General features: G+C 54.4%; 42 protein-coding genes. 5 read left to right on the top strand and 37 right to left on the bottom strand.

All coding sequences use genetic code 11. From position 1 onward, the window contains the following. Positions 1-29: 29 nt before the first annotated feature. The 9 genes from WKI47_RS23985 to WKI47_RS24025 form a co-directional block, all read right to left on the bottom strand. Positions 30-1439: an extracellular solute-binding protein gene (locus WKI47_RS23985; protein ID WP_340229726.1), complete on the bottom strand. Its 1410-nt coding sequence runs from the start codon at positions 1437-1439 to the stop codon at positions 30-32. 147 nt (positions 1440-1586) lie between these two features. Next, the gene (locus WKI47_RS23990) at positions 1587-2507 is read right to left on the bottom strand and encodes a carbohydrate ABC transporter permease (protein WP_340229727.1); all 921 of its coding nucleotides are present in this window, start codon (positions 2505-2507) and stop codon (positions 1587-1589) included. Positions 2508-2509: 2 nt separating this feature from the next. Continuing rightward, positions 2510-3511: a sugar ABC transporter permease gene (locus tag WKI47_RS23995; RefSeq protein WP_340229728.1), complete on the bottom strand. Its 1002-nt coding sequence runs from the start codon at positions 3509-3511 to the stop codon at positions 2510-2512. Positions 3512-3983: 472 nt separating this feature from the next. Beyond that, positions 3984-5159 (bottom strand): GntR family transcriptional regulator, encoded by a 1176-nt coding sequence (locus WKI47_RS24000; protein ID WP_340229729.1) that lies wholly within the window; start codon positions 5157-5159, stop codon positions 3984-3986. 568 nt (positions 5160-5727) lie between these two features. Beyond that, complete coding sequence (locus WKI47_RS24005; RefSeq protein ID WP_340229730.1) at positions 5728-7761, bottom strand: GxGYxYP domain-containing protein; 2034 nt, start codon at positions 7759-7761, stop codon at positions 5728-5730. 262 nt (positions 7762-8023) lie between these two features. Beyond that, positions 8024-10030 (bottom strand): glutaminase family protein, encoded by a 2007-nt coding sequence (locus WKI47_RS24010; protein ID WP_340229731.1) that lies wholly within the window; start codon positions 10028-10030, stop codon positions 8024-8026. A 184-nt stretch (positions 10031-10214) separates the two neighbouring features. After that, positions 10215-10811, bottom strand: a complete 597-nt coding sequence (locus WKI47_RS24015; protein ID WP_340229732.1) for a YdeI/OmpD-associated family protein — start codon at positions 10809-10811, stop codon at positions 10215-10217. 176 nt (positions 10812-10987) lie between these two features. Next, positions 10988-11338, bottom strand: coding sequence for a DUF3817 domain-containing protein (locus WKI47_RS24020; RefSeq protein ID WP_340229733.1), 351 nt, complete (start codon positions 11336-11338; stop codon positions 10988-10990). A gap of 266 nt (positions 11339-11604) precedes the next feature. Beyond that, entirely contained in the window at positions 11605-12519 is a 915-nt protein-coding gene (locus tag WKI47_RS24025; RefSeq protein ID WP_340229734.1) for a phosphotransferase, read from the bottom strand. A gap of 203 nt (positions 12520-12722) precedes the next feature. Here WKI47_RS24025 and WKI47_RS24030 point away from each other — a divergent pair, with 203 nt between their 5' ends. From WKI47_RS24030 to nagA, 3 genes are read left to right on the top strand one after another with little or no spacing between them, the layout of a single operon-like run. Next, complete coding sequence (locus tag WKI47_RS24030) at positions 12723-13583, top strand: MurR/RpiR family transcriptional regulator (protein ID WP_340229735.1); 861 nt, start codon at positions 12723-12725, stop codon at positions 13581-13583. A gap of 2 nt (positions 13584-13585) precedes the next feature. Beyond that, entirely contained in the window at positions 13586-14311 is a 726-nt protein-coding gene (nagB, locus tag WKI47_RS24035) for a glucosamine-6-phosphate deaminase (protein ID WP_340229736.1), read from the top strand. Then, the gene (gene nagA / locus WKI47_RS24040; protein WP_340229737.1) at positions 14308-15525 is read left to right on the top strand and encodes an N-acetylglucosamine-6-phosphate deacetylase; all 1218 of its coding nucleotides are present in this window, start codon (positions 14308-14310) and stop codon (positions 15523-15525) included. Before nagB ends, nagA begins: the two co-directional genes overlap by 4 nt. 382 nt (positions 15526-15907) lie before the next feature. Here nagA and WKI47_RS24045 read toward each other — a convergent pair whose 3' ends face one another. The 4 genes from WKI47_RS24045 to WKI47_RS24060 form a co-directional block, all read right to left on the bottom strand. Then, on the bottom strand, positions 15908-16495 hold the full coding sequence (locus WKI47_RS24045; protein ID WP_340229738.1) for a TetR/AcrR family transcriptional regulator: 588 nt from the start codon (positions 16493-16495) through the stop codon (positions 15908-15910). Between the two features lie 81 nt (positions 16496-16576). Beyond that, the gene (locus WKI47_RS24050) at positions 16577-16945 is read right to left on the bottom strand and encodes a multidrug efflux SMR transporter (protein ID WP_340229739.1); all 369 of its coding nucleotides are present in this window, start codon (positions 16943-16945) and stop codon (positions 16577-16579) included. An 18-nt stretch (positions 16946-16963) separates the two neighbouring features. Next, positions 16964-17284, bottom strand: a complete 321-nt coding sequence (locus WKI47_RS24055; RefSeq protein ID WP_340229740.1) for a multidrug efflux SMR transporter — start codon at positions 17282-17284, stop codon at positions 16964-16966. Positions 17285-17454: 170 nt separating this feature from the next. Then, positions 17455-17898 carry a VOC family protein gene (locus WKI47_RS24060; RefSeq protein ID WP_340229766.1) on the bottom strand — a complete coding sequence of 148 codons (444 nt, stop codon included), beginning with the start codon at positions 17896-17898 and terminating at the stop codon, positions 17455-17457. A 140-nt stretch (positions 17899-18038) separates the two neighbouring features. Between WKI47_RS24060 and WKI47_RS24065 the strand changes: the two genes are divergently transcribed. Then, positions 18039-19157 (top strand): helix-turn-helix transcriptional regulator, encoded by a 1119-nt coding sequence (locus tag WKI47_RS24065; RefSeq protein ID WP_340229741.1) that lies wholly within the window; start codon positions 18039-18041, stop codon positions 19155-19157. Between the two features lie 159 nt (positions 19158-19316). Here WKI47_RS24065 and WKI47_RS24070 read toward each other — a convergent pair whose 3' ends face one another. From WKI47_RS24070 to WKI47_RS24125, 12 genes are all read right to left on the bottom strand, one after another. Next, positions 19317-20057 (bottom strand): glycerophosphodiester phosphodiesterase, encoded by a 741-nt coding sequence (locus WKI47_RS24070; RefSeq protein ID WP_340229742.1) that lies wholly within the window; start codon positions 20055-20057, stop codon positions 19317-19319. A gap of 371 nt (positions 20058-20428) precedes the next feature. Then, on the bottom strand, positions 20429-21253 hold the full coding sequence (locus WKI47_RS24075; protein WP_340229743.1) for a carbohydrate ABC transporter permease: 825 nt from the start codon (positions 21251-21253) through the stop codon (positions 20429-20431). After that, entirely contained in the window at positions 21246-22181 is a 936-nt protein-coding gene (locus WKI47_RS24080; protein ID WP_340229744.1) for a sugar ABC transporter permease, read from the bottom strand. The genes WKI47_RS24075 and WKI47_RS24080 overlap by 8 nt, the downstream gene beginning before the upstream one ends. Positions 22182-22478: 297 nt before the next feature. Next, a complete protein-coding gene (locus WKI47_RS24085; protein ID WP_340229745.1) occupies positions 22479-23792 on the bottom strand; it encodes an ABC transporter substrate-binding protein in 1314 nt (437 codons plus the stop codon). Between the two features lie 417 nt (positions 23793-24209). Further along, positions 24210-26015, bottom strand: a complete 1806-nt coding sequence (locus tag WKI47_RS24090; protein WP_340229746.1) for a sensor histidine kinase — start codon at positions 26013-26015, stop codon at positions 24210-24212. A 12-nt stretch (positions 26016-26027) separates the two neighbouring features. Next, positions 26028-27749: a response regulator transcription factor gene (locus WKI47_RS24095; RefSeq protein WP_340229747.1), complete on the bottom strand. Its 1722-nt coding sequence runs from the start codon at positions 27747-27749 to the stop codon at positions 26028-26030. A gap of 412 nt (positions 27750-28161) precedes the next feature. Next, a complete protein-coding gene (locus tag WKI47_RS24100) occupies positions 28162-28899 on the bottom strand; it encodes a hypothetical protein (protein ID WP_340229748.1) in 738 nt (245 codons plus the stop codon). A 250-nt stretch (positions 28900-29149) separates the two neighbouring features. Beyond that, entirely contained in the window at positions 29150-29782 is a 633-nt protein-coding gene (locus tag WKI47_RS24105; protein ID WP_340229749.1) for a class I SAM-dependent methyltransferase, read from the bottom strand. 33 nt (positions 29783-29815) lie between these two features. Next, positions 29816-30022, bottom strand: coding sequence for a hypothetical protein (locus WKI47_RS24110; protein WP_340229750.1), 207 nt, complete (start codon positions 30020-30022; stop codon positions 29816-29818). Between the two features lie 244 nt (positions 30023-30266). Beyond that, on the bottom strand, positions 30267-30533 hold the full coding sequence (locus WKI47_RS24115; protein WP_340229751.1) for a hypothetical protein: 267 nt from the start codon (positions 30531-30533) through the stop codon (positions 30267-30269). 51 nt (positions 30534-30584) lie between these two features. Next, positions 30585-31127, bottom strand: a complete 543-nt coding sequence (locus WKI47_RS24120; RefSeq protein WP_340229752.1) for an AAA family ATPase — start codon at positions 31125-31127, stop codon at positions 30585-30587. A 32-nt stretch (positions 31128-31159) separates the two neighbouring features. Continuing rightward, positions 31160-31729, bottom strand: coding sequence for a hypothetical protein (locus WKI47_RS24125; RefSeq protein ID WP_340229753.1), 570 nt, complete (start codon positions 31727-31729; stop codon positions 31160-31162). A 201-nt stretch (positions 31730-31930) separates the two neighbouring features. Here WKI47_RS24125 and WKI47_RS24130 point away from each other — a divergent pair, with 201 nt between their 5' ends. After that, positions 31931-32749 carry a class I SAM-dependent methyltransferase gene (locus WKI47_RS24130; RefSeq protein ID WP_340229754.1) on the top strand — a complete coding sequence of 273 codons (819 nt, stop codon included), beginning with the start codon at positions 31931-31933 and terminating at the stop codon, positions 32747-32749. 422 nt (positions 32750-33171) lie between these two features. On the opposite strand, the gene WKI47_RS24135 is transcribed toward WKI47_RS24130, so the two are convergent. The 12 genes from WKI47_RS24135 to WKI47_RS24190 form a co-directional block, all read right to left on the bottom strand. Beyond that, entirely contained in the window at positions 33172-34941 is a 1770-nt protein-coding gene (locus WKI47_RS24135; RefSeq protein WP_340229755.1) for an oleate hydratase, read from the bottom strand. A 132-nt stretch (positions 34942-35073) separates the two neighbouring features. Further along, positions 35074-35634: a TetR/AcrR family transcriptional regulator gene (locus WKI47_RS24140; RefSeq protein WP_340229756.1), complete on the bottom strand. Its 561-nt coding sequence runs from the start codon at positions 35632-35634 to the stop codon at positions 35074-35076. 35 nt (positions 35635-35669) lie between these two features. Then, entirely contained in the window at positions 35670-36413 is a 744-nt protein-coding gene (locus WKI47_RS24145; RefSeq protein WP_340229757.1) for a sulfite exporter TauE/SafE family protein, read from the bottom strand. A gap of 322 nt (positions 36414-36735) precedes the next feature. After that, complete coding sequence (locus WKI47_RS24150) at positions 36736-37689, bottom strand: DUF4340 domain-containing protein (protein WP_340229758.1); 954 nt, start codon at positions 37687-37689, stop codon at positions 36736-36738. Beyond that, positions 37686-39089 carry a GldG family protein gene (locus WKI47_RS24155; protein ID WP_340229759.1) on the bottom strand — a complete coding sequence of 468 codons (1404 nt, stop codon included), beginning with the start codon at positions 39087-39089 and terminating at the stop codon, positions 37686-37688. Before WKI47_RS24155 ends, WKI47_RS24150 begins: the two co-directional genes overlap by 4 nt. Positions 39090-39092: 3 nt before the next feature. Next, a complete protein-coding gene (locus tag WKI47_RS24160) occupies positions 39093-39806 on the bottom strand; it encodes an ABC transporter permease subunit (protein ID WP_340229760.1) in 714 nt (237 codons plus the stop codon). Further along, complete coding sequence (locus WKI47_RS24165) at positions 39803-41071, bottom strand: ABC transporter ATP-binding protein (RefSeq protein WP_340229761.1); 1269 nt, start codon at positions 41069-41071, stop codon at positions 39803-39805. Before WKI47_RS24165 ends, WKI47_RS24160 begins: the two co-directional genes overlap by 4 nt. Positions 41072-41297: 226 nt before the next feature. Next, on the bottom strand, positions 41298-41678 hold the full coding sequence (locus WKI47_RS24170; RefSeq protein WP_340229762.1) for an iron dependent repressor, metal binding and dimerization domain protein: 381 nt from the start codon (positions 41676-41678) through the stop codon (positions 41298-41300). Between the two features lie 12 nt (positions 41679-41690). Then, positions 41691-42566 (bottom strand): metal ABC transporter permease, encoded by an 876-nt coding sequence (locus WKI47_RS24175; RefSeq protein ID WP_340229763.1) that lies wholly within the window; start codon positions 42564-42566, stop codon positions 41691-41693. Next, the gene (locus tag WKI47_RS24180) at positions 42563-43489 is read right to left on the bottom strand and encodes a metal ABC transporter permease (RefSeq protein ID WP_340229764.1); all 927 of its coding nucleotides are present in this window, start codon (positions 43487-43489) and stop codon (positions 42563-42565) included. The genes WKI47_RS24175 and WKI47_RS24180 overlap by 4 nt, the downstream gene beginning before the upstream one ends. Beyond that, positions 43486-44223: a metal ABC transporter ATP-binding protein gene (locus WKI47_RS24185; RefSeq protein WP_340229765.1), complete on the bottom strand. Its 738-nt coding sequence runs from the start codon at positions 44221-44223 to the stop codon at positions 43486-43488. Before WKI47_RS24185 ends, WKI47_RS24180 begins: the two co-directional genes overlap by 4 nt. 4 nt (positions 44224-44227) lie before the next feature. Beyond that, positions 44228-45172: a metal ABC transporter solute-binding protein, Zn/Mn family gene (locus tag WKI47_RS24190; RefSeq protein WP_340229767.1), complete on the bottom strand. Its 945-nt coding sequence runs from the start codon at positions 45170-45172 to the stop codon at positions 44228-44230. Between the last annotated feature and the right edge of the window lie 465 nt (positions 45173-45637).

The raw sequence follows: 45637 nt of genomic DNA on the forward strand, positions 1-45637 counted from the left end.
TGCTCCTCGCAAAACAGGCTCAGCCTGTTTTACTTCGTCACATTCTCGGCGCGTTGCTGGGCTTCGTCGAGCAGCGTCTGGATATCGCCGTCGGTCATGATGCTTTTGACTACGGCTTCGCCCCAGATCTGCCAAGCTTTCGAATTGTCTTTGGTGAACGTCGGCAAGCCCATCACGTCGCCGGACATGGCTTGGTAATGCAGATACATTTCCGGGTGCTTTTCCTGGTACTCTTTCGATTCGCCGATCGACTTCAGGATCGGGGAACGGGTATTGGAATCGGCGACGAGCTGCTGGATCGGTTCGCTGTACATGACTTTGATATAGTCGAAAGCCGCTTCTTTGTTTTTGGCGTCTTTCGGCACGGAGTGGAACGCCGCGCCGATCGTGACGTTGGCCGCTTTGCCGCTGGGCGACAGCGGAATCGGCGCCATGCCGAGATCCAGCCCGGCCGTTTGCGATTCCTGCACTCGCCACGGGCCGTCGATCAGATAAGCGATTTGGCCTTTGTTCCAGGCGTCGAAATACGAACCTTCGTTGTTGTTGACCATCAGGCCCGGCGGATGCGCGGCGTTCAAGTCTTTGAGCAGCGCGACCGTCTCGGCATTTTGCGCGGAGTTAAAAGCAGGCTGTCCATTGTCGTCCGCGAACGCTCCGCCGTTGATCGCGATCAGCGCGCCGTAGCGCAGATAGCCGCCGAAGTTCGGAGCCGCGTACACGCCGCCGCCGTAAAATTTGCCCGCGCCGGCTTCGGTGACTTTTTTGACGTTATCGCGCAGTTCTTGCCAAGTCGTGATGCTTTTATCCGGGTCGATCCCGGCCTGTTCGACCAGCTTTTTATTCCAGAACAGACTGCTCACGCCCGGTTGGGCGGCAAGTCCGTAGATTTTGCCGTCGACCTCCATCGGTTTCCAGGCGGCGGGCGATACCGTGTCGCGGATCTCGTCGGCCATCTCGTCCGGGAAAGGCTCCAACAGCCCTTGCTGCGCAAAGCCCGGCATCTGCGTTTCGCCCACGATGATGTCCGGAATATTTTTAGCCAGGAAGCCCGCCGTTTGCTTTTGGATCAGCGGCTCGCCCCAGCCCCAATCTTCGGTCACGACTTCGATATTTTTGCTTTTCAACTGCTCGCTGATAATTTTCTGGTACTGAAGCGGGAACGTCTCGACCGGCGAACCCGGCGTGTAATCCAGGCTGATTCCGTCGTCCGTGTACTCTTTTTCTTTGGCCGCGAACAGATCGTCCAGCTTGCCCACTCCGATCGACACCGCGCCTTCGTTCAACACTTTGATCGTGGTCATGCCCGGCGTAGACGATACTTCGCCACCCGAACCGTCCGTACCCGTGCCGTTTTCTGTTGCTCCTCCGCCACCGCACGCCGACAACGCTGCTACCAACAAAGCCGTTCCTGTTAAAGCCGCAATCTTTCTGATTTTCACATGAACCCCTCCATATCAAAATCGCACATCGTTGGAGCTGTTACTTTGCCACCAATTCTAACGATGTAACGGACTGGCTTTTTTACGCCTTCACTATATCACGACATTTAAACATATTCAATATATCAAATAGATTTTAGAAAGGTTTTATCCTTTGATGCCGGTATTCGCGAGTCCTTGCACGATATATTTTTGGAAAAAGAAGAACAAGAACAGCGCCGGAAGCGTCGTACCCAGGCTTAATGTGATAATGAGCGGCCAGTTCGGTACGGTTCCCGGACTAGCGGCTGCCGAAGACAATCGGGTGATCGCCGCAGGAAGCGTTTGCAAATGATCGGAAGACGTGTAGAAAAACGGCGTGATAAAATCGTTCCAGGTCGCCAGCGCCGTCGTGATCGCGATAAACGCCATAATCGGCATTTGCAGCGGCAGCAGGATTTGAAAAATGATGCGCAGCGTCCCCGCCCCGTCGACTTTCGCCGCTTCGTCCAGCTCATACGGCACTTTTTCCATCGACTGCTTGACCAGGAACGCGCCCATGATATTGATGCTCGGACCGCCGATTAAGTACACCCACCATGTATCGAGAATGCCCGTGCCGCCCGTGAAAATGTTATTACCGCCTGCAAAAGGCCATCTGGCGAATTGAAGATACGTCGGGATCAGCGCCACGGTAGCAGGAATCATCTGGGTCGCGAGCAGCGTTAAAAAGATGACTTCTTTGCCCCGGAACTTCAAACGCGCAAACACGTATCCGGCCAGCAGCGCGGTCAGCAAAGCCCAAAAGGTCGCATATACCGTCCGAATGGTCGAGTTGAGGAAATACTGCTGGATCGCCGCGTCCGCCGAACCGTTAAACAATACGAGGAAATTATCCCAGGTCGGCTGTTTGGCGAACGGCAGCAGGCCGAGTACCGTGGTCATAAATTCTTCTTCCGTAAAAAAGCCGACCGTGACCATAAAGATCAGCGGATACAGCAGTACCAATCCGACGCCGAATAACACGAGATGCGCAAACAAGTATTTGGGTTTGAACTGCATCGCCAATTTTTTCGAAAATTCCTGCATGTTCATAGACCTCCTTTGCGCAGTTTACGGCTTCTGCGAGTGGTGATGCTGCGATCCGATACGGTCGACCAACGGTAATAAAACACGGTCGCCGTCAGCACGACTGCCGCCATAATCAGCGAAGACGCGCCCGCCATGCCGAGGTTGAAGTCCCAGAACGCGTCGCGGTAGATGCGGAACACGAGCACTTCGGTCTGGCCGTACGGCCCGCCGTTCGTCATGAACAGCACCTGTTCGTAAATCTGGATCGCGCTGATGAGGTTGGTAATCACGATATACGTTGCAATCGGTTTCAATCCGGGCAACGTCACATTCATCAGCTTGGCAAAACGCCCCGCTCCGTCGATATCCGCCGCTTCGTACAACGCCGTATCGACCGATTGCAGTCCCGCCAACCAGATCAACGCCGCTCCGCCTACCCCTTTCCAGACCGAGTAGACCACGATCCAGAACACGCCCCAGAATACGGAATATTGCCACACGATCGGCGGCTTGCCCATCGAGACCAGGATGTTGTTGATGACCCCGTTATTCGTATCGAGCAAAATATTGAAGATCTGCGTCGTCGCCACGGTGGAAGTGACCGCCGGGATATACCAGACCGAACGGTAGATGCCTTTGCCGAATAGCGGCATATTCATCAGCAGCGAAGCGCCGAAACCCGCCAACAGCGTGATCGACGTGACCAGACCGCCGAGCCAGATCGAACGCCACAACGCCTGATAATACAGCGGGTCCTGGAAAAAGCGCACGTAATTGTCGAACCAGACAAACTTGGGACTGTCCGAGATGCCGATCCATTCAAAAAAGCCGAGCACGAAACCGAACAATGTCGGAAAGCCCGACAGCACCAGCCACCATAAAATCATGGGCGTCAAAATGATCGCCGCGATCAGGCCGTCTCTTCTTTTGACCGAAGATTTTCTGGGGAACTTGCGCAACTCCCGTCCGATCGCGAGCTGGCCTCCTTCCGGCTCTACCGTTTTACCGTCATTGCTTATCATAGTTCGATCCTCCCTTTGGTTGTGAGACCCGCTTCTACGAAGAGTACATGATTAATTATATTCATTATATTAAATTGGTCAAATGTTTGATAGGAAGGCAAGGGGGATGGAGGAGGAAATTCGCTCAAGGCGCTGTTTCACTCGGAAAGCGGAATTGGATTTGGATAGGAGCTTTCCGAGTTCAAAGGCGTCTTTCGCTGAATTTCCTCCTCCATCCCTGGCCTTCCGTGTGGGGCGGGAAAAGAAAAAAAGTGCCGCGTTGCGGCACTCTTGGGTCATTTGGGTTTATGAAAGTTTGGGCGGAGAAAAATTTTGAGGGCGGTAAGGTTAGAATGCAAGGTTGCGGCGTGTTTAAGGACTTTCCTGCGTGTAGCGTGTATCTTTTTCCGACTTTTCGTTCTCCTCCGCAGTCCGGTTTTTCGGAGTTTGCTTACATGCCACAGAACAAGTGAGCTGTCGGAGAGCCTTGTTTTTATTCGGCAGAAGGAGCGGGGCCTGTCGTTTTGCAAACGACCAGGCGAGGGGGAAGGATGACTTTACGGAATTCTTTTTGGTGGCGCTTGGCGTGTTCGATCGCTTGCATCAGAAGTTTGACGGATTCGGCGCCCATTTTGTATTCGGACTGGTCGATATGGGTCAGCAAGCTCAGTTCTTCGAACAGCGGCGTCGGATTGTCGAAAGTGATGATGGAAATGTCTTCGGGAACCCGGAGGCCGACTTTGCGCGCGATCGAAAGCATTTGTACGCCGAGCGAGCAGTTCAGCGCGATATAGGCGGTTGCCATGCGATTTTGCATAAAACGATACAACGGATGCGAAGCGTCGATTTCTTTGGCGGGCGCGTCGGGGCGGTTCAGATGATCGACGTCCAATTCGAAATCGTTCAGGATCAAGGCCGGGTTGATCATCGTCCCTTTTTGCTTGAGCGCATCGAAATAGCCTTGTATCCGATCGTCGACGGACACGGTCATCATCGGGGAATCGGTGCAGATCGCGATGTTCCGGTGTCCCAATTCCCACAGATGATCCACGGCCAGCATGGATGCGCGCGGGCTGTCGGAAGCAACGACGTTCGTTTCCACCCCCGGCAGATGGCGGTCGATCAGCACGAACGGGTAATTTTGCATTTTGAGCGCGATGATTTCTTCGTTATATACTTCCGCGTCCACGGGGAAAATAATCAGCCCGTCGACGGTCGCTTTCAGTTCCCGGATCACTTCTTTTTCTTTTTCTTTGGAGTTGTTGGTGAGCATGATATGCAGCGAATAGCCCTGGGCCTGAAGCTCGTCGGTGACGCCCCGGATCAAACGGACGGCAAAATAATCTTCCAGCGTAGGAAAAACCAAACCGATCCGCATGCCGCCGGCGCGAACCGGTTGTTCGATCATAGGCGCAGCGGCCGATTTATCCGCGATCTGCGATTCCGGAATGCCTTTGATATACGTCCCTCTCCCCGGTATGCGGTAGATCCAGCCGTCTTTCGCCAGTTCCACCAGCGCGTTCACGACCGTGATCCGGCTGACGCCGAACTCGTCCATCAACTCTTTTTCCGTCGGAATCTTCTGGTCTTCGACCAATTCTCGGGATGTAATGCGTTCTTTGAAATGGTTCTGTATCTGAATATAAAGCGGTTCTCTTTCCTGATTCATCCCCTATGACTCCTTTCTGCTAACGTGCAGGTTAATGACTTTTATTATAACAAATATATTAAAAGGTGTGGGGGAAGGCAAGAGGGATGGGGGAGGAAATTCGTTCAATGCGCTGTCTCACTCGGAAAGTTGAATTGAATTTGACTAAGGAAGCTTTCCGAGTTCAAAGGCGCCTTTCACTGAATTTCCTCCCCCATCCCTGGCCTTCCGGGTAGGGAAAAGAAAGAGGGTGCCGCTGTGCAGGCACCCTGGATTTGTCGAAGATCTAGACTTCGACAAAGATCTTTTTTTATTTTCTCCGGCTTGCTGGAGTCCTTTTATTTAGCGCAGCTAAATAAGGGCTTTCCGGTTCGCCAAGCCAAAAGGCATCCGAAGGCCTTTCGCCCCGGCAAAGCGCCGGGCGAAGGGAGAAATTCAGGGAGAGACGCCTTTGAACTTAGAACGATTCCTTATAAAAATTCCAATCCGCTTTCTAAGTGAGACAGCGACTCGACCGAATTTCTCCCGCAGCCCCCCAAGCTTCCACAGCGAACAGGATCTCCAAAGATGTCGTTTTAGTGAACGAAGATCAAGAAGGGTCGATCGGCAGGCCGAGGTCTTCTCTCATCAGTTGGAAATAGTTGTCCGGACGAACGAACACGATATTCGGGTTGGAACTGAAATGATCCACCACGTTGACGAAATCCTGGTAATCGACGTCCCACGGATTGGCCTGGATGCTCACAAAGCGCGGAGCGGTTCCGTCCCATCCGGCGATGGCGTTGTTGATCTCAAGTTCCAGCGTGTCGTACGAATAACAATAATTGGCGTTCAACACCTGGTTCGGCAGTGTGCCGTCGAAAACGTTGATATTGCCGTTGCCGCCGCCCTGCGCGGTCATGCCGAGCAGATTCGGCGCGTTTTGCGCGAAGCTCTCGCCGACGTTTTGGTTCGTCGATCCGGTGATCGTATTCCAGATCGTGACGACTTTCAGCCCGGCGCGTTCCATGTAATCGCCGGATAACGCGGTATATTCGTCGAGATACGTCTGGTTGTTCCAGTAGTTCGGATACGTGTAGCCGACGCCGCTCGGACCGGCGATCAGGGCATCGTTGGCCGTGGCGGTATCGTACAGGTAATCGAGCACGCCCGGCATGGCGTCCAGCATGGCAGGCGATACGGTCCAACCGAGCGGAATATCGCCGCGGTTGGCCGAATCCCAGATTCTTTTAAAACGATGCTCCATGTATTGCAGATTGTCGCCGTCGCTCAGGATCAGCGAAACGTAGATTTTGTCGTCGAGCTGCGGCTTGGCCGGAACCGGCTTCACGTCGACGTTGCGGTCCGTGCCGCCGAAAACGGTCAGGTTGGAAGAAAAGTCGCTGGCGATAGTCGAGATGCCGTATTCGGACGCCGTTTCCACGCCCAATTGCTCGGCCGGCCACCAGCCCATATAGATGCCGCTGCCGTAAGGCATATCGCCGAAGAAGTCTTGCAGCAGCGCTTTTTCGGCCGGAACCGCCGGATCGAGCCAGACGGTCGCTGTGCCGACGGCGGTCGCGTAATCGCGCAGGAAGCCTTTGAGATCGGGGTTCAGCCCCACGATCACGGTATGCGGCAGATCCGGCCAGTAGTTGTCGTACAGATCCTGATACACGGCCAGCTTGTTGGCGTAATCGCCGCGCAGATCGTCGAGGATCGGCAGATTATACGGCGCGGCCGTCAGCTTGCTCACCAGGCTCGGCGGCGCGACGATTCCGTCTTCCAGCGAAGCGATCGTCGTCGCCAGGTTAAGCGTATCCGGCACATTGTCGTCATAGACGACGATCCCTTCGATCTCGCTCCGGTATTTGGTCAGCAGCGTCCAATTGTCCGCCACGTCCTGATGCCCCAGATTCAACGAATTGAGCCAGTTGTATTTGCCTTCTTCGCCTTTGACCGGGTTATCGTACGAGTAGATTCTCGGCTGTTCGCGGTTCACGATGCCTTTGAGCGACGTGAACAGCGCCGCTTCTTCCGCCCGATCGAGCGATTCCGTGCCGACCGATCCGACTTTGATATACGAAGCGCCGTGCCAGAACACGCGGAATTCCAGCTTGTGACCGGCGGTCGGGTTCACGAAGTCGAGGTGGAAACGTTCGTAATTGGACGCGTAACTCCAATCCTGACGGCGCAGATCGCGGGTCGCCAGCACTTGCCCCGTGTCGTGATCGCGCACGTCGAGCGTGACCATCACGTCATTGTTGGCGGTGTTGTTGTCGATGATCAGATCGAAAAACGCGGTATGTCGGCCAACCGCGACATCGGTGGCATAAGGGCCGTACACCATGTACTTGTTCGGCGCGTCGATCGAAGTCTGGGCCAGCCAACCATTCACGTCCGGGCGACCTGTTTCGTGTAAAATATCCGGACCCATTGCATCGTACTTATACTCGGTTACCACATCCATTACATCGAGAGTTGCAGCAGGTGTCGAAAACGACGGGAGCAGTTGATCCGACGGCCAATTGAGTCCGGCCGCTTCGGCTCGGGGTACACCAGGCCATGCCAACGATGCCGTGAGCAGAGTCAGTGCTACGAGCACCGACCCACCTTTCCTTTTCCAACCTTGCTTCCTGTTCATGCTTCTCCTCCTTGTGAATCGAATGGTAAGGCTTTTTAAGGCAAACAAAACATATCATATATGTCATTTATAATCAATATATTTTGATAGCAAAAAACCGCTTTTCCAAAAAGGAAAAACGGTTCATGAATATAATCGCTTCAATCGTTCCAGGTAGCAAAGGCCCAAACGGCCCGTTCGCAGACGCGACAAAGCAAACGCTCAAGCTGCGGCCACCTCGTTTGTAACGGCAACTACTTGAAAGACTTGGCTCGCGTCGCGCTCAAACTTGCATGCTGCCCCGGTCTTTCAGCAGCTTCATAAAAATCCCGCCGAGCACGCTGCGATGCTGGAACCCGATCTGTCGAGCGGTTACCGTATCCGTCCAGTCGGAAAAAGGCACCCGATCCGCCGTGTCGCTTAACATATCCCGGATCGGGGCGGTCAGCTCCGCGAAGTCCTGCTTATCGTCCGCCAACGAAGCCGCCCACACCAGCCAATCCGACTTCGTATAATCGGCGCGGTTGTCCAACGGAGTGCCGTAAGCGTTTTTCTTGCTTTTGTACCAAGACACCTCGCGCGGGAAAACGGCCGGATCGAACAACTGCGTTCCGTACAGCACGTCCCAGATCAGATTGTATTTCAGGCTCCACGTTCCCGGTTGGCCGAAAGCCAGCACCGTATGGTCGCCGTCGTCGGCCAGTTCGCTCCAGCGTTTCGCCATGTCCCGCGCTTTTTCCAGATACCGGTCCGCTTCCGCCGCGTCGCCTTGCAACCTTTTTAAAATGGAGAAACTGGCGACGCCCATGACCGCTTTGACCGACAGATTGGCGTTGCGCGCCAGATGCCCGGCGAAATCGTCGGTGCACAATTGATTGTCCGGGTCCAAGCCGTACTCGACCAGATACCGTACCCAGGCTTCCCACAAATCCATCTGCGCCAACAAATAATCGCGATTCGCTCCCGCCAGACAGGCGGAAGCCGCCATCACGAGCATATTGCCGGATTCTTCGACAGGCATTTGGTATTCCAATTTGTTTTCGCCGTATACCTGACCGTTGCCGAGCGGATACTGCCCGATATCGTGCGGCGCGAAATCGAACGGCCAATCGCCGCTGCGGGCGTATTTCACGATCGGACGGATCATCGCTTCGACCAACGCCGGGCAATACAGCAGGAACAGCGGAATCGACGGATAGCTGACATCGACCGTCGCCAAACAGCCGTTGCTGTAGCATTCTTTGGACAGGAACAGCAGCTCGCCGTCCGGGTCCGTGACCAGCTTATGCGCCGCGATCGCCTGACGGTACGACAACGCCAGCAGTTCCGCGTACCGCTCCCCGCCCGACTTTTCGCCGTCTTCCCACAATTTTCGGTCAAAAGCCTCGCAGCGTTCGGTCAGCGCTTCGTACTCGGCGAACGCCGCTTCGATCATGTCTTCCGTGCTTTGCCCGTTTCTTTTCCAAAAAGCTTGGAGCTTGTCGCCGAAGTATTCCATCGCGTACACGTCATCGTAAGCCAGAACGGCCAGACGGCTTACCGCCGACGCGCCGACCGGTCCAAGCTTGAAGGTAAGCGCCGCTACAGGCTGCTCATCCCTCACGCTGCGTGGAGTCGCCGACAGGTCTTCCGGCTTCAACTCTTCCCCGCGAATAAAAGATTTACGGAGCGCCGCTGTACCGAGCAACCCTTCGGTCCCTTCTCCTTGTTCCGCGTTCAGGTACAAATACCCCCAATCGATCCGGTGATCGTCGCCGGATCGGTTCAACGGTTGCTGCGTTTCGTGGCCGAGCCGCAACGATACCAGACCGTCAATCTCGGCGCGATCACCCAATACCTTTTGCTCCGGTCGATCGACGCACCATTCGCCGGTCACGTCGACGTAAAGTGTAACCTCATGTTCGCCGCCGTCCGTTGATTGCGCTTCCAAATGGATATACGAAGCCGGGCGGGACAAGACATCCAGATCATCAAGCAACAACGGGGATGTAAAACGAACCGTCAGCCGTACGCCGCCCGCTTCGAACTCGTAGATCGTACTGAGCGGCGTCACGCGGACAGACTTCTGCTCCATTGCCGGAGGCTCGGGATAATACCGTTCGGCATTAGGCTCGGCAAGACCAATAAAGCGAAAAACCTCACCGTCGATCGCGGCCAAACCGGTCATCCCGTGACGTTGACCTGTCCAATGGCGGGTATGGTCATCGGTCAACCGATCCGCGAACGACCAGACGCTGAAATAAGGATCAACCGTGACCAAAGGAACTGCGGAAGGACGAATAGCACTCATCAATGTACACTCCTTATATAAATGCTCTATTTAACATAATCAATATAAAGTATTTAAGTTTGGAGTGCAACGGTTGGGGAAAATCCTATTCTAGCCGAAAAAGCCAATCGAGGGGAATCGGTTCAGAACCGGACGCTATTGTTGCCGATATGCAGGATTGGACGGTAACGGCGAGATACCCGGATCAGCGATCGGTCAAGCCTTTGCCGTCCAAAATACGCGGTGCGCTTTTGTCGATACGGGCTTCGCGGGTTTTGGATTGTTTGGGTTCGGTGAAGTGCATCAGATAGGCTCTTTGGCGACCTGGAGTAAGGGCTTCGAAAGCTTTTTTCAGAGCGGCGTCGTTGTCCAGTCTGGCTTCGAATTCCTGGGGGACGGCATATTGTTCGACAGGCTTCATTTCGACTTTGAGCCCGGCTTTTTCCACTTCGATCGCGTCGCTGAGATAGGCTGCGATTTGTTCGGACTTGGCTTCGATCTCGTCTACACTCGTAAAACGAAGCTGGCGCGCGGCCTGAACTTTTTGCGTCTGTTGAATAAGCAAGCCTTCGTCGTCTTGCATCAGAGCGCCTTTCATAAACAGGATCGCGCAGTATTCTTTGAAGCCGTGCAGCAAAAAGACATTACTGCCGTCGATCGTGTAACAGGGCTGTCCCCATTTGAGGTCCTCAACCGCTCCACTCGCCAAAGCCAGGCTTCTCAGCTTGACGAATTCTGCATGCCACTGCTCGGATCGCTCCATAAAAGCATCGACTTTGGGGTTCGTTGGATGTTGGGTCATTGTAGATTCCTCCATGTTCTGCCGAATAAATGACACCCCCATTATACATCCCTTCCCTACGATGCGCCGCAAAAAAAAGAAGCCCCTGTCTCAGGGACTTCGGGCTGTCGGGAAACATTTTTCACTTGTCCGAGCAGGTTTTCCTCATTTTTCCCGATGCAATCACGACGCTTGAATCAGCTCACCATACGTGGTGTAGCCGCGGCTTCCTGAGGCGTGGCGTAGGCGCGTCCGGCACGGATTTCTTTGCGCAGGTAAGCATCGAAAAAGAACGTGCCTGCCGGAAGAAAACCGAGGATAAACGAGGCCAGCAACTGCTTGAACGACCAACGCAGCTTGAGAAAAGCATGGACGGCGGCCAGCAGGTAGAGAGGGAATAATACGCCGTGGATCATGCCCGAGATCCGTACCGCGTCACCGCTATCGGCGAAGTATTTGAGCGGCATCGCTACCAACAGCAGGAACAAAAACGAGATGCCTTCCAGATAACCGGCAAGCCTGAATCGTCCGAGGATTGTGTTCAACAAGAGCTTTAGCCTCCTTAAAGGGTGGAATCCTACATGAGTTATGTATGCCTGTATTGTATCAGCAGGAAGCTCATTTTCTCCGGGGCAAAATTGACAAAATTTAAAATAACTCTAGTACTCTGTATCAATAGAAGGTAAGGTTACGCTCGTCCGAAACGCACTAGACCCGTGTGCGTTTCGGCCAAACGTAAACCCACTATTTGACCTGATACAGAGTACTAGGGCGTGTCTTCAAACCTCGATGGAAGCAGATTTGAAGACACGCCCTAATCCGACAGCGCCCGCCTCATATTGGATTTCGCTTCCGCCGCAATGGCTTCGTTCCCGTCGTCGACCGCTTGCATCAAGATCAGCATCGGGATATATACCGCGATCAGCCGGGCCAGCAGCTTCGTTTCCCCGTCCGCTTCTCCGTAATTTTCGAAAAATACGCCGCGAGCGCCTGGAGGTAAAAAGCTATAAGCAACGCTCAGATCGCAAGCCGGATGGCCTAAGCTCAGATCGCCCCAGTCAATGATGCCGGAAACGATTCCCTCCTGATTCACAAGCATGTTTTTAAAATGAAGATCGCCATGCAGCAGCACATTGACCGCTTCGACACGATCCTGTTGCAGACTGCTCAGATACGCTTCGATCACACCGGACTCTTCAGGCGACAAGTGTCGCTCCATCTTCTTCAGAAAGTCCTGCAATTTCACTTTACGCGATGCGATATCCGTCAAGTTTCGATGATCTTGCCGAACGCCGCACTCCAACGCCTCCCGCACCGGAAACGCATGCAGTCTCCGCAAAAATTTTGCCAGCGTCTTTGCCGACAAAGCCCGACGTTCTTCCGTCAAACCGATCGGGAAATCTCCGGGCATATAGGCATATCCAAGAAAAGGTGCCGGGTATTCGTCGCTTGCTTCGCCATAAAACAACGGTTTCGGATAAGGGATCGTGATATAGTGCTCCAATTTCGGCAGCAGCTTCCCTTCTATACGAATCGAGTCAACGGCCATTTTTCTTCTCGGAAAGCGGAACACGTACTCGTTACCGACCAGAAAAACCGTATTGTCCCAGCCCCAGCCCAGTCGCTTCACCGGCTTCGATAACAGTTGAGGACATCGTTTGCCGATCAGCTTGCGCGCCTGCTCTTCGTCAACTTCCCATTCCGCATCCCATACATTCGTTGCGCCCATGAATCGTCAGCCTCCTTGTTTCGTTATCAATAATAAATTTTAACATGGCCTTTCAAAAAAACGCATAAAAGACCAACTTCACTTGCCCTTATTGCGGTTTTGGATTATTCTGAGATTAGTAAGAAAAAAAATTTCATAATAAACAATTATTAAAGAAAATATTTTTCAAAAACACATCAGCCAAATGTAAAAGGAGGTTCTCGATGTCTGCTCTTCTCTCTCTTTTACAGGAACAAATCGAGCACTTTTCTCCTCAGGAGAAACGTCTTGCCGCTTACATTTTAGAACATCCCGAGCATGTGCAGCGCCTGGGCATTACGGAACTGGCGGCAGAATGCGGAACCAGCCCGGCGACCGTGACCCGTTTTTGCAAGTCGCTGCGATTCAAAGGTTTTCCTGATTTTAAAATGCGCCTGATCGGCGAGTTGTCGCGTCCGACCGAAGCGGGGACGTATCAGGATATCGTCGCGGGACGCCCGCTGAAAGAGATCGTTCGGGCGATCGAAGCGAATCATCTCGCCTCGATCACGGATACGACCCGGCTGCTCGATCTCGAAGCGCTGGAGCGTGCCGTAACCGCACTTCGTTCCGCGCGGCGCATCGATCTGTACGGGATGGGCACCTCGTCGATCGTGGCGCAGGACTTTTATCAGAAGCTGATCCGGCTTGGAAAAAGCTGCACCGCATTCGCGGACTCCCATATGCAGATTACATCGGCTTCGACGCTGAACGAAGGCGATGTGGCGCTGGCGATCTCCTACTCGGGCGAAACGCCGGAAACGATCGCCGCGCTGCAATGCGCCAAAGACGCGGGGGCGTTGACCTTATCGCTCACCCGCTACGGAACCAGCCCGCTGCCGGGACTCGCGGATATCCCGCTGTTCACGTCGTCGTTGGAAGAAGGCGTGCGGCGCGGCGCTATGGCTTCGCGGATCGCGCAGCTGCATGTCATCGACATTTTGTTCACCGGAATCGTCAGCGAAGGCTTCGAAGAATATGTCCCTATGCTTGAGCAGTCTTACCACAACGTCCGCCAGTATCTCAAACCCTCCGGAGGTGCTTAACCATGAATCTGTTGACCTTTCGTACCGAAGAAGACCTGAACCGCGCCGGCGCCGGCCTGATCGCAAGCCTGCTGCAAGCCAAACCGAAAGCCGTGCTGGGACTCGCGACCGGAAGCACGCCGATCGGCATCTATGAAGAGCTGGTCAAGCTGCATCGCGGCGGAAGCGTAAGCTTTGCCAAAGCCAGCTCGTACAATCTCGACGAATACGTAGGGTTATCGGGGAGCCATCCGGCCAGCTACCGCTGCTTCATGAATACGCATTTGTTCGATCTGGTCGATATTGATCCGGCAAACACCCATGTGCCCAACGGCCTCGCGGTCGATCTGGAGCAGGAATGCGCGTATTACGATGCCATGATCGAAGACGCCGGAATCGATTTGCAGTTGTTGGGCCTCGGCCATAACGGACATATCGGGTTCAATGAGCCGGACGATTCGCTGATTGCCGGGACGCATGCCGCGACGTTGCAGCACCAGACTCGCGAAGCCAATGCGCGTTTCTTCGACTCCATCTACGATGTGCCGAAACAAGCCGTTACGATGGGCGTGGCTCCGATCATGAAAGCGCGTCAGGTTATGCTCGTCGTGCGCGGGGAATCGAAAGCCGAGATTGCACGCCAGGCATTGACCGGACCGATCACGACAAAATGTCCGGCTTCGCTGCTTCAACTGCATCCGAACCTGGTCGTGCTGATGGACGAAGCGGCGGGAGCGTGGACCAAGTGAGCGGAAAATTGCCGGACGAACGGTTTGCGGAAAAAAAAGGCGTGATCCGCTTCGTCAACGCGCGGATCGTAACGCCGCAGGGCGTGGTCGAAAACGGAATCTGCGAAGCGATGGACGGATGGATCGTGTCCGTATCGCCGTCGGGCGGGGAAGACGGCGAGGAAGCGGGCGAAGCCGGGAATGTTCGCGTGATCGACGCGAACGGCGGCTGGCTGCTGCCGGGCTTCGTGGATATTCATGTCCACGGAGGGATGGGCGAAGACTTTATGGACGCCGGGAACCCCGGCGTGCTGGACACCATCGCCCGGTTCCACGGCTCGCACGGTTCCACGTCGATGCTGGCGACGACCATGACGGCGACGCACGCCATGATCGACAGCGTGCTGGAAGCGGTATGGGCGTATCGGTCGCAAAGCGGGATGCGCGGCGCGAGCATCGAAGGCGTGCATTTGGAAGGGCCGTTTATCAGCCCGCAATGGCCGGGGGCGCAGAACCCGGAGCATATCTCGCTGCCGCGCACCGATTGGCTGGAAGACTGGGAAGCCCGCTTCCCGGGCTTGATTCGCCAGCTCACGCTGGCGCCAGAGCGCGAAGGCGCGCTGGACACGATCGCGTGGCTGCGCGATCACGGCATTACGGCGGCGCTGGGTCACACGGACGCCAGCTATGAAGAAGCGCTGGCCGCCGTCGAAGCCGGCCTGAACCATGCCGTGCATACGTTCAACGCGATGACGCCGCTGCATCATCGCAAGCCCGGCACGGCCGGAGCCGTGCTCGGCTGCGACGACATCGTCGCCGAAGTGATCGCCGACGGGATTCATGTGCATCCCGGCGCGGTCAAGCTGCTGGCGAAGGTAAAAACGGACAGCAATCTCGTCCTGGTCACCGATGCCATGTCCGCCGCGGGTCTCGGCGACGGCGATTATTTCCTGGGCGACTTGCCCGTGGTCGTCAAAGACGGCGTCGCCCTCACCCAGGGCGGCGCTCTCGCGGGCAGCCGTCTCACGATGGCGGAAGGCTTCCGCTTCCTGGTCGAGCAAGCGGGCCTTAGCGTCGAACGCGCCTCCGACGCGGCCAGCGGCGCGCCGGCCCGCCAGGCCGGCATATACGGGACAACCGGCTCCATCGAGCCGGGCAAACGCGCGGACTTCGTCCTGATGGACGCCGCGCTCGAACTGCGCGGCGTATGGGCCGAAGGATGCAAGATCGGATAAATAAAATAACCGCATAAATCCAGTTATTTCGAACAAATTAGCCGTTTCCCGTAAAATAACGACGGATATCCAGTTATTTTCGATCCAATGTGCTGCTTATGCCTCATTTCACCTTTATTAAATGGATATCCGCAGTTATTTTAAAAACCTAATCTGACGTATCTGAAGTAAATGGATTTTGCGGTTATTGCGGGTTTTGTAGCCTCAAGATACACCAAAGCCCCCGAAATTCATACAAATTCCGGGGGCTTCATACTGCGGAGAGCACGAACACCTGAACGAGTTTCGAAGATTGTTCACAGTCAACCCCGCTCCATCATTCGATCCGATCGGCTTCGCTCCTATCATGGCAACTGTGTCGCTCTATGCGCCGACTTACTCTTTACTTTTGCTTCATCACTTCTTCTTGTTCTCCGCCAACTCCCTGCGTCCAATTCATCAGCTCGTCCCGCACTTTCCGCCGCAGCTCCGGGTCGGGCGGCGCCAGTCGGAACAGTTCGGCGTACCACAGTCCATCCACCGCCAGGCGCAAAATCGTGGCTTTCACCGGGTCAACGCCGTCGTTTTCGATCAGCTTCTGCCATTCCTCGTATTGTTCGCGTACTTGATCGAGCAGATGCGGGTCCGTAAACATTGCAGCCGGAAGCGCGGCCAGCATAGGGCTTAGTCCATTTTCGTCTTCCGCTCCAAACGTCGCTCTCACGTACGCCCTGCCCCATTTTCCGGCCTGGTCGCCTTCTTCTTCCGCTTGCTCGTTAAGCTTTTCCGTAAAGCCTGTTGTCAGCGATCCGACCAGCCCTTCGATCAACTCCTGCTTGCCCGGAAAATGGTACAACAACCCGCCTTTGCTGACACCCGCCTTTTTCGCCACCGCTTCAAGCGTCATCTTTTCCACGCCTTCTTCGTTGATGAGTGCCGCTGCCGCTTCAAGGATCAGTTCCTTTTTGGAATTTTTATTCGGTTTCTTCATGACTCATCACCGTCCCTATCGAATACTCCCATTATACGGTTGCACGGGACGCTCTGTCAGCCGGGCCGCATCACGACGAGCTTAAGATCCGACCGACTTGGCGGCAGATGCCGCATCCTTTGTACCCGTTCCCGATGAAAAGTTCAAAAATACGACGCCGCCGATGATCAAAATCAAGCCCAGCCCACTCAACAGATTAAAGTTTTCTTTCCAAAGCACGACACCGACCACCGCCGTCAACGCCGTGCCTACGCCCGCCCAGATCGCATAAGCCAGACTCAACGGCAAATGGCGCAGCGTCATCGTCAGGAAGAAAAAGGCGCTGCCCATTCCGATCATGAAAAAGACGGCCGGAATCCAATTCGTAAAGCCTTCCGTCAACTTCAGCATGGTCGTCCCGAACACTTCGAACATAATCGCCAAGCTCAAAAACAAATACCCTTTTTTCATCTCTGGTTCACCTCCAGTTCAGTTCGTAGCCAGCTTCATGATCACGACGCCGACGACGATAAGCACGATGCCCAGCGCTTTTTTCGCATTAATTTTTTCTTTATACAGCAGCACGCCGACCAATGTCGTCAGTACCGTTCCTACGCCCGACCAGATCGCATAAGCCGTCCCCAGCGGTATGGCATGCAGCGCTATGGATAACATGTAAAAGGAAAGCCCCATTCCCGCAACCATCGCGATCGAAGGAGCCAATCGTTTAAATCCATTGGACAACTTCATCATCGAGCTGCCGAATACCTCGGACACAATCGCTACAGCCAAAAATACATAAGCGTTCAATTCAGCACCTCCGTTTTTGCGAGCCTTTTTCTTTTTTCGAATCAAATTTAGTATACCGTCTGGACGGTTTTCTTTTCAAGCTTATTTATCGTTTTCCCAAAAAAAGCCGGACACCGAAGCTTTTCGCCTCAGGCCCGACTTTTTGACTTTTTACTTGGACAGCCAATCACTCAAAACGCATGCTGCGTAACCGTAAACTGAAAAACAACGCCGAACGGGTCGCGCACGATGCCGTAACCGCTGCTAAACGAATTCGCGGTCAACGGAACGAGGATCGTCGTCCGTTCGTCCGAGGTCAACCGTTCATAAAAACCGACAATCGTATCATGGTCGCGAGATTGAAGGCAAAGCGAAAAGTCGTTGCCTGCGCTCCACGGTCTCGTCGTATCCGTCTCTTCTTCGGCAATCATGATCTTGTTAGCGCCGATTTGCAGCACGGAATGGGTGATCCAGGCCTCCTGGCCGCTTGCATATTGGAACGTCTTATCCCGCTGCGCCATATCCGCATAACTGACTTTGAGCAACACGATTGCCCCCAGCTTCTGTTCATAAAAATAGATCGCTTCCGCTGCCTGCCCGTGAAGCGAAAGAAACGGAATCACCTCGGCCTGCACATCGGTCGCCTTTGCCGCTTGGCCTTCTGTTCGGTTCGTATTCATCATTTGTTCCTCCTCCGAATATGGGTTACACTTACATCATATTCGTAAAAGGTTTCATTTTATGACATCTATTACGCCTATCCAAGGAGGCCATGATGAAAAAAGCCGAGCGGCTTAATGCCATGCAGCGTTACGCCTACCGCAAACGACGCTTTACTTTACGCGAGCTGATGGATGAATTCGGGATTTCCCGCAGCACCGCCATCCGCAATATTCAATCTTTGGAAGAGCTGGGTCTGCCGTTGTTCGCGGAACAAGGAAGGCTCGGCGGTTACCGGGTACTCGACACCGCTTCGCTTCCGCCCGTTTCGTTTACGAACGACGAAGTGCTTTCGCTGTACTTTGCCATGCAGGCGTTGCGCAGTCTGTCCGGCGATCCGTTTCGCGTCTCGTTCGCTTCCATCCACGCCAAATTTTTGGATGTGGTGTCGGAAGAACAGCGGAAGCAGATCGAACGTTTCGAGCATCGGATTGCCTTTTACCCCGACGAATCGGCCGAAGCGGGCGACTATTTGGAAGCGTTGCTGCAAGCGGCGGTGCGGGGAGAGGTGTTGCGGATTCGTTATGCGGCCAAAGCAAAAAACGTGGAACCAAGCGCGAAGCGCGGCAAAAGCGAGCCGGATTCCTTGTTCGATCGAACGGCTGACCGCAGCTTTGCACCCGTCGCGACGACTTCGAACGAAACGCCGGCATATCTTCCGACAATCGACGATACGACCGATCGCAAACCTGTTAACGTTGTGGACGCTCACTCTTCGATACGCCGCATTCAGCCTTTCGCCGTTTACGCCGCGCGCGGTTTCTGGTACTGCCGGGCTTACGATCTGGATAAAAGCGACTACCGCGTTTTCCGCTGCGATCGCGTACTGTCGGCCGAGCCTACGGAAGACGAACCGATCCCGGACCTGCTTGCGTTCGATTTGCGCGATGCCCATACGCTGCGCCGGCCTTCGGCCGAAGCCGTTTTTTTCCGCTGCTCCGTCGCTCCCGAATCCGTCACCCGGCTTCGCCGCGATCTGTACCCGTCCATGACGCTGCATTGCCCGGAAGATCCGGCATCCGACGCTTTGCTGTCCGGCAGCTACGAACCGCAGGAGATCGACTTCATGCTACACTTCCTTGTTTCGTTCGGCTCCTCGATCCGTATCCTGGAACCCGAAACGCTGCGCGATCGGCTTCGGTCGCATTATCTGAACTTGATCGAGCAGTTATGACGAACCATCGCCGAACGCGCAAGCAACCGCTGCCGATGATTCATAAAGACGTCTAGTACTCTGTATCAATAGAAGGTAAGGTTACGCTCGTCCGAAACGCACTAGACCCGTGTGCGTTTCGGCCAAACGTAAACCCACTATTTGACCTGATACAGAGTACTAGCCCCTCGAATTATTCTCGGCAAACCATTCTTCCCGAATCGCGATCAACTTGGCCGGATCGCGCGTGGTGATCGAATCGACGCCCCATCCCGCCAGCCGCCGCATCTCTTCCGCTTCCGCAACGGTCCAGACGTAGACGCGCAGACCGGCTGCTTGTGCCGTGTCCAGCAGTTCCGGCTTGACCGCCTGATATGGAACGTTCAACCCGAAGCAGCCTGTCCGATTCGCGTCCGCGCAAGCTTGCCGAGCCGCTTCTTCGTAACTTGAATATCGTAGACTGTCGGGATCGACGTTAAGCAGTTTGCGCAAAACGATGCCGGAGCGCTTCGCCCGTTCGGCCCGTTGAAGATGGCAGCCGCTCAAAAACACCTGTTCGTCCATTCCCAGCCGCTTGACCAACGCCGCTGTCGGTTCCAACGCGTCATCCGTTTTGATATCGAGATTCATCACGCGTCCCGCGTTTCGAATCCGGTTCAACACGTCCTCCAGTTGAAGGATCGGAATCGTCAGCGCCGCGTTCAACTCTTGCAGCGTCAGCGCCGCCAGGCTTGCGCTTTGGTTTCCGGGTAGCAGGATCTTGTCGTCATGCGCAAACACCGGCACACGGTCCCGCGTCACGCGAATATCGTCTTCGTACACATCAACCCCCAGCTTCAACGCCGCTTCCAGCGATTCCAGCGAATGCTCCCCCTGCCCCATACAACCGGTATGCGCCGTAATCAAAGGAAATCTTTTCATCGTGTATCGCCTCTTTCTTTCCCGGAATCTTGCCTCGCTGTATCCTTCTGCCTATACCGTACCCCTTACATGAACACTACCCCATACCCGACACCTACCCCCAAGAACCACCGCTTAGTCCGAGAACATTCCAGACAACTCAACAAAAAAAGCCCTCCCACCTTCATCCAAAGGTGAAAGAGCTTTTTAATGTCCCCTTGAAAACAATAGGAAGGGAGGGGTGGAGTCGTGTAGGAGCGAAGCGTTCGCCTTTGAAAATGGGAAACATCATCTTTAACCTCATCGAAGTTTCCCATTTTCAACACGCGACCGAAACGACTCCACCCCGCACGCCCGCCCATGTTTCCCCAAGGAACACGACTTTAAAAAGTCTATTTAACCGACCCAACCATTCCCGCCACAAAGTGCTTCTGCATCAAGAAGAACACCAATGCCGTAGGAACCGTCGAAATGACGATCGCCATCATGATCATGCCGTAGTCCGGCGCGTAGCCCGAACCCAGGTTCGAGATCAGCAGCGGAATCGTTTGATTCTCGGGCGATTGCAGAATGACGAGCGGCCACATGTAGTTGTTCCAGCTCGACATGAACGTGATGATCGCGGCTGCCGCGTACGTCGTTTTCATCGTCGGCAGATAGATACGGAAGAATAAGCCCAGCTCGGACAATCCGTCCATCCGGCCAGCCTCCAGAAGTTCGCGCGGGAACATCTTGGTGCTTTGCCGGAAAAAGAAAATCAGGAACGCCGTCGTAAACGTCGGAATCACGACTGCCGCCGGCGTATCGATCCCGAATGTCGGGAAGTAGTTGGTGATTTTGCCGAACATGCGGTACAGCGGGACCATCAGGGCCGCGAACGGAATCATCATCGACAGCAGCAGGATCGAGAACACGATATCTTTCGCTTTGCTGCGGTAGATTTCGAAGCCGTAACCGGCGAGCGACGCGATCAGCATCGCCAGAATCGTCGTCGTGATCGAAATTTTGGCCGAGTTGCCCATGGCGTTCCAGATATCGACGCTAGCCGTCAGGTTACGCAGGTTATCGAGCAGATGCGAACCCGGAATCAGACGTCCCTGCGTAACGTCGACCGATTTGTTCGTGGCGCTGACGATCATCCAGAAGAACGGGAAGATCGACACGAACGCCGCGAGGCTGAGGAACAGATACATGGAGGCTCTTTTCGCTTTAAGCATTTCGATCACCTGCCACTTTGAATTGGATGAACGACAGAATAATAATCATGATAACGATCGAATACGACACGGTTGCCGCATAGCCGAAATCGGCCGAATACTCGAACGACAGGTTGTAAATGTATTGCGAAATGGTGGTCGTCGCGTTACCGGGACCGCCTTTGGTGATATTCATGACTTCGTCGAACAATTGGAGCGTACCGATCGTGGACGTGATCGACGTGAACAGGATGATCGGCTTCAGCAGCGGAATGGTGATGCTGAAAAATTGGCGAACCGCCGAAGCGCCGTCGATCCGGGCCGCTTCGTAGATCGATTGGTCGATATTTTGCAGACCCGACAGATAGAAGATCATGTTGTAACCGGTCCAGCGCCACGTGATCGCGATAATGATCGTGACTTTGGCCCAGAACGGATCGGAGATCCATTGAATCGGCGCATTGATGATATGAATATTCATCAACAGCGAGTTAACCAGACCGTCCGGCGCGAACAGGTACTTGAAAACGATCGAGTACGCGACAAGCGACGTGATCGCCGGCAAGAAGATCGCGGTACGGAAAAAGCCTTTGAATTTCAAATTGCGATCGTTCAGCAGTACCGAGAAAAACATAGCCAGAATGATCATAATAGGAACTTGGAACAGCAGATAAATAAAGGTGTTGGCGACAGCAGTCAGAAACATTTTATCCGTAAACAGCCGCTGGTAGTTGCCGAGGCCGTTAAATTTCATATTGATGCCTGTCCCTGTCTGGAACGACAGGATCAGAGCCTGGATCATCGGATAGAAGTAAAAGGCAGCGATTAGAATTACGGCCGCGGCGATAAAGAGCCAGCCGACCAGACCACTTTTGAAACGACGACTGCGGCTTGACTGAAACGTACTGCTGTTTTTGCCCGGACCCGTTGCGGAATTTGCGGTCTTCATCCGGCATTCCTCCTTGAAATTGACATCACAAGATATGGCGGAAGAAGCCCCCGCGCTCGCGTTATGTATTCAAACGCTGCTTGAATACATAACGCGCAGGCGGGAGTTTCGCCGCTTGTCGTGGATTAAGTTGTGAAAAGGTCCGGCGAAAGTCCGCGTCCGCAAAGGGGGTGGAGCGAACGATCGAACATTCGCCGGACTTCGGAAAGCGTAAAGGAGAAACGCGGCGTGCGGCTTCAAAGCTTCACGTTCGCGTCGATCCTTCGGGTTATCTGACTGACCGATGGCTTGACTTGCTTATTTCAGTTGAGCCTCAGCTTGCGCTTGCGTATCGTTCATGACCGCGTCGACGTCTTTGCTGCCATTGAGGTAGTTCTGAACTTCCGCGGACAGGATGTCTTCGATCGCGTAAGTGTGCAGGCCGAAGTTGACTTTAGGAACTTCGGTTGTCCATTTCGCGAAGTCCGCGTAGATCTTCTGACCGCCGAAGAACTCGTCCGGTTGCTCGTAAGCTTCGCCGCCGGAAGCAGCTTTGAGCGTGCCCAGTACGCCGATCTTGCTGAGCAGGTCTTGATACAGTTCAGCATCCGAGCCGAATGTCGATGCCATGAAGTCGGCTGCCGCTTCTTGACCGTCAACGTTCATCACATACCACGAGCTGCCGCCGGAGTTAGATGCGTTGATGGAGTTGGCTGTGTCTTTCAGGCGAGGAATCGGCACGACTGCCCATTTGCCGGATTGCGAAGCTTCGGCTTTGACGGAAGGCGTGATCCAGTTGCCGGTCGGAACGGAAGCCACGTCGCCGCTGTTGAACGCCGCTACGAATTGGCTCCAGTCGGAGTTCAGCTTCACGATGTCCGCGTCAAACATCGCTTTGTAAGTCTCAAGTGCTTCTTTGAACGCCGCGTTGCCCGCAATGTTAGGCGTTACGCCGTCTTCTTTCAGATACCACGAGCCTGCCGATTGCAGCATGACGCGCAGCGTGCCGAGATCGTTCGGATCTTGCGTCAGCATCGCTTTGCCTGTAGCTTCTTTGATTTTTTTGCCGATTTCGATAAATTGATCCCAGTCGATGTCCGTCACGTCGTCCAGGGTATATCCCGCTTGTTCCAAATAATCGGTGCGGATATAAAAACCGGTAACGCCGGAGTCGAACGGAATGCCGTACTGTTTGCCGTCAAAGCTTGTCGGGCCTGCTTTGTAGTCGGCGAAGTCTTCGGCTTTGATCTTATCGGACATATCGCGGAACGCATCCGGGTACGATTGGAGGAAGTTCTGCGCACGGTAGTCTTCGATCAGAACGACGTTAGGCAGCCCTTTGGTCGTACCGGAGTTCAGGCCGGTGTTCAGCTTCTGGACGATATCCGCTTGCGCGTTTTCCACGATGTTAATCGTCACGTCCGGATGATCTTTGGCGTATTTTTCTTTAGCCAGGTTAAGCGCGGCAATATTGAAGTTCGGGTCCCAGGCCCAGACGGTGATTTCTTTTTTGTCTGTATCGCCACCGCTGCCGTTTGTCGTAGCCGTCGTGCCGCCTCCGCCGCCCGAGCAAGCCGAAAGCATTAATGCCGATGCCGCCAGTGGCAGCAAAATCTTTTTCCAATTTTTCATCTTTTTTCATCTCCCCGTAGGTGATTGTGATCTGACTCCCTAATCATTCCATGAAAATTAGTGATGTAAGCGGTTGCTTTACGAGAATAATCTTAGCATTGCGACTTCCGAGGAGGTTAGGAATATCTTTGCACGGAATAGGGAAATCATTGCATGTCGCAAAAATGGTAACGTTATCATTTGGTAATAATTTTGGGAATCCGTAAAATTTAAAGTTTTGCTTGGTCGATCAATTCGATCAAGCCACTCCTTCAACGCTCGCAATACCTGCGGCTGACCGCTTGACCGGGCATTTCTGCTTATATGCGACAATCGTAGCCGACGTGGCGAAGTCCGATCTTTCGACCTTCGCCCTTTCAATTCAAAAAAACTGTCCCGGACCGATCTTGCGGCTTTCGGGACAGCGGGCTTAAGACTTCAAGACTCTTCCGTAATCAGCGGCAGGGTGATTTTGATTTTGGTGCCTTCGCCTTTTTGGCTGTCGATGGATATGCCGTATTCTTCGCCGTACAGCAGGGTGATACGGTTGTGGACGTTGCGGACGCCGATGCCGGTAAAGAGTTGGCGTTTGCTTTTGGAATTCGGGAGTGCGGTTCCGCCTTCGGCTTTGCTCCATTCGCCTACGTCGTCCATGCCGTCGCCGTTGTCGCTGACTTCGCAGACCAATTGGCCGTCCGCTTGGGAAACGAGGACGTAGATCATGCCGTTTTGCTTTTCGTTGAACGCATGGAAAAAAGCATTTTCGATAAACGGTTGGATGATCAGCTTGGGTACGCGGTAGTGCATACAATCGGGCGCGGCGAATACGTTGACCCGTATCCGGTCGCCGTAACGGGCATGGTTGATAAACACGTAGTTACGCATGTTCTCCAGCTCTTGTTCGATGGTGATTGTCTCGCTGACGTTACTGATCGTGTTTTGCAGCAGTGAAATCAAGGCGTTGATCGTCTCCGCGGCCGCTTCTTTGTCGCCTTTTTGCACCAGAATCTTGATCGAAGCCAGCGTGTTGTACAAAAAATGCGGATTGATCTGCCGTTGCAGCGCCGCCAATTCCGCGTTGCGCCGTTCCTTTTGCGTTTCCAGCAGCCTGGCGATGTAGTTATTCAGCTCGTCGAGCATGTAGTTGTACGCACGGCTCAATTCCTGCACTTCATAGCCCGCCGACTCGGTGACCCGAACGTAGTTGTCGAAATCTTTTTCCGTAACGGTCGACATCTGGCGAACCAGCACCGTCAACGAACGCGTCTGGCGTCGGGTGATAAGGAAAACGAGCAGCAGCGCCGCCCCGACGATCAAGCCGCCGACCAGCACCAGATCGCGAAAATTGACAATTTTGCCTGCGGCATAGTCGCGATCGATCAGATTGACCAGATAAAAGTCGTATTCCGGAATATAACTGGACAGCAAAATGGAACTTCGACCGAATACGTCGGCGTTCCGCCTTACGACCTCTTCATTTTCCGCAGAAGGTTCGGCGTAGCCCAGCAGTTGCGCGGATACCGTACCGATCCATTCGGCGCGGTTGCTGGATACGATTCGGCCCGAAGCATCCAAAATGACGACGTCATTGCCCGCGCTCGTAAAGTTACCGTAGAAGCGCCGGAATTCGTCTTCGCGAATCGAAATGTATAGATCGCCGTAGATAAAGCCGGTCGTACGCTCCATCAATGCTTTGGACGCGACGATATACGGAACGGCTTTGCCGTCTTCGCCGCGCTCCATATCGTATTGATAGATCAGCCGTTTCGGCTCCGCTTCCGTGCGTTGGGACAGCGGATGCCCAATCAGCCGATCCTCGGGAACGGGCCAGTAATTGCGATCCGTCGAATAGTTGCGTCCATTCACGCCGACCGCGGTTAAGCCGACGCTGTACGCGTCGACGTTGGATTTGACCCGTCTCATCTGCTGGTTCATGCCGAAATACGTGCCTGCCATCCGGGTCGAATCCGATTCTCCTCCGCTCAGATACGTTTTGATCGTGCCGTTTTGCGCCGCGTAAGCCGCAGCATTGACTACGGAGTCATTAAAAGATTCCATGCCGGTCCGGATTTGGTTCAATACTTTGGAATTGGTGATGCCGAACGTCTCGGTAAACAGTCGCTCCGACATGCGGATGGTGACGAGCGAAGTGACGATACTGACGGTCACTGTGCTGACGACCATAACCAGGAACAGCTTAACGAATAGTCGCTGTGCGTGGAATCGGCGCCAGTATGCTTTCATGAAAGTGCCTCCTTATCGCCCTGTCGGATGCTGTCTGCGGTATTGGCTCGGGGAGAAGCCGGTCTGTTTTTTGAATACTTTGGTAAAATAACCGGGGTCCGAATAGCCAACCCGGCCGCTGATTTCGGAAATGCTCAGTTCACCGTCCCGTAGCAGCTCTTCGGCTTTGGCGACCCGGATCTTGTTCAAATATTCGCTGAAACCTTCTTTGTTATGCGCGGTGAAGTAACTGGACAGATAGGACGGATTGAAATGAAAATGCTTGCCGAGTCCGGTCAGGCTCAGTGCTTCGGCGTAATGCTCATCGATATAAGCGAGCAGCTTTTTCATGTTGGCGCCGCCCGGTTGATCCGTACGTTCGGCAACCTTCGATTCGGCACGCCGTATAAAATCCTCCAGCAACCGCACAGCGGACGGCGCATCCTGCGCGTCTTCGATCTCCCGGAAAAAACCGTATTTGGCTTCATCCAGATCGGCGGCGTCGTAGTCCATATTGCCGAGCAAGGTGATCAGATTGAACACGATATTGCCCAGAAACGATTTTAACCCGACCGCCGTGCAACGGTGATCCGCTGCCATCTTCGCCGCGTACAGCCGCAAATCGCGGAACGCTTCGTCAAAGTGCTCGCGCTTGATCTCTTCCGTGAACGTGCGCAGGTCAAAAGCGGGAAGCGGCTCGCTGGCAACAGGCAGCTCCTCCGGCAGCATTAGAGTCCGATCCGGGAAAAAGAAGCGCAGATCCAGCAGCTCGCGTACCTGGCGATAAGAAGCGCCGAGTTCGCGCGGCGCGGCAAAAGCTTCGCTGGCCGCCCAGAACGCGGGGCGGTAGGCTTCGCCGGGCGAAGCCGTGTCGGAAGCGGAAAGCATCGCTTCCGTATCCGGCGGCGAAGCCGGGGAAGCCGCCTGCGAAGCGGCGACTTCGGCCGGGCCTGCGGCCCCGGCGGGAGCTGCCGCGAAGCGATGCAACGCGGCGATCAGTGCCTCGCGGCATCCGGCTTGCAAGCCGATCAGCGCCGCTTCGCTGCCTGCCGCGGCGCCGGAGGCCGCTACGGGCAGTGCGTACACGCGCACCGGGCCGTAAGGCGCCGCGAGGGGCGCATCCGGCGTCAGCGCCTGCCGCAGCCGCTCCGCGAGCGGCGGCCCGGTTTCGCCGGAAGCGGCTGACGCGCCGGCGGCTTTGCGGCCGGCCGGGCGCAGCCGGCCGACCAGCACGAACGATTCGTGCGGGAACAGCTCCGCCAGCACGGCAGGCGGAGCGACCTCGTCGGCGTCGTAACCGGACGCCAACTTCTCCAGCAGCGTTTCGGCGTCGGGCCCTTCGCCGAGCCCTTCGCCCGTATAGCGGATCGACGGAATCCGCTTGGCCGTATTTTGCAGGACGCGCAGCAGCTCCTGCGTTTCCAGCTTCGGTTTTAAAATATAATCGGCAACGCCGTTTTGGAAAGTCGAACGCACATAATCAAATTCGCCGTAACTGCTGAGCACGACAACTTCGATGCCCGGATGATTCTTTTTGATCAAACGGGTAAATTCCTCGCCTTCCATAACCGGCATCACGATGTCCGTGAGCACGATATGAGGCTGAAGACGCTCTATGGCTTCCAGCCCTTCTTTTCCGTTGGAAGCTTCACCCACAATGCGGAAGCCGTACTTTTCCCAGTCCAGATAATGCTTGATACCTTGCCGTACCAGTACTTCATCATCCACGATTAGAACCTTGCAAATCCGTTCCATTCATGAGCCCCCTTCTCTATGCGTTGACCGCTTTAACAGCTCCGTCCGGATTGACCCCTTTCAATCGGCGCGCCTTGTTTACTTGGTAACGTTTACAACATCGTATCACAAACAATCGGTTAGGGCGTGCCTTAAAACTCCGATGAAAGCAGATTTTGCCGAATTTTTGTGCTCTGCAAGGAACTTTTTCGAAGTCGTGCCGGGGCACGTCAAGAAACAGTGACGAAGCCATGGGTGGATAGAGACATGCTTCAGGTCGATATCCACGGAGCGCGAAAAGGCGGTAAAAGATGTACATCGCCTGAGTTTTAAGACACGCCCTAACCTCCACATAAACGAAACGGACTGCCCATTGGGAAATCTCCCTTTTGGACAGTCCGCATGACGAAGACAATACCGATTACGTTTTCGATTACCAGTTCCGCGAAGACTCCAGCATGCCCATACGCTCCGTGATTTTCATCTGAATAAACGGCTTCACGAACACCGAGGCAAAAAAGAAGTAGGACAGCATCAGCAAAAGCGCATACAGCCAAAAAGCTCCGTCGTTGCCGTACAAAGCTTTGAGACGATCCATCGGACCGTTATATACCGGACGCCCAGCCGCTTCGTTATAAGAGAACCAGTAATCGTAGTAGATGCTGACCAGCGCCTGCACGTATACGGCGACCAGCGTCGATACCACATTGAGAATCGGGATAAACGACAAGACCGAACCGGCCAAACCGACGATCAAACCGACCAGAATCATCACCAACAACGTCGGAAGAAAGTAACGCAGTCCCGTTCTCATGACCGTCCCCAGATTCAATCTGCCGCTGCGTGCCAAAGTCGGAAGGAAAAACAAACCCGCGGACAGCACCCGCAGCACAACGCCCACGACCATCGAATAAATAAACAATTGGAACACGCCGGCCAACGCAAGGCTCCATTGCTCCGCCGAGATTTCACTTCCCCCTCCGGCCATTGTTTGAAGAAAGTAAAGAAAAACCGTCACCAGATAAGCCAACTGACCGTACATCAGAACCACCGCTACTACGGAAGGCAAAGCAAACAACAACAAATGATACTTTAGAAAATCCCAATAGCCCGGAACCTGAGCGTAAACTTGCCTGTTCCGGTCGTATCCATAAGCCGATCGATTGTCCATGTATGCTCTCCTTTTGTTTGCTAATAAACCCTAACGGGTTGCGCATTGTTGACGTTTTGCACACTTTTTCTAGCTCTGCCCTTGCCATTTTTAAAATTTATAACGTTTAGTCAACATTTTAACTCATCGCACTTCACTTGGGAGCAAATCCGGCAAAAGTGTTGACCAAACGTTAGCATTTAGCGAAAAAGCGACTTTCTGCGCATCGTTTTTTTGATGTTTGGTCAACATTTCCGCTTTTTCGACTCGCTCAGAGCTTCTTCACCCCTACTTCCCAAAATCTTTTGAGCTGCCCGTATCGTTCCATCGCTTGCTCGTTTCGCTCCACTGTCTCCCACTCCGGGTCCGGGAAAAATTGCCGCAGCTGTCTTTCATCGAAAAATCGGCGCAAAATCCCTTCGCTTTCATATAAAAAAGGATCGTCTTTTACCGCTACCGCCCCTTGCTTCACCGCCAGTTCCGCCACAGCATGCACCCGGCACAGCAGCAGCCCTCCCGGTTGCAGCGCACGATGGATATCGCCGATAATCCGTACCGTCGTGCTTCTTGAAAAATAATGCAAACTCAGATCGGCGACTACGGCTTGCAGCGACCCGTCGGCAAAAGGCAGTCCGTCCGCCATATCCAACTGGAGCGTCTTCATTTGCGGTTCATCCTGCCGAAGCTGCTCCAACGCTTTTTCCGACAGATCGCAAGCCAGCACATCGAATCCTTGAGTCCGAAGCGCTTTCGCGTTATGTCCCAGCCCGCAGCCCAGATCGACGATTTTTCCTTTTTGCGGGTCAAGCCATACGGCGTACTTATCCAGCCAACCGTCATGATCGACATGAAAAGGAAGCTCGGTATAGGTGGTGTTCCAGTATTTTTTATCCGGTGTATTCATCCGTTCCTCCTCTCGCTTGATAGCTATGTATTCTCAATCGATCACGTTTTTCGCATTTTCCGACAATCCGTTCACCTCGATCACTTCAACCGCTGCTACCCGTCTCGGCCCTTCCATAAAAAAGCCTTTGGTGCCCACCGTGATCCGCCTCGCATGAACCTCTCGCCGCATGGCCGGAAACAACACCCACATCCGAGCCGTACCCTTTTCGCGGACAGAAGCTTCGGAATCGAGCTGCACACCGCCTTCCGCGTTTTCGAACTCGGGGTGGATAGCATATAGATGCCCGACTGCGAAATATCGTCTCCCGCATAAGAAAAGTCGCAGCGATAGCCCTGAACCGGCAAAGACCACCTGCCTCCTTCGTTCGCCGGGAAAAACCGGTAGCTCACGCGAAAATCATGCTGATAACCGCGCTTTTGCTCATAAGGAATCCACATTCGGGCGGCCTCCTTTCTATTCTGCGTTTACGCGTTGCTTCCATTTAGTCGGGAAATCCTATTAATTGTTCTCCGCTTTTCAGAATTCCTATCGGTCCAAGCGGCACTTTCCATATAATCACGATTACAAACAAAATCCAAAACAAAACCTTAACCGTTAACATCCAACCTTGAGGAATATTTTTTTCTTTGCAAAATCGCATCCAGAACTTATTAAGCGGAATAGAAATGATTAAAAATACGCCTGTATACATCGCTAGCTTGAAAAAGGTAGCGATCAAGCCAAACGTTAGAAAAATAATAAAGAACATCCGACACCTTCTCTTTTTAAGATCAAAACGCCGTTCTTTCCTGTTGTTCTATTAAGTGTGATGCATATGCCTCCGTACTATTTCTATCCGTTCCTCCACACTATGCACACCCTCAATTTTCAAAACCGGGCATTGCAAATCCTCCATCCAGCGCTCATGCAGCTTCAAGCTGCGGACTTCTTCTCCGGCATGGTCATAAAGCGCCGCCCAGTCCAGAAAAGCAATTGACTCTTCGTGCATTTGTCCTCCCGGTAAAACCTGTTCGCCATAGCGACGATATTCCCGAGTCTTCAGCCGATCCAGTCTCTCTGCTGCCGGTACATACAGGAAGATAACGAGATCGAATTCCGACTTGAACGCATCGCCCCACCCGCAGATCGCTCCGCTCAGTATCCACGGATCATGCCGTTCGAGGTCCGCTTCCAGCATCTTCACGCGTTCTTCCGGCGGTCTGGCCTCATCGAATTTACGCGCCCAGAAGTAATCGTCCCCGTCCAGAACGGTATACGACAACCGCTCCCCTAAAGCCCGGCCCAGCGTCGTCGCTCCCGAACCGGATGCACCGAAAATATGGATATGACGGTATGGATTCATGGTGTCCTCCTTATTCATCTCAATGAAATATTTCAATTCTGTTGGCCTTCCCTCCTGCGACGGATCAGCATTTCCGCAAGAAGCCAGAGCACGGCGATAATCGCGATCCATCCGATGAACAGCAGATACGTATTAAGATGGAAAAAGTGGCCGTTCATATGCATCGAGTCCCATTCCAAAGAAACCGGGTATCCGCCTTGAGAGTCTGTCGTTTGACTTTGGATCAGCGACGCCTTTTCCTGCAAATGGCGGTAACGCGCATGCTGAAGATCGAACCCTGCCGCTTGATGTGCCGACAAGCCCAGCAATACGAAGCCAAGCGCGAGCGGCGGAAGTCGTCTGAATAAACGTGCAGTATATAGTTGAAACAATAGCACTAGACCCAACACCACAATCGGAATCAGCAACAGTAAGGCCAGATTACCGTTACCCGCAGGACGATCGGGTTCGACGTTCATAAGCGATCCCAGTGTAAACAATAACCCCAGGAATAGCAGATTTACTGCAATCGAGATCGGATGCTTGACCCGATCGCCAAGGGCACCAACGACAATGCCAACCACGAATATCGTGATAACACCCTGCATGATCAACAAAAGCATCCTTTCAGCCTCGCTTTCCGATCAAACTTTCTTTCCCAATTTATCATTCCCTGTTTCTTCCGTATTTCCTCTTTTTCATACGGTCAATCGTTTTCATGCCTTTTGCCTTAAACCATAAGACGAAGATGATCTACTTAAGAAAATATGTGATAATAAGGACCAAACATGGAATTCATTCAAATATAAAAGGAGTGAGCATACATGCTGGAACATATCCGCAAAAACAATGTTGAGCGTTTTGCCGGATTCGGCGAACTTTACGACCGCAATCGTCCGGCCGCCCCGCAAGAGGTGATTCGTCTTTTGGAGACTTATCTTGAAGGAACGCCGCGCCATGTAGCCGATGTCGGTTGCGGAACGGGACTTTCGACGTTTCTGTGGCTAGGCCGTGCACAGCAGATCGTCGGGATCGAACCCAGCATCGATATGCGTCAGGTGGCCGAAGCCAAACGAATTGCGGCGGGCGGCCCTGAAGAATTGACGTTTGTCGAAGGCTTTTCGGATAATTTGAAGCTGGCGGACGGCTGGGCCGATCTCATCACGTGCTCGCAGTCGTTCCATTGGATGAATCCGCAGCCTACGCTGACCGAATTCGCACGCGTGCTGCGCACGGGCGGCGTATTTGCGGCCTACGATTGCGATTGGCCTCCGGTATTGAACGCGGACGTCGAAGCTGCTTACGAGCAATTGTCTGCCCTTGCCGATCGCCGGGTTCGGGAGCTGTCGCACGAGACCGAGCAAGCGCACAAATGGCCGAAGGACGAGCATTTGCAGCAGATCCGTGATTCGGGAAAATTCCGGTATACCCGGGAAATCGTGTTCCACAACCGGGAAACCTGCGACGCGAAGCGGTATACTCACATCGCGCTCAGTCAAGGCGGTACGCAGGGAGCGATTAAACGCGGGGCGGAAGACGTACAAGCCGCTGCGGAAGAATTCGGACGAGTAGTCGAAGCTTTTTTTGCAGGAAAAGAAAAAGAAGTGCTGTTCGGCTACCGAATGCGGCTTGGCGTGAAGTAACTTCGCAAGAAGAAAAACCGGTTTCCAAACACTTGGAAGCCGGTTTAATTCTTTGCAAGCCAAGAAAGCAATTACTCGATTCCCTCCCTTATTCCAAGTCCAGACTGAATTTTCCGCTATTGCTGTTGACGATCCCGTTTATAGACGCGCCGAATCGAAATTTCGTTGGACAAAAAAGACCGACTCTGCTCAAAGGCTTCATTCTCCCTTGTCGCAAAATCGGTCTTCGCTAGGGCGTGTACGCAAACTCCGAAGGGCGCAGATTGAGCTGAATTATCGTTCTCATCCAGGAACTTTTCCGAAGGCGTGCCGGGGCACGTCAAGGGAAAGTGACGTAGAGGAGGGCGAAAAGGTAGCTCAAGATGCACGTCGCCTGAGTTTGCGTACACGCCCTAGTTACCTTTCCATTACACGTCCAACTTTCACACAATTCCGTACTTCACTAACAACTCCCCGACCACCGTGCCCGAAGCTTTTTTCAACGCACCTTGCTCCGCCAGTTTCAGCAGCAGCGGTTGTTTCAACTCGCTCAACTTTTTGCCGTCCATCATCTTCGACGTGGAATCGAGCAAAGTGCGGATATCGTATTCGGACGCGAACACTTCCGGTACCCCGCGATCGACGCCGAGCAGCGCGTACACGGATTCCATCGCGGTGCGCACCGAATATTCGGTCGTAAATACGGTGTCCCGTTCCGTATCCGCGAACTGGCCGATAAACGCGAAGTTCGTGCAGCCGTCCGGCACCACCTTCGGCCGATCGCCCGCCGTGCGCGGCATGAAGAACGCCGTGATATAAGGCATCATGCAAGGTACGCAGTTGGCGGAAGTCGCGGCGAGTTCCGGAATGTCTTCGACCGGCACGCCCATATGGTACAGCCATTCGGCCGTGATCTCTTCGCCCGTGCATTCGCTCATCGGCTTGCGGATATAATCGCCCGGCACGTCGGTGAACAGCGCGTACACCCATACGACAAGCTGGTCTTTCGGCTGGTTTTTGAAATGAGGCTGACGGTTCAGCGTCCAGCTCATCATCCAGCTCGAATCTTTCACGCTGACGATGCCGCCCGTCACGACTTTGCCGCTGAACGGATCGCGCTTGCAGATTTTTTCGATATAAGGAGGAATCCGATCGTCCAGCGTCGTGACCGTCGCCGATTCCCATTTGGTCGCGTCGATATTCGTGCAGAATTTGTCCGGCCGCCCGAACGACGGATCTTGAGCCGCGATATTCCGCCACAGTTCCCAACACGCGCCCGGCTGCGTATTCAGTTCGGCCGCATGCTTGTGGTCGCCGAGCGTCGCGTTTTCCGTGCAACTGCCGTTGGTCACGAACACGAGATCCTCTTCGGTCAGGTGTATGCTTTCCGGTTGGCCGCCGCGGATACATTCGATCTTCGTCGCAAGCTTGCGGTCGCCGCGCTGTTCGAAGATCACGTTGGTCACTTTCGTATCGTAAACGAAATGCACGTCGTGCTCCTGCAAATAATTAATCATCGGCTGAACGAGCGATTCGAACTGATTGTATTTGGTGAACTTGAGCGCCGAGAAGTCCGGCAGCCCGCCGATATGGTGGATAAAGCGCTGCACGTAGAGTTTCATTTCCAACGCGCTATGCCAATCTTCGAACGCGAACATCGTCCGCCAGTACAGCCAGAAGTTCGAAGCGAAAAAGTCCTCGGTGAACACGTCGGTAATTTTCAGATCGTACAGATCTTCGTCGCGCGTCAGGAACAGCTTCACCAGCTCCATCGACGCTTTTTCGCTAAGTCCGAATTTGCCGTCCGTATGCGCGTCTTCGCCTTGATTCATCGTGGCGCGCATCAGCGAGTAGTTCGGGTCTTTTTTGTTCAGCCAGTAAAACTCGTCCAGCACCGAAGCGTTCTCGACTTCCAGCGACGGGATAGAATGGAACAGATCCCACAAGCATTCGAAATGGTCTTCCATCTCGCGGCCGCCGCGGATCACGAAGCCTTTGTTCTCTTCTTCGCTGCCGTCGAGCGCGCCGCCCGCTATATTCAGTTCTTCGAGGATATGGATACGCTGCCCTTTCATCTGCCCGTCGCGAATCATGAAGCACGCCGCCGCGAGCGAAGCCAACCCCGCCCCGACCAGATACGCCGATTTGCCGTCCACGCCTTCCGGTTTCATCGGTCTTGCGAACGCCTCGTAGTTACCGCTGCTGTAATACATGAGCATTCCCTCCAAAGGATTTAGGATTTTCAAGCCATTCGGAATATGCTCCCAGCATAGGACTTTTCGGAAAAACGGGACATAGACAATGACCGAAGGATGTCGGAACTTTGGACAGAAGGAAAGGAATGTCTAGTGTCCCGCTTCAAACCGCTCCAACGCTGCGGCAAAATCGCCCTGAATCAGCACGCTCAATCTCGCCACGATTCCGGTCGGGTCTTCGCGCATGCCGCTTTTGATCCAATCCAGAATCAAGCCCACGAACGCGAATTTATAGAAGTGGGCGATAAAATCTTTGTCCGCGTCCCGCACGTTTTTCCCGGCCGCTTGTTCTTCGATCACGCCCATCAGCAGCGCGTGCGCTTCCTGATGCAGATAGCGCTCCAGATGCTCGCGGTTGACGGAATGGTACGTATTCAACACGAAATTGCGGTTGGCGCGTATGTATTCGAACAGATGCGACAAGCCTTGCTGCCACGTCTCGTACGTCTTGTTGCCATCCAGCGCACGGGCGGCTTCCTGCGTATAGATCCAGTCGATCAGATCGTAGATGTCTTTGAAATGGTAATAAAAGGTCTGCCGGTTCACTTCGCAATCTTCGGCAATGTCGATCACGGTGATCTTGTCGAGCGTTTTTTGCGACAGCAGCTTTTTGAGCGATGCGGCGAGCGCGCGTTTGGTGACTTGCGTCATGCGGGAGTCCTCCTTTTTTCTCCGATTGCTATTTTTCAACCGACCCATCCCAGACCGCTTAACGCTGTCCAGATGCCCGACCCGAGGATCAGCCAGAGCGAGAGCCTTTTAAATAATCGTTCGTCGAAACGACGCACGGCTGTCGCTCCGAGCCAGACCCCGATCAGCATTGCCGGAATCGTGCCCGCCAAAAAGCTGCCCGTTTCCCGATCCAACAAACCGGCCGCCGCAAACGATACGATACTGACCAGGTTGAGCACGACGCCGTTCAGCGCCAGATTGGCACGGAACTCCTGCTTGCCCATTCCCTGATTGGACAAAATCAACGCCAACGGCGGGCCGCTGACCGAGATGCTTCCGTTCAACAATCCGCTCAACAGTCCCGCCGTCAGAAAAGCGATGCGTTCGTTGCGGATCGGCAGCGATCTTCCGAGCAGCATCAGCGCGGCAAACAGCGAAATCAGCAGACCCGTGACCGTTTTGAGAATAGAAGCGTCCACGACGACCAGCAAATAAGTGCCGAAGGGCGCCGCGACGATTCCCGCCGCGATCAACAGCCAGATCTGCCTGACGTTGACGTCGCGGCGGTTGGGAATGACGACTAGCAGACAGACAAACAAGCTAAAAATGACAATGATCGGAACCGCTTGCCGCAAAGGCAAAAACAGACTCAGCAGCGGCAAAGCGATCAAAGCAAAACCGAAACTGGTCAACGTTTGAACAAAGCTTGCCGCGAGAATGATCAACACGGCGAAAACAAGCACGGCAGATACTGTCATGACGCCCCTTCTTTCTTTTCCGAGCGATTTACCTGATGTTTCCATCATAGCGCATTTGCGAAGGAACAAGAAAGAACGCCGAAAAGACGGCGTAACGGAACGCTTGTCCGTTGCACCGCCTTGTCGAGCGTTCTTTTGAAGCTGACGAATCGTCGTGACGCCCAGTCGTTGAAATATGATCCAAACGCAAAACGACTCAATCCGCCTTATTTCCGGCGTTACGCGCCGTTGCGATCCTTTATAAATCCGGAAGACGCCTTTTTCGAAGCTAAGGCTAAGAGTCCTCCCGATCCGTTACATGCTATCTCGGAGAAAAAAGACTTTATTCTCCGTCCGTCTCCGCCGCCTCCGACTCTTCCGCCGAAGCGATCACCGGCGTTTCCGCCGTTTTCAGATCGTCCGGCTTCACGGCGTAAGCCCATTCGCTGCCTTCCGGGATGACCCAGACGATCAGGTCGGTGTCGGGGTCTTGCTTGCCGGTGTAGATGCGCGTTTCGGCTTTGCCGTTTTCGCGCGTGACGAGCTTCAGCGCGAAGTCTTTTTTGGCCGAAGCCAGCGTCGAAGCTTTCACCGGCAGACGGTCGCTGGCGATATACTTCAGCGAACCGGAGATCGTCGCGGCATCGGTATCTTCGATCGCCTGCCCGTCCAGTTTCCAGACCGGAGAAGTTTCGTCGGACGACGAGTTCGTCAACGTCCAGGCTGACGATCCGCGCGTATACGCCAATTCGCTCAGATCGGCGTCGTCCCAGGAGAACGGCGTCGTATCGACCAGCGTCGTGATGCTCGGCAGCAGCGAAGACGCGGCGTTCGTATCGATCTGCACGACGGAACCGCCGTCGATCTGCGCGTAATCGCCGCTTCCGGTCGGCAGCGTGTCGCCGATCGCGATCGTGACGACGGTGCCGTTGGTTTCGGTCAACGTGATGCCTTTGGTCGCGACGTCAAGCCCGTAGCCGCTCGCGTCTTCGGGAGCTTCCTCGACGACGCTGCCCTGCTCGGCTGCCGACAGCGTATCCAGCCAGGAATCGACGGCGTACGGATTGGTCGGATATTTCTCGGGTTCGGTAAAACTCCAGTCGTCGCCGTTTTTCACGAGCTGATACGTCAAGTCGCCGTTGGCGATGCGAATGCCGGCTACTTTCGCGGTGTCGATCGTCGTCAGCTTGGCGGCAGGCGCTTCCTTTTCCTCGCCGAACAAATTTTGCGACAGCGCGTAGCCCAGACCGCCGATGAACACGACGACGAGGATCAAAGTCGGAATATATTTTTTCATACGCGTCTCCGTCTCCACCAGAGCAGCACGCCCGCCAGAACGAACAGCAGCGGGAACACGATCATCGTGCCGATCAAGATATAACGCGCTTGCGGCGCGGTCAGGTAGGCCGTCTCGTATTGCTGCCGTTCGCGCGCGCGGATCGTCAGATCGCTGACGTTGCCGCTTAAGTAGTTGATGCTGTTCAGCGCGAAGTCTTTGTTTCCCTGCTCCGCGATCTGGTCGTCCGTCAGGAAGTAGGAAGTGCCGAGCAGCACGACTTTCGGATTGCCGTCGGCATCGTCCACCGCGTAGCCCAAATACAGCGGTCCGCTCAAATCGGTGCCTTCCGCGTATTCGCTGGTCGATTGCAGCAGTCCGGCCAGATCCGTTTCCCCGTAGCTTTCGGCGGAAGTGCTGAGCAGAGGCGAGACGGTCAAGCCTTCCGGCGCTTCGGCGGTTGCATTCAATGCGACGGACAGATAGGTCATCGGGTACACTTTGCTTTCGCGCAGCTTGTCGGTAATCGCGTGGTTTTCATAGCTCGGCACGACGGTCAGCGGATCGTAGAGCTGCGTGTTCGTTTTGTCGACCGCGATCGCATGCTCGTCGGTCACGCCGTACTTTTTCATCAGCGCGTCGATATTTTTCCAATCGCTTTTCATATCCGGGTTGAAGCCCAGCGACAGGAACAGCTTGCCGTCGCCGTCCAGATACGTCTCGATCAGCTTCAGTTCCTCGTCGCTCAGATCGGTCTCCGGCGCGACGATCATCAGCAGATCGGCATCTTCCGGAATTTTGCCCGCCTGATACAATTGCAGTTCCTCAACCTCGGTATTATCGGCTTTCAGTCCTGCTGTCAGTTGGGTTAGACGCGATAGCGGGAACTCGCCGTGTCCGGCCAGCACGTAAGCTTTGTGCGTCTCGGTCGCGATCAGCGCATTAAGCGCGCTTGTCAGCTTCGACTCCCCGAGGAAGGTGTACGAGCTGCTGTCGCCGGAGCCGAACATTTCCTGAAACGTGATCGTTTGCGTTTTCTCGCCGTACGTCAGGACGATCGAGCTGGACGACAAATTATACTGACGCGCCAGTTCCGGCTGCTGCACGAGGCTATACGTATGCACGTCGAGCTTGCTGCTTTTTTTCGCGTATTCCCCGACCAGATCGGTAATCTCTCGGGTGACCAATTCGCCGTCGGTATCGTTGTTGGTGAATACTTCGACTTTGATCTGATCCGGCAGTTTGCCCAGCACGGTAGTCGTCTGATCGGATAGCGTGTACTGCTTGTTCGCCGTCAGGTCGAGTTGGAAGCCGGAAGCTTTGGTCAGGAAAAGGGTCAACAGCACGAACAAGCCGATCGAAGCGAGCGCAATAACCAGTGTATTCGCGTGGTGCAATATGCGTTTGGATTTTTTATTCATGATCTACCTCCACCGTTTCCGTTCGATCACCTGGATACTGAGCACCACGAACAGCACCGCAAGCGAGACATAGAAGATCACGTCGGGGCCGTTAATGACGCCTTTGGTCAGGTTCGAAATCCGGTCCGGCAGCGAAAAAGGTTCGATCCATGCCGATAACGTCTCGTTTTGCGAAGTCATCGAACCCGCCAGCCAAAACAGCAACAGCAGCACGAATCCCGCTACGGCGGACACCATCTGATGCTGGGACAGCGACGAAGCGAATAATCCGATCGCCATCATGGACGCGCCCATCAGGAAAACGCCGAGCACCGATAGCCAAAGCGTCAGCATATTGAGATTGCCGAACAGCGACATCACGGCCGGATACACCAGATTGCATACCAGCAGCATCATCAGCACGCCCAGCGAAGCCAGGTATTTGCCCAGCACGACTTCCGTTACGCTCGCCGGGGAAGTGAGCAGCAGTTCGTCCGTGCCCTGGCGGAATTCTTCGGATACGAGGCGCATGGTGAGGATCGGGATCACGATCAGCAGCATGAACAGCATATCGCTCAGGATCAACCGGTAATCGATGATGCTCGGCTGATAGGTCACAAAATCGACGTAGAACATAAAGCTGGACATCAGAATATAGATCGCGAACGCGAAATACGAAGTCGGGGTCAAAAAGTACAGCCGAAGTTCTTTGCCCGAAATGGCTAAAATACGGTTCATTCGCGCTCACCTCCGCTGTTGGCGTCGGGCGAATCCGTCGTTTCCGAAGAAGCAGCGCCATCGGAACGATTGAGGGAAACCGGCTTATCGGCCACCGTAGAATCCTCTGCTGCCGAAGCCGCCGGATCGGACGTCAGTTTCAGGAACACGTCTTCCAGGGTCAGATTTTCTTTATGCAGCTCCAAAATCGGCAAATCCGCTTCGGCCAGCAAACGGAACAGTTCTACGCGGAAATCCTGTTGATCGCCTGCGGTCAACAGGGCGCGGACACTTCCGGATATTTGGGTATTGGATAAAGCAAGACTTTCCGGGTTTTCGGAGTGAGTCTTTTCAATCGTCGAAATTTTCGTATTATCGGACGACATTATCGACTCTCCTTTTTCGGAAACGCGATCCTGATCCGGTGCTGCCGTGCTTGCCGCCGAGCTGTTCGCTTCCGATCCGTCAATCGCCAAGGAGGTCACCGGATTTTCGCCTGCTTCCGGCGGCCCCGTCCGAATCTCGGCCGTAATGCCGCGAGCTTCCGCCCACCGACCGAGCACGGTCTCAATCCGCTCGCGTTCGCCGCCTACTTCAAGCGTAACGGCAAAGCGATTCTCCATCCGCGCCCCGATCTCGTCCGGCGCTCCGTCCATCACCAGTTCGCCCCGGTTGATGATCAATACCCGGTCGCATAACGCTCCGACTTCCTGCAAAATATGCGTGCTGAGCAGCACGGTATGATTCTCGCCCAGCTCCCGGATCAGGCTGCGAATCTCGATGATCTGGCTCGGGTCCAGACCGGACGTCGGCTCGTCGAGCACCAGCAGATCCGGCTTATGGATAATCGCCTGCGCCAGCCCCAGACGCTGCTTGTAGCCTTTGGACAAATGCCGGACCGACTGGCGTTCGCGCCCGTTCAGTCCGAGACGCGATACCATCTCTGCCACGCGAAGCTTCTGCTCCCGTGCCGGAACGCCGCGCAGCTTCGCTACGAATTTCAGATACGAATCGACCGTCAGATCGGGATACAGCGGCGGCATTTCCGGCAGATAGCCGATCTTCGAACGTGCTTTCCTCGCTTCGTCGTGCACCGATAATCCATCTACCGTGATAATGCCTTCCGTCGGATACAAATACCCGGTAATCATGCGCATCGTCGTCGTTTTTCCCGCACCGTTCGGCCCGAGAAACCCGACGATCTCGCCGCGCTGCATCGAGAAATCGATCTTCTGCACGCCGCGTCCGCCGTCATACTTCTTGCTCACCTGCTTCACTTCGAGCACACTTCTTCATCCCTTCTTCGTTCATATGTATGGGCTTGCGAGCAGTCCTCAAACTGTTCTAACTATAGGCCGGAAAACATAAGTAAGGCTTAAACGAAGTTTAGTCAGGGCTTAAAATAATGTGTCTAAGTTGTGAACAAGATCTGTCGAAACGCAAGCAGATCTATCCTCGACGCCAAAAAAGCGAACGTTGGGATTAACCCACCGTCGCCTTTTCCATACCGGTCTATTCCTTGCAATGTTCTTCCGTTTTCTCGACGAATTCCCGAATCAAACCGAGCGTTTCCCAGCTAAAATGATGTTCCAGGTTCGCGCTCTCCGTCTCCACGCGCTGCTCAGGCACGCCGATCCGACTCAAAAACCGTTCCAGCGTCTGTTTTCTTTCCCGCAACTGCCCGCCGATCCGCTCGCCTTCAGGCGTCAGGAAGATCCAGCCGTATTTTTCATATTCGATATATCCCGCTTCGGCCAGTCGACGCGCCATCTTGGAAGCAGCGGACGGATTGACGGATAAGGCTTCGGCAACGTCGGTCACCCGCGTATAGCCTTGCGCTTCGGACAATCGGTAAATCTGCTTCAAATGATTTTCCATCCCGCGTGTCGTCATCTGCTCCCTCCCTTATGCAGAGCTGGCCGTCGGCCGAAGCCGTTTCGCCAAAATCCCGTGTTTGGGCGAAACGATAAAGCTGAACATAAATACAATACCGGTCGCAAAAGCCATAGAGCCGGAGATCGAGGTATCCAGCCACAGCGCGATGTAGTAGCCGAATACCGCCGACAAAATGCCGAACGCCCCGCTTAACGCCATCATGACCGCCAGCCGATCCGTCCACAGGTACGCGGAAGCGGCAGGCGTAATCAGCATCGCCACGACCATGATCGCGCCGACCGCATCGAACGAGGCCACCGTCGTGATCGACACCAATCCCATAAACGCATAATGCATCAATCCGGCGGGAATGCCGAGACTGAGCGCAAGCGCCGGGTCGAACGACGTGATTTTCCATTCTTTATAAAAAGCGACGATGGCGATCAGCACGATCGCCAGCACGATCGACAACGTAACCACCGCCTCCGGCACGTCGCCGAGCAGCGGAAGGGTCGATTTTTCCCAGGGGATAAACGTGATTTCGCCCATCAGCGTATGCTGGATATCCAGATGCGCGTTGCCCGCCTGCGTCGAGATCAACACCACGCCGAGCGCGAAAAACGAAGTAAATACGACGCCGATCGACGCTTCCTGCTGCACGCCGAGCGAATGCAGCCATTGCACGAGCAGCGTCGTCAGCAGTCCGGCGGCGACCGAACCGATCAGCATATGGATGCCGCTCAGTTCGCGAGTGACGAGAAAAGCGGTTACGATGCCGAGCAGCACGGTATGGCTGATCGCATCGGCCATCATCGCCATCCGGCGCAAAATCAGCAGCGTGCCGACCAGTCCGCACGAGACGCCGACAAGCGACGCGGTCAACAAAATCCATCCGGCGTAACTCATACCGCGTTCCCTCCTTCCGCCGTACGGCGCTCAGTTTTCGGCTTGGTCAGTTCTTTGCGCAAACGGCGTTGCTGCACGGCTTGCACGACGACGCCTTTGCGAGTGCCGAACGCCAGCGAGACGATGAACAGCGCTGCGGCGGACAACACGATGAAAGGTCCGGTCGGCCACCCGTTTCCGTAGGCGCTGAGTACCGTTCCCGACGCTCCCGACACGCCGCCGAATACCGCCGACAAAATCACCATGCGTCCGAACGAATCCGTCCAGTACCGCGCGCTCACCGCCGGGGTAATCAGCAGCGCCGCCATCAAAATCACGCCGACTGCCTGAATGCCCACCACGATGACCAGCACCAGGCAAAATAGGTACAGTGCATTCATGAATCGACCGGACAGCCCCAGGCCTTTGGCAAAAGCGGCATCGAACAAAAAGAGCTTCCATTCTTTGAACGCGACGACCGCTACGATCAGCACCAGCAGCGCAAGTCCCGACATCAACCAGACGTCGCGCTGCACCATCGAAGCGGCCTGGCCGAAAATAAAGCTGTCCAGCCCGCTTTGCGCCGCTCCCGCCATCCGGTTGACCATCGTCAGCAGCATAATCCCGAAGCCGAAAAAGACCGACAGCACGATGCCCATCGCCGCGTCTTCCTTGATCCGGCTCGACGAGCGTATCCAATGGATGAGCAGCGCGCCAAGCAATGCCCCGGCCGCCGCGCCTGCCAGCATGACCGGAAGATTTTTCGATCCGACCAACGCGAAGCCGATAATGACGCCGGGCAGAGAAGCGTGCGATAACGCGTCGCTCATCAGGCTTTGCCTTTTCCAATACGCGAAGCAACCGACAATGCCCGCCGCCGTACCGAGAATCAGCGTGCCGAGCAGCACCCACTGCGCATTGTGCGAAAGTCCGGCGATCATCATCCCGACGTCACTCCTTTCCACCGCAACGTGCCCCCGTAAGCGCGATGCACCAAGCTTTCGGTAAACGTCTCCGCCGTTGGCCCGTGCGCGACCACCGTCCGGTTGAGCAGCAGCACGTGATCGAAATAATCTTCGACCGTTTGCAGATCGTGATGCACGACGAGTACCGTTTTGCCGCGGCTTTTGAGCAGGTTAAGCGTCGCCATGATCGCTTTCTCCGTCGCGGCGTCCACGCCGGCGAGCGGCTCGTCCAGCAGATACAGATCGGCGTCCATCACAAGCGCGCGAGCGAGAAAAACGCGCTGCTGCTGCCCGCCGGACAATTGGCTGATCTGTCTGGACGCGTATTCTTCCATGCCCATTTCCCGAAGCGCCTGCAAAGCTTGCTGACGATGCTTTTTGCCCGGACGGCGCAGCCAGCCGATCCGGCCGTACAAGCCCATCAGCACGACGTCGAGCGCATCGGTCGGGAAATCCCAATCGACCGAACCGCGCTGCGGGACGTAACCGACGCGAGATTTGACTTTGGCGTAAGAAGCGCCGAAAAAAGATACGCTGCCTTCCAGAGCCGGATGCAGCTCCAATATCGTTTTGAGCAGTGTCGATTTGCCCGCGCCGTTCGGGCCGACGATTGCCGTCAACGTGCCGGGCTTAACCGTAAATGTGGCGTGATCCAGCACTTTGTTTTTCCGATACGAAGCCGATAATCCCTCTACTTGCAGTACCGACGTCATACGCTCACTCCCCTTCGGCGCTCAGCGCGTTGTAGATCGTGTCGGCGTTATGGCGATACATGCCGATATAAGTGCCTTCCGGTGTTCCGGTATCGCCCATCGCGTCGGAAAACAGCTCGCCGCCGACTTTGACGTCGAGGCCGCGTTTTTTCGCGCCTTCGATCACCGCGTTGATCGACGCCGGATTGATGCTGCTTTCGACGAACACGGCCGGCACCTGGTAATCGACCAACAGATCCACGGTGTTGTCGATATCCGACAACCCGACTTCGTCTTCGGTGCTCAAGCCTTGAAGCCCGACGACGTCGACGCCGTTCATGCGGCCGAAGTAACCGAACGCGTCATGGGCGGTAATAAGCACGCGTTTTTCTTCCGGAATTTGAGACAGCTTGGCTTGCGCGTCGGTTTTGAGTGCGTCCAGTTCGGCGAAATAGGCGGTTTTGTTGCTTTCGAAGTAATCGGCGTTTTCCGGCGAAGCTTTTTTAAGTTCTTCCGTGCCCGCGCTGAGCGCTTGCTTCCAGAGATCGATATCGAACCAGATATGCGGATCTGTCGCGCCTTCTTCGTCGACCAGCAATTCTTCCTGCGGAATGGCTTCGCCGATCGCGGCTACCGGTTTGCTTTTGCCGATTTCTTCGAATACCCGCAGCATATTGGCTTCCAGATGCAGGCCGCTGTACAAAATGACGTCGCCGCTTTCCAGCTTGGCGATATCGCCCTGCGTCGCTTGATACAAATGCGGATCGACGCCCGGTCCCATCAGGCTTTGCACGTTGACTTTGTCGCCGCCGATGACCGAGATCGGTTCCGCGATCTGCGCGATGGTGGTGACGACGTTAAGCTTGCCTTCGTTATCTCCTGCGGCATTCGCGGTGCTTGCGTTATTTGCGTTTTCGCCTGCTGCGCAGCCTGCCAGCCAGAGGGCGAGAGCGGTTACGATGAAAGCCATTCCCCATTTTCGGATTCCTTTTGTTTTTGTCACGACTGATCCTCCTTTATCTTTTGTGCATCTAAAAATTTTTACCTAAGGCAAAACTTATGCTTATGTATAAAATAATTTCCTGAGGTGAATTTGTCAATGTCAGAAATAGAGGGGAAAGTTTCCTTCGCGGAAACATTGGAAGTCCTATTCGAGGGGGAAGCTGGGGGCGCTGCGGGAAAAATTCGTTCAGGCCGCTGTCTCACCGTAGAATTTAAGATTGAAATGTACATTTCAATCTTAAATTCTACGGTTCAAAGGCGTCCTTCACTGAATTTCTCCCTCCGCTAGAGCTTCCGCTATCGAATAGAATTCCTGATTTCCAAAAGGGAACTTTTTGGGGGAAGGGAAGAAAACAGAATAAAGCATAAAAGAAAAAAAGCAGCAAAGGATGGGATCGGCTTGGGGGAGGGCAAGTTGAGCGGAGGAGGGAAT

This window comes from Saccharibacillus sacchari (genome assembly GCF_037722395.1).
Lineage (GTDB): Bacteria > Bacillota > Bacilli > Paenibacillales > Paenibacillaceae > Saccharibacillus > Saccharibacillus sacchari_A.

Bases quoted from the DNA above. Each gene is read 5' to 3' on its own strand.
- WKI47_RS23990 (WP_340229727.1), bottom strand. From the start codon at position 2,507: ATGCAGGAATTTTCGAAAAAATTGGCGATGCAGTTCAAACCCAAATAC.
- WKI47_RS23995 (WP_340229728.1), bottom strand. From the start codon at position 3,511: ATGATAAGCAATGACGGTAAAACGGTAGAGCCGGAAGGAGGCCAGCTC.
- WKI47_RS24000 (WP_340229729.1), bottom strand. From the start codon at position 5,159: ATGAATCAGGAAAGAGAACCGCTTTATATTCAGATACAGAACCATTTC.
- WKI47_RS24005 (WP_340229730.1), bottom strand. From the start codon at position 7,761: ATGAACAGGAAGCAAGGTTGGAAAAGGAAAGGTGGGTCGGTGCTCGTA.
- WKI47_RS24010 (WP_340229731.1), bottom strand. From the start codon at position 10,030: ATGAGTGCTATTCGTCCTTCCGCAGTTCCTTTGGTCACGGTTGATCCT.
- WKI47_RS24015 (WP_340229732.1), bottom strand. From the start codon at position 10,811: ATGACCCAACATCCAACGAACCCCAAAGTCGATGCTTTTATGGAGCGA.
- WKI47_RS24025 (WP_340229734.1), bottom strand. From the start codon at position 12,519: ATGGGCGCAACGAATGTATGGGATGCGGAATGGGAAGTTGACGAAGAG.
- WKI47_RS24030 (WP_340229735.1), top strand. From the start codon at position 12,723: ATGTCTGCTCTTCTCTCTCTTTTACAGGAACAAATCGAGCACTTTTCT.
- nagB (WP_340229736.1), top strand. From the start codon at position 13,586: ATGAATCTGTTGACCTTTCGTACCGAAGAAGACCTGAACCGCGCCGGC.
- WKI47_RS24045 (WP_340229738.1), bottom strand. From the start codon at position 16,495: ATGAAGAAACCGAATAAAAATTCCAAAAAGGAACTGATCCTTGAAGCG.
- WKI47_RS24050 (WP_340229739.1), bottom strand. From the start codon at position 16,945: ATGAAAAAAGGGTATTTGTTTTTGAGCTTGGCGATTATGTTCGAAGTG.
- WKI47_RS24065 (WP_340229741.1), top strand. From the start codon at position 18,039: ATGAAAAAAGCCGAGCGGCTTAATGCCATGCAGCGTTACGCCTACCGC.
- WKI47_RS24070 (WP_340229742.1), bottom strand. From the start codon at position 20,057: ATGAAAAGATTTCCTTTGATTACGGCGCATACCGGTTGTATGGGGCAG.
- WKI47_RS24075 (WP_340229743.1), bottom strand. From the start codon at position 21,253: ATGCTTAAAGCGAAAAGAGCCTCCATGTATCTGTTCCTCAGCCTCGCG.
- WKI47_RS24080 (WP_340229744.1), bottom strand. From the start codon at position 22,181: ATGAAGACCGCAAATTCCGCAACGGGTCCGGGCAAAAACAGCAGTACG.
- WKI47_RS24085 (WP_340229745.1), bottom strand. From the start codon at position 23,792: ATGAAAAATTGGAAAAAGATTTTGCTGCCACTGGCGGCATCGGCATTA.
- WKI47_RS24090 (WP_340229746.1), bottom strand. From the start codon at position 26,015: ATGAAAGCATACTGGCGCCGATTCCACGCACAGCGACTATTCGTTAAG.
- WKI47_RS24095 (WP_340229747.1), bottom strand. From the start codon at position 27,749: ATGGAACGGATTTGCAAGGTTCTAATCGTGGATGATGAAGTACTGGTA.
- WKI47_RS24100 (WP_340229748.1), bottom strand. From the start codon at position 28,899: ATGGACAATCGATCGGCTTATGGATACGACCGGAACAGGCAAGTTTAC.
- WKI47_RS24105 (WP_340229749.1), bottom strand. From the start codon at position 29,782: ATGAATACACCGGATAAAAAATACTGGAACACCACCTATACCGAGCTT.
- WKI47_RS24115 (WP_340229751.1), bottom strand. From the start codon at position 30,533: ATGTTCTTTATTATTTTTCTAACGTTTGGCTTGATCGCTACCTTTTTC.
- WKI47_RS24120 (WP_340229752.1), bottom strand. From the start codon at position 31,127: ATGAATCCATACCGTCATATCCATATTTTCGGTGCATCCGGTTCGGGA.
- WKI47_RS24125 (WP_340229753.1), bottom strand. From the start codon at position 31,729: ATGCTTTTGTTGATCATGCAGGGTGTTATCACGATATTCGTGGTTGGC.
- WKI47_RS24130 (WP_340229754.1), top strand. From the start codon at position 31,931: ATGCTGGAACATATCCGCAAAAACAATGTTGAGCGTTTTGCCGGATTC.
- WKI47_RS24135 (WP_340229755.1), bottom strand. From the start codon at position 34,941: ATGTATTACAGCAGCGGTAACTACGAGGCGTTCGCAAGACCGATGAAA.
- WKI47_RS24140 (WP_340229756.1), bottom strand. From the start codon at position 35,634: ATGACGCAAGTCACCAAACGCGCGCTCGCCGCATCGCTCAAAAAGCTG.
- WKI47_RS24145 (WP_340229757.1), bottom strand. From the start codon at position 36,413: ATGACAGTATCTGCCGTGCTTGTTTTCGCCGTGTTGATCATTCTCGCG.
- WKI47_RS24150 (WP_340229758.1), bottom strand. From the start codon at position 37,689: ATGAAAAAATATATTCCGACTTTGATCCTCGTCGTCGTGTTCATCGGC.
- WKI47_RS24155 (WP_340229759.1), bottom strand. From the start codon at position 39,089: ATGAATAAAAAATCCAAACGCATATTGCACCACGCGAATACACTGGTT.
- WKI47_RS24160 (WP_340229760.1), bottom strand. From the start codon at position 39,806: ATGAACCGTATTTTAGCCATTTCGGGCAAAGAACTTCGGCTGTACTTT.
- WKI47_RS24170 (WP_340229762.1), bottom strand. From the start codon at position 41,678: ATGACGACACGCGGGATGGAAAATCATTTGAAGCAGATTTACCGATTG.
- WKI47_RS24175 (WP_340229763.1), bottom strand. From the start codon at position 42,566: ATGAGTTACGCCGGATGGATTTTGTTGACCGCGTCGCTTGTCGGCGTC.
- WKI47_RS24180 (WP_340229764.1), bottom strand. From the start codon at position 43,489: ATGATGATCGCCGGACTTTCGCACAATGCGCAGTGGGTGCTGCTCGGC.
- WKI47_RS24185 (WP_340229765.1), bottom strand. From the start codon at position 44,223: ATGACGTCGGTACTGCAAGTAGAGGGATTATCGGCTTCGTATCGGAAA.
- WKI47_RS24190 (WP_340229767.1), bottom strand. From the start codon at position 45,172: ATGGCTTTCATCGTAACCGCTCTCGCCCTCTGGCTGGCAGGCTGCGCA.